The organism is Methanoculleus sp. UBA303, from assembly GCA_002501655.1.
Classification (GTDB): Archaea; Halobacteriota; Methanomicrobia; order Methanomicrobiales; family Methanoculleaceae; genus Methanoculleus.
The window spans coordinates 1-57671 of the sequence record DANY01000024.1; the positions used below are offsets into that span (position 1 = coordinate 1).

Genomic DNA, 57671 nt, shown 5'->3' on the forward strand with positions numbered 1-57671 from the left:
ACCCGGGCCGCCACGATCCTGGTTGGCGACCTCTCCGTCAAGCAGATGCCGCAGTCAAAGCGGGCTACGCCCGGGCTCAACCGCTCCACCCAGAACGCAGGACACCTCTCAAGGTTCACCGGATTTTTAACCTACAAGGCAGCCCTTGCAGGTAAGAGAGTAATAAAGATCGATGAACAGAACACGACGAAGACCTGCTGTGTATGTGGAGCGGTTCACGATATGCCGCTCTGGAAACGAGTTATGAACTGTGAATGTGGGAACTGCATCGATCGAGACCAAAATAGTGCGGTCAACATCATGGTGCGGTTCCTATCACAAGATGCCCTGTGGACGGGCTACCGGCAGTTCGCTGGTAATCTGCGACAAACAGGTCCGAGGATCCCCGTGGTCCCCGGACACTCGCAGGAAGCCCCCTGCGCAAGCGGGGGGTAGTTCAAGCTTCTCTGGTGTACATTGGTGAATAGGAACAATGGCATTAAAATATGTATTAGTATACGCGGGGCCGAGAATATCCAGAAAAGGGAAAACACCGGGATTGAATGCTCTCAATCGGACGTACCTTCCCGAAAAGCACCGGGCCGGGTTCGTAATACAATTTTTGGGTACGGGTCTCCTCTCCTCAATCGCGCTTGCATTCATCATATTCTCCCGGTTAGGACGAAAGGAGAGCGGATGGGTGGAGTTGAGCGACGCATGATCGGGCATCACTCCGCACCGGATCGCCGGACGATGTATATTCTCTTCATGATCGGTTTTTTTGCAATCTTCTCGACCACCATCTCTAAGAATCCGGTGCTGCCCCTCTTCTCGCAGGCCCTGGGCGCCGGTGATGCGGTCATCGGTCTCGTTGCAGCGGTCTCCCCACTCGCCGGGATCCTGTTCTCGTTCCCGGTGGGAGTTCTCTCGGATCACCTGGGCAAGAGGAGACTGCTCATCGTATCCGGAGCGGTATTCCTCTCGGCACCTCTGCTCTACCTCTTCATATCCGATCCGCTCTGGCTGATCCCGGTCCGGTTCTTCCACGGGATGGCGACCGCAATTCTCGGGCCGGTGATCGCTGCTATGATTGCAGTGCGGTTTCCAGAGAAGAAGGGGGAGGTGCTTGGGCAGTATTCTTCCGCAACCCTGATCGGGAGGACCCTTGCCCCGCTTGTCGGCGGGGTCATCATATCGTTCTTCGTCTTTTACCCCGGGCTTATTCCTTACCGGATGGTGTACCTCACTGCGGCAATTGCCGCAGTGCCGGTGGTCGTCTTGATCCTCTTCTACCGGGAGGAGACCCCGGCTCCCCTCACGGTCCTCCCGTTCTCGGCGTTCCGCAGAAGTTTCGTAACGTTCTTCACAAACCGGAGACTGCGGGCAACGGCACTCGTGGATATGGCGACCTACTTTGCTTTCGGGGCGTTTGAGACGTTCCTGCCGCTCGTATTGCTCTCCCGGGGGATGGGCGCGTACCAGACGGGGATTCTGTTTGCCGCCCAGACGCTGATCATCGCGGTGACGAAACCGTCGTTCGGCAGGATCTCCGACCAGGTCGACAAACGGGTCCAGATAGTCATAGGACTCTTTGTTCTGGGATGCTCGGTTGCCGCTATTCCGTTTGCGTCGGCGTTTACGGCGTTCCTTCTCATAAGTTCTCTTCTTGCTCTCGGTATGTCGCTCTCCACCGTTGCAACCAGTGCGTACGTCGCAGACGTTGCACAAAAAGAACAGATGGGCGCCTCGATGGGGGCACTGTCGTCCATCATGGACATCGGGCACTCGGCAGGCCCCCTCGTGACCGGGATCGTTGTTGCCGCCGCCGGCTTCGGCCCCGGATTCTTCGTGAGTTTCCTGATCGCTGTGGCAGTCTGCGGGTTCTTTGCGCTGTCCGTCCGGGAGCCGGCACAGCGACCAGGGAGTCAGTACAATTAGCAAAGTGAACTACCCCGCCCGAGAGCGCGGGGTTGCTCCCTCCTGCCAGACGATTTTGTTGAATCTAATTTTGGTTGAGCGTTCAACGCTAATGAAAACACAAAAAGAAACGGAACCAACAAAAACCAGTATGCTGCTAAGGAGCGTTCCTGACTGAGGTCGGAATCTAGTTCCGGTCTTCTCCAACCTCTTTTCATACGTTGAACCTCCGTAGGGTTCTAGACGGAGGTGGGACGTCATCCTACATTAAGGTAATGTTCGCCGCCATGGGGCATACCCTTTCGGGGGTATGGGAAACCTTGGGTCCTTCCAGTCAGAAATTCTGGGGCGCCATTTCGGATGACTAATGTGAAGTAACGTTACCGATAGATAGCGTTATCGGGCGATATTGGGGACATCCTCGGCCGGGGCATTACAGAGGGCAGAAGGGGCCATGGAATGCCTGCTGGAAAGGTGTTGAAAGTGCATGAGCACCTTATAACAAGACCGTGGTTAACGGGCACCTGCTGCAACTCGTCGGTCAAAAAAGAATTGAGGTAGGAAAAGCCCTGGCCGAAGTTGACTTCAAGCTAAACGCCAGCATCGGTGAAGTCTCACCACTACTGTGAGTCCACCTTTGCCTTCACTGTTTCAATCTGTTGGAGAACCATTGCCTCTGTGTCATGGTCCCCGAGCTCCCGCAGGATCGCCAGACTCTGGTCGAAGGATTCCAATGCTTCATTGTACCGGTCCATCTCTTGGTATACTACCCCCCTCAGCAGGAAGCTTGAGGACTCTCCATCGCGGTTCCCGAGTTCCCGGTCGATTGCAAGGCTCTGATTGAGTGATTCCAGCGCTTTGCTGTAATTGCATGTCAACAGGGAGACCGTCCCGATGTGAAGGAGTGTTGCGGCCTCACCGCTACGGTCCCCGAGTTCCCGCTCGATTGCAAGGCCCTGGTTGAGTGATTCCAGCGCTTCACCATAGCGGTGAATAGCCTTGTATGTACATCCAATCTGGTGGAGTGCAGACGCCTCGCCCTCGCGATTCCCGAGTTCCCTCGTGGTCACCAGGCTCTGCCGGTAGAAGTCAAGCGCCTCATCATACCGGTTCAGCTTCTGGTGCACCATCCCAATCTGGTGGAGCGTGGACGCTTCTCCGTCGCGATCCCCGCGTTCCCTCTTGATCGCCAGACTCTGGTTGTAGAAGTCCAGCGCCTCGTCGCACCGGGACGTGTCCAGGTAGATGGTGCCGATCTGGTGGAGTGTGGACGCCTCGCCACCGTGAAACCCAAGCTCCTCTTCGATTGTCAAACTCTGGCCGTAGTAGTCCAGTGCCTCGTCATACCGGCGCATTGCCTGGTGCGTCATGCCAATCTGGTGGAGGGCTAGCGCCTCACCGGCACGATCTCCATTCTCCTGGGAGATCGCCAGGCTCCGGTCGAATGATGCCATTGCCTCATCAAACCGGCAGGTATTCCGGTACACCCACCCTCTGTGGTAGAAGTTCCCCGCCGTACCGCGATGATTCCCAAGTTCGCGCTCGATTGCGAGGCTCTGGTTGAAGTAATCCAGTGCGTCATCATACCGGTATGTCTTCTGGTACAGGATACCGATATGGTGGAGGACGATCGCCTCGCCGGCACGATCTGCCCTGTCTCGCGCAATCGCCAGACCCTGGGTGAAGGCTTGAAGCGCTTCGTCATAGCGGTACGTCTTCTGGTAATCCACCCCGATCTGGTGGAGATCTTTTGTATCACCGGCCGGGTCACGGTTTTGCTGTTCTGGCTCTAAAATCTGATTGTTTTGGTTTGGCTGATGGGCTTGGTCATCCGTCGTAGTCCAGGAGGTCGAGTTATCAGTCTCTTTTGCATCCGCCCTCTGATTATATCTCATCGCCTGTCTACCTACCATTGTTCACCAAATAGATTTTCGCTGGAATAGCATATGGGCGATGTCGTGAACAGTTCTGGTTGATACTAACAATTTCCAGACTTACCGGCTCTGGCTCCCCCGCTCAAGGAACTTCCAGGCGAACAGGCCATCTTCGGTCAGGCAGTACTCCTTCTCCCGCTTACTGTGGACCGCTTCACGCCCCTCGACCAGCCCCCACGTAATCAGCTGTTCGAGGTATTCTGTCATCATCCCCCTGTTCAACACCCGCTTCTCCTTCTGGTCTTTCCGATTTTTTACCGGAACATACTGCTTCTCCATCCGAGTATGCAGATCTTTCCGCAGCACCCACCCGTCCTTCGTCGCCTCACCGAGGGTATGGAGGATGGCAATGAGAGAAACGTAGTTCGGGTTTCGTGTGATGTCGTTCAGGTGCATCCGGGGTATCGAGAAAGGGATATACTCAGTATCCCAGGGAGTGATGCAGACATCGCCTTCCAGCCAGAGGGCCATCATGAAGAGCGAGAGCGAGAGCATCTTCGTCCCGCCGGTGACGTTGAATGAGTAGGTTGCCGAGGGATAACGCGTGTGGATATCGAGGACAGCATCCCTGACCGATGCAAGCGTGACGTCGGGAATTTTCACTTCGGTAAAGGGGATGCGCATCTTTGCGGAGACGTCCCGGACCTCGTTAATCGCCGCTATGATCTTTGGCTTCGTCTCTCTTTTGTAGGGAGGGTCATCCTCCCGCTGGCGGTACACATTCTCTTCAACGATGACAAAGCAGTGTGAGATCCCCCCGGAGCGCTGGATCGTCGTGGGGTAGGTGTTGTGAATGCTTTCACCGGCGCTGATGATATGGATGTGCTCGCCATGCATACTCGGATATTGTATCTAGAATATATTAACTGTTAGTTTCTTATTGAACAATTCGGGCAATCAAAATTATGTTTCCATATTCCAGACAAATGTATGACTGCCCCCGCTGTCAAATCGGTGAACTGGCATCTGACCTCCGCCTGCAACTATGCCTGCCGCTTCTGTTTTGCTAAAAACCTTGGTGAGTGTCATCTTCCCTTCGATTCGGGGCTCCGGCTCATTTCGAAACTGCACAAGGCCGGCATGGAGAAGATCAACTTCGCCGGGGGTGAGCCGCTCCTGCACCCCCGGCTCCTAGAATACTGTAAGGTCGCTAAAGCCTTCGGCATGACCGTCTCGATAACGACCAACGGCTACCTTCTCAATGGAAGGATGCTGGGGGAGATGGTCGGCGTCGTCGATTGGATTGGCCTATCTATCGATTCTTCAAGTGATGAGGTCGAAGAGCAGCTCTGCCGGGGCTACGGGGACCATGTTACCCACTGCCTTGAGATCGTTGATAAAATCCATGAGGCCGGGATTCGGCTGAAGGTGAATACCACGGTGACCCGCCTGACGTATAAAGAGAACATGCGCCCCCTCATCCGGATGCTGAACCCGGAGCGGTGGAAAGTCTTTCAGATGCTTCACATCCGGGGGGAGAACGACGATGCAGTGGCTGATCTGTCGGTGACAGATGAGCAGTACCGCTCCTTTGTCGAGCGACATTGGCTCTTCAGGCTTGATAACGGCAGTGCGCCAGTTTTTGAGTCGGCCAACGACATGGAGAGTTCATACTTCATGATCACGCCCGGCGGAAACGTGAAGATCGACACCGGCAGAGTGGTGACGAAGTACCCGCTGGATGAGGTGCTCAAGAGGGGCGTGGAGTTCATTGTAGACGCAAAAAAATACACCGGACGCGGCGGTTTGTACGACTGGCACAATTAACTAGGTTAATATTGAATTCAGGCTTAACGGAGATACTGTCATGTATATTAACGAGGACGAGTTGAAATTTTTTCTGTACGAAACTCATCTGCTTAAAAAAAGTGTATCAATCGCACATAGCATCCGCGATATGGGAGAGGAAGAAAGGAAAGCGATTAATCTCAATAAAAACTTAACAGAACTCTTCTTATTTCGTGTTTCTAGAGACCCGGGTTTCCAGAAATTCGTCATGACCTCATTATCCCGCGATGCGGCTGTATTAAGAAATACCCAAAGGTACATCACAAAGTTGATATACGATTATTCATGCACCGTATCCTCGTTTTATGCCATTCCTCAAGAGACTCTAACGAATGAGTGTGCTGGAATTGACGAGTTAATTCCGAAACTCATTGAGTATTATGATACTGACTACATAACCTATCTCACAGCTATTAGTCGAAAGGTGAGTGCACTCTTTTATCAGCACCTATACAGACAGTCGATATCCGATCAGGATGATGTCAGCACCACTGCGATAAAAACGCTTGAGAACTTTATTACAGATTTCAATTGCTTCGGTAAAACACCGTTTCTTGAGGACATTCACCATGTCCGCAAAGCCTTCAATCGGAAACGTGACTGTGAGTGTAGGTACTACATCTATCGGAATCTGAGATTTCCGGACAACTATGTCGACTCGAAGAGGACACAGTACGAATTACCACTGCTCCGTGTGGCCTTCTTTGCGCGAGACCTTCGAGACTTGTTTGCGGCTCGATTTAATGTGCCTATACCTGCTTCGCCTTGGATGGGCAAAACGGACTATTTAGCCCTTGAACATAAGGAAAAGAGAGAATTCATTCAGTACATTCGATTTACGAACGATGCGTTATTCATTGGGGCGGAATTCTGGTTCAATCAATTCAACGAAGACCACAAACTATCGCTTTTGAATCAAGAGTATCCGTTCGAGATAAAACCTGAAGATCTTCAGTCTCTGTCCGTAGAGCAAATGGACACGTACGCCAACGAGCTCTGCGATATAGGATATTTTGACTGTTCGTTAATTGTCTTCCAGGAGTGCCTAAAGCATGCCAAAACCGAGATAGATCGGTTTTTCTCTCTCGACGATATTGCCTACTGTTACAAAAACCTTGGAGAGTTTGAAAACGCAAAGGGATACTACGAAAATGCACATGCGATAATATCTCAATATGTAATGGATGAAGACTGGATTCGCAACGTTTCGTTCAATATACGGAAAAGTCCTTACTCTTCACGGTTTCTCTCGCTGTTAACAAAGAAATACATAGCCGAGATGGAGTATCATCTTGGAGAGATCGAGACCGCGGACAAAAGAATGGAGGAGGCGCTATCTGAATCGTCTTTGTTAAATCCTCACGAAAGGATTCGCCTTCTTCAGGAAATCGCTTTGACGTATCGGAACACGCTCAACCCATTCAAAGAGGAAGAGATATTAGTCCAGCTGCTTGATGAACAAAGTCTCGACGATATACACTTTAACAATGTAATGCACCGGCTTAAAGTGCTCAGTAATTGTTTAAAATCGTCAGGAGACCATAATCTCGCAAAAATTCGGCAGATTTATCATTTGGAAGAGATACCCCCAACAATTGAAAAAGTTATCCCTGCCATCAACTCGTTTCAGTTTTCAAGGTCTCTCATCCTGGACGAGAAATTATACCAGTTAAACCTTGAGGGGAGTCCCCAAGAAAAAGAACCTTTGGGTATTCTCGCACTCTCCCATCTTAAAATGCGTAATTATGAGACCGCAAAAAAATATTTTGAATTATATCGGAATGCATGTGAAATGAGAGATCCGTGTGTTTCCAAGGTCGCTGGTTATTTGGGCGTCTGCACAATTCTTCAAGGATCAGAAGAAGAAGGAATAGAAGAGATACTGAACGAAATCGCGTTGTTGAGTTCAATCCTGAAAGGGGATCAGAAAGGTCAAGGAATAGGTACGCTTCTGAATCATGTCGCCAAAGAGTTGCTCATTTATAGAAAAGAAGGAGTTTCGCAAACTATTGAAAAACTTCGTCCGGAGATTGAAAAGCACCTTTCAGTTGAAGAGGCCAACTTCTATATCATTTCTGCATATGTTAACATTAGTTGGTTCACGAAGGCAATTGAGGTATTTGATGCGCTGATTGAAGATGGGACTTTCGACGAAAATAAACGCGCCTTATTTATTAAGCGGAAAGGAGACCTTTATGTTGACATGGGGGAGATCGATGACGCCCTCTCATGTTACTTAGACGCTGGAAGATCCTACTTTTTCTCTCTTCCAACCAGAGACCGGGCTGAGCTCATGAAAAGGATGGCTGATGCCTACATTGAGAAGATGAAACTCATCGAAGCCAAGAAATGTATCGACACAGCTCAAAAATTATCGCCAGAAGATCCTGAGATTGAGAGTTTAAAGCGAGATATGGGGACCTTTCTCGACGAACACATTAGCCTTGAAAGTGTCAAAAACCATTCTGCGCGACTTTCACTAAAGACGGCTGAAAGAGAGGCGCTTGAGTTATATCGGACAATACGTGAAGGCGAGGAGTTTGATTTCTCTCCCCCTCTGGGCTATTATGGTAAGGGCCTTGAAATACTGCTTGATGCTGAAGTCTGGAGTGATATTCGACAAAAGGTGTTTGAAAAGTTCTCACTCGACGATTACGTAGGTATTCCAGACCGCCTCTATACCGATCTGCGTAACTGGCAAGGACCGCTAAGCCGATATCCAAAATCGCAAAAAACGGTGTCATTGGGGACTTGGGGAAATATCGATCTTGAGAAAAGTAACAAGCATCCGGTTGTCGACTGCATCCATTCCTTGCTGCATGAAAGGTTCGGTGATAAATTTTCTATAGTGAAAGACGCCTGTGCCTTTCTCGCCCTGTATCGAAACGATGCGTTCCATACGGTCGTAAAGGGTAAAGATGAAGTGACGGAAGTGCGGAAAAAAGCAATCCGGCATCTGAATGCCGTAATACACCTGTTATACGACTCAGATGTAACCGACAAATACAATCAATTATTCAAAGAAATGCATCGAGATTTTGTGCTCTATGAACAGTCGAAAGAGTACATAAGTGCGGGAAACGATGATCAGGCACTAGAACTATTAAATCAAGCGTTTGAGGTTGATCCGACAAACACTGATGTTTTAGTCGGGAAAGCTCAAATTTTCATTCGGAAGAGAGAGTATGATAAAGCGGAGAGGTGCTTGGAGATTGCCCTCTCGCTTGATAAGGACGAGTATGATGCCATGCATGAAATGGGTGTTCTCTATTCTAGTAAGAGGCACTTTCCTCTAGCTGAAACACGGTTCCAGGATGCTATCCGAATTAATCCGAATCATGAGTATGCTTGGCTAAACCTCGGATGTACGCTAATGAAAATGAACGATTACTCAAGAGCTTTGCCATGTCTTAAGATGGCAAGCGAAATAAACCCTGATAACCAGAATACGAGAAAAGAGATTGATTGCTGTATGGATGAGCTAGAAAAAGCGAAAGTCTCACTGGATGAGATTGAGTTAAGGCTTATTAGGGCTCCACAGCGTGCACTTCTTCATGCTGCTAAAGGGATAATGCTCTATGTAATTGGCAACTACTCAGACGCATTGAGATCTTTTGATACCGCTCTAGAACTCGGATATGATGATCCGGGACTACTGTTACAAAAAGCACAATCTTTGATTCGACTAAATCGCGCGGAAGAGGCGATTCCAATCTTTCAGCAGTGCAGTGCTATCAGTAAAAGCAAGAACGAAAGAAACCATGACTGAGTCAAGAAGCGTAAGACACCTTCCCGTGACATCATGCCGCGCAGGTATTCCCCGGATAGTATTCAGGCGATAAATTTACCGATTCTATCCAATCAGAGGCCGCAGCGGGGGGAGCGCCTTGGCATGGAAGAGGCCGCGGGTTCAATTCCCGCTCGGTCCATCCTTTTTCGTGATAAAAAATATCGCAGGCTGAATCCAAGAAATAGCATCTCTGGCTAAAGCATCCAGGAGTCGGCTACCTCACCGCAGTTACCCTGATCACCGAGGATGGGGAGTTTCGGGACATCTCATCCGAGATAAACTCGCCAGCTGGATCGGGTTGACCCTGAAGAGTATGATCTCGAGTGTTTCTATCTGATATGTCATAGAAATATGGGATGACCTCCATGATAGCGGTCCGCCATTATGGTTTAAGAATGAATGCGCACGGGAAAAGGTGAAGGGGGTGTTTTTCCAGTTGATATGGCATAACGCCCGGTTCAGCGCGGCGCCTTCAGCCCCCCAAAACGATCCCCCCGCAGGCGCGATGAGGCGCAGACCCGGGTCTAGCCGGTACCGGGGAGGAAACCCTCGATCGTGATCGCATCGGTGATCGTCTCTCTCCTGCAAGGGGGTGGTTTCCATCAACGGTGATGCTTTTATCGTCCACGTCAAGTACGGTTGCCCGGCAGGGTTTTCACAGCACCTCGACGCTGATGACCTCGCCGGGAACCGGTTCGCTGTCGAGTTTGAGTTTCCCGTGTTTTATCGTGACCACGGGTTTCCTGCGATATTTCCTGTAGGCTTTCTCCGGGGGCAGCACCACGACCATCGTCTCGCCCGGTTCTTTGCCGATCAGTGCCTCCTCAAAGAGGGGTTGATCTGCTTCGCTCCGAGGGTTACCTGTACCCCGACCGATCGCCTCCTGTGAGGACGTGATCGCCCGGAACGCTCCCCACGTCATCCCGGGCGAGCCGGCCTACCTCCCGAAGAGCGACCGGATCGCGATGCCGGCGCCGGAGCGGTTCACCTCGGCGGAGGCTTACTACGCGGCCTTCTTCCACGAGCTCGCCCACTGGACCGGGTAACGCCTCCCGGCTCGACCGGCCGGGGATCACCGGGCCGATCCGGTTCGGCAGCGAGGAGTACAGCCGCGAGGAGCTGACAGCGGAGATGGGCGCCGCGTTCCTCTGTGCGATGACCGGCACCGATCTGCCGGTGCTCGAAAACCAGGCGGCCTACATCGCCGGGTGGCTCCGGCATATCCGCGACGGTTCGGCGGTCGACGTGATCCGGGCCGCGGCGGATGCGCAGAAAGCGGCGGACTTCCTCACCGGGAACGGCGGGGAGGAGACCTCTTCTTTTTCGAGGGCGGGCGCGGCCGGGCGAGCTTCTTTGCTCCCGGTGGTCGCTGCAGAACATCGCCTTAGTTCTTGTCGGTGTATGGGGCCGCCGGCGCCCTCACTCGCTCGGCGAGGCCTCGCATCGTGACGGCTGCTCCGGCTCACCGCTCGCATCACCGGCTCCGCCGGGCATGCTCGCGGCTGATTTCAGCTTGAAATAGGAATAAGATGCGCCAAGGAATAGGGGTCTGAACAGCGACGAAAATAGATATAATTTGAATTACTCCTCAATACGAAGGAAATATGCACGAATTTTCCTTGCAGTGAGCTTCGACAAATCGTATGTATCTTCGTCCTCGTGCTTTTTGTCAAAACTGTGAAGATAGAGCCGGTGGCTGCCTTCATCTGTGAAGAATATGAGCCGGTATTTGCCGATCCGAATCCGCCATCCCTGATACTCTCCGAATCTCCCATTCCGGAGTTCTGTGATGGCTTTCTCCTTTCTTGAAACGGGGAATGTTGTTAGTAATGAGACAAGATCAGCAAAGAGATTCTTCTTTACACCGGGATCATCGAATTGGTCAATATCCTTGATGAAGTTCGGGTTGATCCCCACACTCCAGGGTGATTCATGTTGCTGCACTTTTTCAATGAGTACCCGTGCCTGATCACGGCCGAATAATTTCTCATAGCCCTCCTCCACGGTCTTGGAGAAGAGATCCAGTCCCTGCCGCATATCGGCGAGTACTACTTCGAGTTCGCTCGGTTCACGCGGCCAGTCCTCTCCCTTCGGTGGTGATGGGATGTTCCGGAGCATCAGGTGGTGCGTTCTGAGTTCCCATGAGTCCGGAAGCGTGAACAGATCCGATGCAGGCATGTGCAACAGCGGGTCGCAAAGTGCCGCCCCGAACGTCTTGATCTGATCCTCCCCCGGGCCGATATTAACCATCGCGTGGAGCACCCGGACATTTGGCAGTGCGTAAATTGCCGGCCAGTCAATCATCTCACGGTATGCCCGCTGCCCGGTCATATCCACGACAAGGCGTATCTTCTTTGCTCTGATATACGCGGCGAGGAGTCGAGTAAGCCGGTTGTCCTCCCTCCAGATCGCCTGAATCTCCGGGAGATCTTCGAGCGGCGATTCATAAAGTTGAATCTGTTCTTGGGGAAGAAGCAGACCATAGAGCCCGGAGATGATCAGAAGGTGATGCGGGGATCCGTTTAGACTTGCCTTAAGATCATAACTCCTTCCATCGTTACCCTTTCCGCCGTAGAACCTCCCGATATATCGGTCGATTGCAGGCAGGTAATTCGCACGAGCCGTACCATTGAAGTCCGGTCCCCGGTGGAGATCTCTGTTCAGGGGATGTTTTGCAAGCAGAGATCCTTTATTCTCGAGATTTCCCTGAAATATGAGCTCGAAAGATGCTTTTCGTGTCTGATAAAGAAGGTTAACTGTCTGCGAGTCTTTGAGCCAAGCTGCGACCGATTGCTCCCGCTTGTACGGCTCGTCGTTAGAGAACGTCGCTTTATTCAATGAACAGATCCCTATAAAGAGGACCGGGCTTGTGGGCTGATACACAATCGGTGACGGTTCCATCGCGATCAAGCAGCAATTAGTTTCGCTACATTTAAAGAGGGTTGAATTGATCTTCACTCATGACTCTTGATCTCGAGGCCTTGGCACAGGGCATTTCGAATCATGTCAGCACCTGCACCCCTGCCCGTTTTCTCTGTACGACGCAGGCTTCTTTTGAATCTTGGTTTCGTGTCGAACTGGTTCCGGTCCTCATGGAGATGGGGATTGATTTCGATGCCATTTCTCCAGACTATACCTATCCAGGCACCCACTACAAGGCCGACCTTGTCTATTCGGGTGTAGGTGGCCGAACAATCCTGGAGCTCAAATCATTCGTTTCGGGACAGGACGCCAATAAACAAGATCGTTACCCTGTACAGATCGAACGACTACGTTCCCTTCTCGCCCAGGAGGCTTCCATCGCGCAGGTGATCACATTCACAACATTCCAGGGGTACTCACCGCCGACACGACCAACAGGGCCGTCAGCCGGAAGAACCGCTGCATGTACTTTTTCGGCACCGGGAAGGCGACGCCGACGATCTCGGACATCGGTTACGCACCCTGCCCGGCCCGCTTGAGAATGAACTGATAGTCCTCCTCCGGGATCTCCCGCATCGCCACGCGGAGGTGGCCTGTCCACATCGTTTTGTTCCTGATGAACGCAAGGTCCGGGATCAGCGGCTTAAATTCGAGGGGGTCGGCGAAGACCGCGATCGGCTCGACTTTCACGCGGTAGGGAAAGACTTCGTCGCCCATATGCTGCGGGGTGACGAAGATGCGGGAATGGTCTTCGTAGGGCTCAGAGACCACCTCCAAATCCCCCATAATCGCTGATGGAAGGATTTCATCCCCTGCTTTCTCCTGCCTCACGTAGAAAAGAATGGCATCGCCTGGTTTCACCCGTTGCAGAATGTTTCGATTTCGCTTTGGAATTCCCCATACCTGCTTACTCTTGACAACCTCCCAGTTCTCGCGGTTCAGGGAGGCGATCCAACATGTCATAGTTTCCGGATTGATCCGATGTAATATAAATCATTGACACGTCTACCTCTGCCTCAAGGAAGGGGGTCTATCCGCCCCGGTAGAAGAAGAGCATGCTCTTTCCTGCGGAAGACACTTTCTCAAGCCACTTGTGAGTATTATCGATCTAAAGTCGTCATTGCGCTCGGAGAAAGCTTATAGATCAGTCTGTGCATGCTACGGGCTGAAACCTGTTCCTTTCAAAGATGGGGTAATGGTTGAAAGTGGAATTCCATTGCCGTCCGGATGCCGCCTTTTTCCGGTCTATCACTGTGGATGGAGAGGTTAGCGTAAAAACCGAAAAGACCCCTTGCAGATTCAGGATTGGAAAAAGATCGGGGAATACCTGGATACAGAAAAATGGTAGGTTAATATACTCCCTACCCGAAATTGATACTTAAAGTGTTGGAATAAGCGGAGAGGAGAGACGAGGACGGTATATACAGAAGATAACTCACCGCCCTGCCCCCCCCTTCCGTATCCATTTACACTACTTCTCTTGAGGTCACACCATGGACGCCACAACAACATCCCTCGCTCAACTCGAATCACATCTCTGGGAAGCCGCCAACATCCTGCGTGGGCCGGTTGATGCGGCTGACTTCAAGACCTATATATTCCCGCTCCTCTTCTTCAAACGAATCTCCGATGTTCATGATGAGGAGTATCAGGTAGCTCTTGCCGAATCCGGGGGCGATGAAGAATATGCCCTGTTCCCGCAGAACTATCGGTTCCAGATCCCCCCTGAGTGTCATTGGAACGAAGTCCGTACGGTGACGATAAACGTCGGGCAAGCCCTGCAGAAAGCAATGCGCTGCATAGAGACGGCCAACCCTGAGACTCTCTACGGTATCTTCGGCGATGCACAGTGGACGAACAAAGACCGCCTCTCCGATGCCCTGTTGCGCGACCTTATCGAGCATTTTTCTCGAATCAATCTCGGGAACCAGGCGGCCAAGACCGATATTCTCGGCCAGTCCTACGAGTACCTCATTAAGAAGTTCGCCGATCTCACTAACAAAAAAGCGGGCGAGTTCTATACTCCGCGCTCGGTAGTGCGGCTGATGGTCAACATTCTCGATCCACGTGAGGGTGAGACTATCTATGATCCGGCCTGCGGGACGGGGGGCATGCTGCTCGAGGCCATCCACCATGTACGAGAGGCTCACGGCGACGACCGGACGCTCTGGGGCAAGCTCTTCGGGCAGGAGAGGAACCTCACCACCTCGGCCATCGCCAGGATGAACCTGTTCCTGCACGGTGCAGAGGACTTTCAGATCGTGCGTGATGATACCCTCCGCCACCCGGCGTTCTTCTTGGGCGACAATCTTGCAACCTTTGATTGCGTCATCGCGAACCCCCCCTTCTCCCTGGAGAAATGGGGTGAGGAGGTCTGGGCAAGCGATCCTTTCGGCCGCAACTTTGCCGGAATGCCGCCGGCCAAGAGCGGCGACTACGCCTGGGTGCAGCACATGATCACGTCGATGGCACCCAAGACCGGTCGCATGGCGGTTGTGCTGCCGCACGGGGTGCTCTTTCGCATGGGGAAGGAAGGCGCCATCCGGAAGAAGATTCTCGGCATGGACGTGCTCGAAGCGGTAATTGGTCTTGGTCCGAACCTCTTCTACGGCACCGGCCTCGCCGCCTGTATTCTCGTCTTCTGCCAGCGCAAGGCCGATGACCGGAGGAACAAAGTGCTCATTATCGACGCTTCGAAGGAGTACAAGACCGGCCGCGCCCAGAACGAGTTGCTCCCCGAGAATGTCGACCGCATTTACGGGTGGTATCGAGACTTTTCGGATGTGGAGGGTGCTGCCCGGGTGGTGACGCTTGAGGAGATCGCGTCGAACGACTACAATCTGAATATTCCCCGCTACGTCGAGCCGAAGATCGAAGAGGATATGCTGACGGTTGAAGAGGCGCTGCAGCAGCTTCGCGAGAGTGCGGAGGCAGCATTTGCGGCGGAAGAACGGCTCATCAGCATACTGAAAGAGAACCGCTTGATCTTGGAGGAACAACAATGAGCTCGAGGGAAAATATCAGGGTCATTCCTGACACTATGAATAACGTCGTCGTCGCCGTAAGCAAAGGACAGTATCGGATTCCCCAGTTCCAGCGTGAGTACGTGTGGAAAAAGTCAAAGGTCATTGAACTGTTCGACAGCATTTACAAAGAGTATCCGATCGGCTCGTTTTTCTTGTGGAAGGCAGGCAGGGAACACAACCAGCTCTTTCGACATTCAGTCGACCTTGATATCCGTCCTATTCAGGCCGATGATAATATTGCCTTCATTCTGGACGGACAGCAGAGAATCACTTCTCTCTATGTGACCCTTAAAGGCCTGACAATCAGTGAGACTGACTATAGTCGTATCTGCTTTGATGTCAAGGAGGAGAAGTTCACTCATCGTGAGCCTGACGACAAGAGGTTCATTCGCGTTTGCGATATATGGGAAAAGAATATATTGAAAATCGCAACAGGGGTAGATCCTCAGTATCAAGATGCAATCGGTCGGTGCTATGAGATCCTTCGCACATATCCTGTATCGATCGTCGAAGTGAGTAACCAGGATCTCCCGGCCGTCTGCAAGATCTTCCAGCGTATTAACCAGTCAGGTAAGCGCCTCGACAGGTTCGATCTGATCTCCGCCATGACCTTTTCTCCGGATTTCGATCTGCGGGAGAAATTCAGGCAGGATGTACTTGCAAAACTCAAACAGAAATCGTTCGGCGAGATATCTCCTGCAATCGTCACTCAGCTTATGGCACTGATAAAAAAGGGTGCCTGCACCGAGAATGCCGAATATAGCCTTTCAACCGAGGATATCAAAGAGATCTGGAAGCAGTCTGTAGACTCGGTTCTGCTCGCAGCGGATACACTACGAAAGAGCGTCGGCGTTCAGAATGCAAATTACCTTCCCTATGACGCGCTCCTCACGCTGCTTGCATACTACTATGCTTCAACCGGTCAACGCGCTCTCGACGACAAACAACTTAAATGGGTGCAACAGTGGTTCTGGCGAGCCTCTTTTAGCCAGCATTACGGTTCCGGCGGCGCAACTAAGATCGGTCGTGATAAAGAACTGTTTGATCAGCTAGCAAAAGGCAGTTATCCACCTTTTGAACCGGCCATGAATCTCACCGCCGAGATATTGGTCGGCACCAAGATGACCTGGACGAGATCAGCGGTTCGGAATGCGTTTCTCTGTATGCTTGCCTATCGCAATCCAGTTCACCTGATCAACAACAGCAAGTTGGACTTAATTAATGGCGGCATCTCCGATTTCACCAGCACCGAAAAGCACCATATATTTCCGCAGGGATTTCTCCGTGACCACGGAACAGGTGAAGCCGAGATCCACGCGCTGCCTAATTTCTGCTTCCTGCCTGCCGAGCTTAATAAGCGCATTCTGGACACTCGCCCATCGGAGTACTTCCCCGAGCTTCGCAGGGAAAATTCTCAGTACAAAGAGGCTGCACGCACTCACCTGCTACCTCTGAGCGAGGACTCCGGGATTGAACAGGATGATTACCTGCAATTCCTCAAGATCCGCTCTGAACTGATTCTCCAAGAAGTCGAGCGGTTGACCGGGCTCTCGACTGCACCATCGGAGGATCAGCGACAGAAGGCCGTCGAGAGACTCGAGACTCAACTCCGGGATCTTATACATAGCACTCTGGCAGACGGCTATGGTTTAGAGTACTGGAAGATGGCGATTCCTGAAGACGTGCGGACGGGAGTGGCGGGCCGTATTGAGGCGGCGCTGCGTAAAAATCCGGATATTAAACCCGAGGATTATGTCAGCCCAAGGGAGAAGCTCAATTTCTGCAATATGGGGGATTACTCCAAGATCATCCTGATCAAGAGCAACTGGCCACGATTCGAGCCTGTATTCCACCGCCGGATTGATCTTGAGCGCCACATGGAGGCCTTTTCCGAATTCCGGAACGCCTTGATGCATAACCGACCTCTTACCGAGATCGGTCTCCGGGCAGGTGAGCTGGCAATCCTCTGGTTTGGAACAGTGCTGCCTCATCAGAATGCACCGGACACGAACGGAGAAGAGGGTGACGGAAATGAGTAGCCGTATTTCCCAGCAGCACCTCGAATCCTATCTCTGGGGGGCGGCAGTGCTCCTTCGGGGAACCATCGATGCCGGCGACTACAAGCAGTTTATTATGCCGCTGCTCTTCTACAAGCGCCTCTGCGATGTCTACGACGAAGAGACACAGACAGCACTTGTGGAGTCGGGCGGAGATGTTGATTTCGCCGCTTTCCCGGAGAACCATCGTTTCCAGGTTCCGGCCGAAGCCCACTGGCGTGAGGTTCGGAAGGCCCCCCGGGACGTCGGGCAGGTTCTCCAGGCCGGCATGCGGACGATCGAGACGGCGAACCCCGATAAACTCTACGGCATCTTCGGCGACGCACAGTGGACCAACAAGGACCGCCTCTCCGACGCCATGCTCCGTGACCTCATCGAGCACTTCTCCTCGCTCGAACTCACCATTGCGAACCTTCCCGAGGACGAACTCGGCAACGGCTACGAATACCTGATCAAGAAGTTCGCCGACGACTCGGGCCATACCGCGGCCGAGTTCTACACCAACCGCACCGTCGTCCACCTCATGACCGAGCTGCTGGAACCGCAGCCGGGAGAGACCATCTACGACCCGACCTGTGGCTCCGGGGGCATGCTCCTCTCCACCATCGCCCACCTCCGCCGCCGGGGACTGGAGTGGCGCAATGTCCGCCTTTACGGACAGGAGCGCAACCTGATGACCTCCTCCATCGCCCGGATGAACTGCTTCCTCCACGGCATCGAGGATTTCCACATCGTGCGTGGCGACACCCTCTCCGAGCCCAAATTCGTGGAGGGCGACCGCCTGCAGCGGTTCGATGTGGTGCTGGCAAATCCTCCCTATTCTATCAAACAGTGGGACAGGTCTGCCTTCGCCGCAGACCCCTGGGGACGCAATATTTTTGGTACGCCACCACAGGGCCGGGCCGACTACGCTTTCTGGCAGCACATCCTGGCCAGCATGGACGAAGAGACCGGCCGGTGTGCCATCCTCTTCCCCCACGGCGTCCTCTTCCGGCAGGAGGAGGCCGAGATGCGGCGGAAGTTGATCGAGGCGGACCTGATCGAGTGCGTGCTGGGGCTCGGGCCGAATCTCTTCTATAATTCCGCTATGGAAGCATGCGTGGTAATCTGCCGCACCAAGAAGCCTAAGGAACGACAGGGGAAAATCCTCTTCATCAACGCTGTCAATGAAGTCACCCGAGAGAGAACGCAGAGTTTCCTCACTGACGAGCATATCGAGCGCATTTTTACAACGTATAAGAAATTCGAGAATATACCAGGATTTTCCTACGTTCTCACGCAGGAGGATGCGTTCAAAAATGGCGGTAACTTGAATATACCTCTTTACGTGAAGTTAGAAACGGAGATTAATCCAACCAGTGGCTCTGGCAGTGAAGACGATCTCGCACAAGTATTTCGATCTTGGGTAGATGGTGCTGAATCGCTTGAAAAAGCGCTTTCAAAGGTCGTCCCGGGATTAGACACTGATCAAGCGCTCAAGAACACCTCAGTTTCAAATCTTCACGTACCACCATGGTTCAATCGTTCCAAATGGCGTAGAGTAAAACTCGGCGATGTTGCTATCCGTGTTGCTGGTAAGTACGAGCGGGATGAAACTACAGTCCATCGCTGGGTCGCAGCGGATCATGTTGACGAAGAAGATATACATGTTCGACGGTGGAGCGATACAAACGATCCACTATTTCCACCAACCTTTCGATTCACCTTCCCTGCAGGGTGTGTCTTACTCCATTCCCGGAATCCGAAAAAAGTTGCCATTCCTGACTTTGATGGAATAACTGGAGAGAAGTTTTTCGTTCTCAAGTCACGTGACGAGAAAGTGCTTCAAACAGATTTTCTCGCGTTCGTCCTCAAATCCTCCCATTTCACAGAATGGGTGAAGGGACGGCTATCTGGCTCGGTTAATAAATTCCTTAATTGGTCATCGTTCGAACGTTTCGAGTTCGACCTTCCGCCGCTCGACCAGCAGCGCTGTATTGCTAGGATATTGTGGGCGGTTGATGAGATTATTGAAATCTGGGAGCAAAATATTGTGGCTGTTCGAGATTTTCAAACTGCATTCTGGACAGAGCATATATCCCAACCAGATGTGAAAATTGTGCCCATCAGCAGGGTAGCCGATGTGGCAAACGGCTCAACGCCAAGCAAAGCAGAAGATAAGTTTTGGCAGGGTGGCACAATCCCTTGGCTACCTACGGGGAAAGTCCACGACCGATTTATTAGGTCAGCTGATGATTTCATTACAGAGGCTGCTTTGAAAGCAAAGAAGGCCCGAATCTTTCCAAAGGGATCCGTTCTTGTTGCTATGATAGGGCAGGGTAAAACAAGAGGTACGACAGCACTTCTAGAAATCGATGCAGCTATAAACCAAAACTTTGCCTGCATAACCCCACGGGAAGTTGATAATCAGTATCTCTTCTATGCTCTCGATTTCAGTTATGAGAGGCTCCGCAGGTCTGCTCATGGCAGCAACCAAGGGGCATTGAATTGTGGGCTGGTGGCGAACTTCCCAATCCCAATACCTTCACCTGCTAAACAGAAGATTGTGGCCGCGAAACTACATGAATGTGAGAACCTTCGGGTTCATTTAAAGTCTCATACCACCCAGATGCATCACCTTCTGGCAGAATTGATCCGGTGCTGGTTTCCATAGTCTCCACTTAATTCACTCCACCCTAGATAAGCGGGACCCCCATTGCCACTGCAACACGCAGCAATTGTGTCTAGAACTTGCACCATGAGGGTAATTTACCCAGTGGCGCCCACTCCCAGTTTACAGCAGGACCTTTTCCATCCCAAAATTCAAAATAGATTCACTCGTTTTAAAATCAATTCTCATAATTGCTCTTTAAGGTGTAAAAGAGTACAGCGCAACCAAATAGGAAAAGTAATCCATGAGAGAGTATAAAGAACGCTTTAATGAATCGACAGCTAAGAGAGCAGATCAATTCATTTTTATTGATCAGAAAAAGCCGCCAGGAGACGCTGGCATGATTTTCACCGTTTCAAGCAATTTCGAGAAAATAAGCCTTAATGCAGATATTGCGCTTGACGCCGCAACCGAACGTCGACTCTTCTCAAAAACTGGCTGGTAGCATGTATCTTTCCGAATTGAAACTTTGGAATTTCAGGAAATATGGTATCAATGGTGAGTCAATTGAGAGTTCGCTACCTGGAGTAACTGTCCAGTTCCATGAAGGAATGAATGTCCTCATCGGCGAGAATGATTCTGGTAAAACAGCAATTATTGATGCAATCCGGTATACTTTAGGGACGCAGAGCGGAGAGTGGATCCGCTTGGATGAATCTGACTTTCACACAGAAGACGGAAAGAGGACACAGGAATTAAGAATCGAGTGTACCTTCCGTGGATTTACAGATCAGGAAGCAGGGAGATTCCTGGAATGGCTTGGAAATGAGGATGCCGAAGGCTCGAAGCGTTATGTTCTTAAAGTTCGTTATGCTGCACGGATTAAGGGAAACCGAATTGTCACCGATTTGCGAGCAGGCCAAGATCAAATCGGAATTCCTATAGATGGCGATGCACGAGCGCTTTTGCGCATTACTTATCTTAAGCCTCTGCGCGATGCCGATGCAGAGTTAACTCCGGGGAGGCGCTCACGATTTGCCCAAATTCTTAAGGCCCATACTCTCTTCCAAAAAGACGGCCCTAACAGGCACAAGCTGGAGGCCATTTTTGACGATGCGAACAAAGCCATCGTGGATTACTTCAAACATAAAGGTGATGGTTCTGATGCCAGCGAAATGATGAAGATGCTGAATACCTATGTCGAAGCCTTTTTCCCGCAAAATGAGCCCCACTCGCCTTCTGTCACTATTTCCGGAGGTGACTTATTTGATATCCTCAAACGCCTCTCTCTGTCACTAGATATAAACCCATCCGGACTTGGGGCAGCAAACCTCCTGTTTATGGCAACAGAGTTGTTGCTATTACAATCTGAAGAGAATGTCGGCCTGAAACTTGCTCTGATTGAAGAATTAGAAGCCCATTTACATCCGCAGGCCCAGCTTCGTCTGATCCATTACCTCAAAGAAAAATCTACAACGGGTCAATACATCCTTACCACCCACAGCACCACTATGGGATCAAGCATTCCGCTTGAAAACCTGATCCTTTGCAAGGAGAGTAAAGCATTCCCTATGGGAAGTAATTACACAACACTTGAGAGAAAAAATTACGATTTTCTCCAACGGTTCTTGGATGCAACCAAGGCAAACCTCTTTTTCGCCCGGGGTGTGTTGCTCGTGGAAGGTGATGCCGAGAATCTTCTGATCCCCACTATAGCAAAAATTATTGATCGACCTTTGCACCGCTACGGGGTTTCAATTGTCAATGTAGGTAGTACAGCATTCTCACATTTTGTGGAAATCTTCCGTCGTCAGGATGGCGAACCAATGGGAGTCAAGGTTGCCCTCATAACCGATATGGATGTGAAACCTCTTGAATACAGTGAAATAGCCGAGAAAAAGCAGACAAAAGAAGAGATAGATGCGGCAAAAATTAACCGAAAACGTAACCTTTTGCGATTTGCAAACGATGAGATCAAAGTATTCGTCTCACCAAACTGGACTTTAGAATATGAAATTGTTCTATCACCGCAGTTTCGAACTGATTTCTATCGATCAGTGTTATGGGCAGAAAAAGTAGCGAACTCACAGAGTGGCGTTCCCCAAGAGGGCAAGGCTAACAAAGTCGATGAAACGGTTCAATCTAACCTTAAAGGATGGCTAGATACCTGGGATGGTGATCCTCGAAAGAGTGAAAAAATTGCTTTTGAGATCTACAAAAAGCAAATGCTTGGCAAAGAAATATCAAAGGCCATAACCGCCCAAGTATTCGCACAGTTTCTAGAAGATAAAATTGCAGTCGAAGGATTAAAATCACTAAAGTCTGATCTCCAGGCTGCCAGTTCCCTTCAGTATCTTCTCGATGCCATCTATCATGTTACCGAGCCGCAGGAGATCCTCGAATGATCGTTAAGATAACTGAAGATGACATCGCCTATGCTGAGAAACTACTGCTTCCGGCGGGGCAATCCTTTGATGACGAACGCAGGGCATTCATTCGTTGTATGGAGTCGCGTGATGTGATTGCCTGTCCAGGAAGTGGTAAAACAACTGCGTTGCTCGGAAAACTTTTGATATTGGCGAGAAGAATGTCATTTGAGGGCGGTCAGGGAATCTGTGTCCTAACGCACACTAATGTAGCAATTGATGAAATTACACGACGAGCGGGCCCTGCTACTGACTCGCTATTCCGATATCCAAACTTTTTCGGGACGATTCAAGGCTTCGTTAATCAGTTCCTAGCGATACCAGGTTACAGGTCTGAATTTGAAAAGTCAATTGTCGCAATTGATAACGATCGCTTTTTTTCGGAATTAAAGAGACTTTATTCAAGGGACTTCCGTCTTCAGAAATGGATGGAACCCAGAGGCGGAATAAGCACTCTGGGTAATTACTGGCTTCACCCTGAGACTTTGAAAGTTGGGAAAAATCTAGATGCACCAATAAGTAATCTACGTGAGGATACGCCTACATATCAAAGAATAAACAATATCCGAATGGATGTGTTAGAAAGAGGTTTTCTCAGCTTTAATGATGCATATTCTATTGCGTTAAGATATCTAAATTCCATTCCAGAAATTTGTCAGGCATTTCAAGATCGCTTTTGCATGTTTTTCCTTGACGAATCTCAGGACACAAATGAGCATCAGTTCCAAGTATTAGATGCCGTTTTTCAACCAGAAAAGATCATGGTTCAGCGCATAGGTGACCCCAATCAGGCTATTTTCAATTCAGATAAAGGGAACAGTATTGTCTGGCAACCAAAATCTCCACTTCACTTTTCAGATTCCCAACGCTATGGCAATACTATTTCAAGATTACTAAGTTCTGTCCGAGTTCAGGATAATATTACTCTAAAGGCCTGTCAATCAAGAAACACTCACGCTCCCCAGATAATCACTTTTTCACCCGGTGAGGAGCAGCAAGTCCTCCGCGTCTTTGCAGAACTGATCCATAAATATGCAATACCTGAAGATCCGTATTATGCAATCGGATGGATAGGGAAGGATAACACCGCTGAAGGGAAATTATGTATTCCAATGTACTTTCCCCAATTTAAAAGATTCCAGAAATCTTCCAGCAGGCAATTTTCTAATATGATTTCTTATACCGCTTACGCAATCCATATAGTGAATTTTGAGTGCGTAAAGTGCTTTTTTGAAATCATTCTACAAGGGATCGCTCACGCTCTCGATGATACCGGGATTAAAGTAGAGGGATCCGGCCGTTCTTATACTCCGCATGCTGTTGAGAGATATTGGAAGCATCAGGATGAAAAGAGTTATACTAAGTTTCGTTCTCAAATTGCCGATAGTTACCTTAGGGCTCTCAATTCACATCTAAACGCTATTGAGCTTAGGGATTCGGTAAATGCAATCATTATGCCCATTTGGTCGATAGACGGAGACGAAGAAGAGACTTTTCTTTTCAGTGACACCATCGATTTCACAACCCAACCCGATACAAAAGAACCAATCAACCGGTTTATTTCAGATAATGGGACTGTCATTAATGTCGGGACAGTTCACTCTGTTAAAGGCGAAACGCATGCCGCAACGCTATACCTAGAGACAGATTATTATGGGGAAACAGATGCAAAGCGGTTGATTAACTTCCTAAAGGGTAAACGGCCCTCGAGTGAACTAAAAAAGGAACGTCACATACAGAACCTAAAAATTGCTCACGTTGCCTTTAGTCGCCCAAAACACCTGCTAGCCTTTGGATGCCAAGTATCAAACACTATTGGACATGAAAAAGAATTGAAGAATAATGGGTGGGAGATTCATTCTGTATCAGAGCTGATTAAGGAAAAAGAGGTGCTGGAATGACCTTCACCGAAGCGAGCACCGTCGAGCAGATGATCCTCGACACCGTCACCCGGCAGCGGCGGAGCGAGCGGCCGGTCGTCCGGGAAAACCCTCCCGGCTGGGGCGGGTCTCTCGGCGGCGATCTCCACCCGGCCCGCTGGAAATACGTACCTCCCACGGAAATTCCTCGGCAGTGGGGCGACGTGATGGTGGAGTCGTGGCTGCGCGAGGCTCTTATCAACCTGAACCCCGAGATTGCTGCCGAGCCCGACCGGGTGGACGAGGTCATCTACAACCTCCGCGCCATCCTCCTCGCCGTACAGGCCGACGGCCTCGTCCGGGCAAACGAAAACTTCATGGCCTGGCTCCGGGGCGAGAAGACCATGCCCTTCGGGAAGAACGGGGAGCACGTCCCCGTGCGGCTCGTCGACGCCGCAAATCCGGCTAATAATCACCTTGTCGTCACCAACCAGTGGACCTACCAGGCCGGCTCGGTTGAGAAGCGGTTCGACGTGGTCTTTGTCATCAACGGACTCCCGCTGGTCATCGGCGAGGCAAAAACGCCCACCCGGAGCGCCGTGACCTGGTTCGACGGTGCCTTCCAGATCAACGAGATCTACGAAAAGCAGGTGCCGGCCATGTTCGTGCCGAACATCTTCTCCTTCGCCACCGAGGGCAAGGCCTACCGGTACGGCTCCATCAGAATGCCGATCGATCTCTGGGGGCCGTGGCGGACGGAGGAGAATGAGCCGGAAGGAATGCTTGTCGATGTGCGCCGGGCTGTCGAGAGCATGCTCCGGCCGGAGATGGTGCTCGACCTCCTGCAGTACTACACGCTCTTTGCTACCGATAAGAAGCACCGCCGGATCAAGATCATCGCCCGGTATCAGCAGTTCTTCACCGCCAACCAGATCGTGGATCGCGTGGTGAAAGGCTATCCAAAGAAAGGACTCATCTGGCACTTTCAGGGCAGCGGTAAATCGCTCCTCATGGTCTTCGCAGCGCAGAAACTCCGCCTGCACCCGAAACTCGGCAACCCTACGGTGATGATCGTCGTTGACCGCATCGACCTCGACACCCAGATCACCGCCACCTTCAGCGCTGCCGATATACCGAATATGGTGGGCGTCGCCACACGGCAGGAGTTGCAGACCCTCCTCGCCCAGGACGTTCGTAAAGTGCTCATCACCACCGTACACAAGTTCGCCGAGGCCGACGGAAGGCTGAACGAACGCTCGAACATCATCGTGATGGTGGACGAGGCGCACCGTACCCAGGAGGGAGACCTCGGCCGGAAGATGCGCGAGGCGCTGCCGAACGCATTCCTCTTCGGCCTCACCGGGACGCCCATCAACCGTGCCGACCGGAATACCTTCTGGGCCTTCGGCGCCGACGAAGACGAGATGGGCTACATGAGCCGTTACTCGTTCCAGGAGTCCATCCGCGACCGGGCAACCCTGCCTCTCCACTTCGAGGCTCCAGAGGTACGGCTGAAGGTCGACAAGGCGGCTATCGACGAAGCGTACCGGGAGGTCGCCGGCTCCTTGAACGAACAGGATCGCGACGACCTCGCCAAACGGGCAGCCAAGATGGCCGTGCTGGTGAAGAACCCCGAGCGTGTCCGCGCCGTGGTGAACCACATCGTCAGGCACTACCAGACCAAAGTGGAGCCGAACAGCTTTAAGGCCCAGGTAGTTACCTTCGACCGCGAGTGTTGCGTGCTCTACAAGCAGGTGATGGACGAGTTAATCGATCCGGAAGCCAGCGCTATCGTGATGATCAGCCAGTCCGGCGACCCGCTCGAGTGGAAAGTCCATGCCCGGGATAAAGACGCCGAGGAGAAACTGCTCGACCGCTTCCGTGATCCGGCAGATCCGTTGAAGTTCCTCATCGTGACCAGTAAACTGCTGACCGGTTTTGATGCACCCATCCTGCAGGCGATGTATCTCGATAAGCCGATGAGAGACCACAATCTCCTGCAGGCCATCTGCCGGACGAACCGCACATTCGGCCAAAAAAAGACTCACGGGCTCATCGTGGATTACATCGGCATCTTCGACGACGTGGCACAGGCGCTCGACTTCGATGAAAAGGTTGTGCAGCAGGTCATCACCAACATTGATGAATTGCGGAAAGCCCTGCCTATCCAGGTTCAGAAATGCCTCGCATTCTTCCCGGGAGTGGACCGAACCGTGAGCACCTTCGAAGGGCTCATGGCCGCGCAGCAATGCCTGCCGAACAACGATATCCGCGACAGGTTCGCGGCGGAGTATTCAGTACTGAGCACAATCTGGGAGGCACTCTCGCCCGATCCCGTGCTCGGCCCGTACGAGAAAGACTTCAGGTGGCTCACGCAGGTCTATGAATCCGTGAAACCGCCAAGCGGCCACGGCAAATTGCTGTGGCATGCCCTCGGCGCGAAGACTGTCGAGCTGATCAACCAGAACGTCCATGTGGAGTCGGTGCGGGATGACGTCGAGACGCTGGTGCTGGATGCGCAGGTGCTCCACGAGATCCTCAATGATACCAACCCGGGGAAGAAGGCCCGCGAGATCGAGATCAAACTCGTTGCCCGTCTCCGCAAGCATGCAAACAATCCGGCATTCATCGAACTGGGCGAGCGATTGGAGAGGATCAAGGAACGCCACGAGCAGGGCTTCATCACCAGCCTGGAGTTCCTGAAAGCGATTCTTGAAGTGGCCAGGGACGTGGTCGAGGCCGAGCGAAAGGTCGACCCGGAAGAAGAACGCGACCAGGCCAAGGAAGCGCTCACCGAACTCTTCAACGAGGCAAAAAGCAATGGAACGCATATCATCGTCGAGCGCATCGTCACCGATATCGACGAGATCGTGCGGAAGGTACGTTTCCCGGACTGGCAGCACACTTCACAGGGCGAGCGGCTTGTTCAGAAGGAGCTCCGGCGTACTCTTCTCAAGTACAAACTTCACACCGACCAGGAGCTCTTCGATCGGGCTTACGCCTACATTCGGGAGTATTACTAACTCCTCGAGCATAATCGAAATCCTCATAGGCTGTCAGCGCAATTCGGTAATTAAATGAAGAGAGAGGCTTCGGACGCTAGCAAAAAAAGTTTTCGTGATATTCAGGGAGAGGTGTCCAGCTATATTGATGAAATTGGTTCCGAGAAACAGTCTGTGGAACAGGAATTAATATGTCTTTATGCAAATGTCGAAAACTCTTTTGAAAATGCCCAAAATCAAATAGAACAAATTAATAACTGTCTGTCTAGTGATGAGATTGAGCTAGAGGAATTGATTAGGTCACGTTTAGGAATTGCAACATCTTCTGTTGCAAATGCTATTGAATCTCTTAGTAATATGAATCATCAAATCAAATATCGATACAATCAACTCATTCTTCCAGTTTTGCTCTTAATAGGATGTGTATTCACAATTTCGCTTTTTGGAAATATCGTTGATACATTGCCCCTTTTGGGAATCAGCATAATAGGGTTCTCTCTCCTTCATTTAATAATCTCAATAGTCATAGGTTATTCTCTTTTTTTGATGTGGAAATCATATCAGTCCGTTGAGAATTCTTTAGACGATTCATTTGAATCATTGAGTAAGAACAAATTATTAATCACGCAGCAGAATTGGAAAGTTAATAGAAGACAAGTCCAGACGCAAAAATTTACAAACACGAAACCATTTTTCACACAGGCAAGTAGAGTGATGGATACCCTGATTGTTAACGTTGGGAAATCATTACCCCTCATCTCACAAGCGTTCGATGAATTGACTCTTTTGACGAGATATCGCACTTTAGTTGAGAACTTCAGGATTGCACTCAATTATTACGGATTATGTAGAAATCCCGATTTTTTCAATACATTAAAGCAATTTGCACCGGCAGATGTTCAAATAATCGATGATGAAGGTATTTGGGAAAGATCGATAGTTGATGAGATAATCATCCAATTGAGGAGCGAGGGAGTCAAAGCCTCTCAAAATTTGATATTGCTGCTGTTTTACGAACACAATGGACAGGATACGAAAAAAATATTCAGGGAAATTCTCAATTCCCACAACGACCTCCATGCGCTTTCACAAATATTGATTAATAACAGAAGAATTGTCGACCCACCTCCATATTACCAATATCAACCAGACGACGTTGTCAGGATATTGGCGTCTATTGATACATTTGATCTGACCGAAATCAACAGAATAGTTTCCAATAAAATCAGGCAGATGGATTATATTAATAGTTACATTGGTTTTCTTGTAAGCAATGGAATAAATCTACAATTCAAGCCTACTCTTCGATATATAATTGATGAGCAAAAGGTTCAAACTGATAACTTTGCAATTCAAGTTATTGATTTAGCATACAAAATAGGCACGGATGCATTAAGCGAGATTTACTCGTTACCTGAGGAATATTGCCACGGCTTTGCAAATGCATCCATTTCGTTAAAATTTAATAATGAGTTGTCGATGAGGAGGCCTGCATGCCAAAGATCGGCTGACGATATGACAACATCGATTATTCGGGCATATTATGAAAAATCAAATGACTTCAATAGGGCTGAACCGGTTCTGCTCATAGAATTGATACAAGATCTTGAGTTGATTGAATTAGAATATTCAAAACGGAACTCTGATGACTTTAAATTCCTCAAATCTGAACTTAATGAAGGCAAATGGTTCGATAGTAGCGGATCGTATTTAAAAAAGTTCATTGAGACATCTGCCGAGGAGATTAAAGAAAAAATTTCTAAAATTGAAAAATTCTCAATATTGCAGGATTTATTGAGAGATAATTTCCAAAACGCCGACATCGATTCAATCGAAAAAGCTATTGATGCTCAAATCTTTGGGGCATATATAATCATGTTTGATTCAAGATGCGGAAATTTGAGAGAGTTGGTAGATTCTCTATCCATTAGAGATTTAGAATCACAAGACCCTGATAAAAAGTGGGGGTATAAGTCTCACGATCAAATCAAACAAATTGAAAGAAAATATGGTGTAACTCCAAAGTATGATTTTATCAATTTCTCCCGAAGCACTCGTATTGGCGTGTTAGAAGAGAATGAAAGTTTTTCTGATTTTGAAAAAAACATCTTAAGCGATTTGAAACTATTACTCCGTATATCACATCCCAATTTGGATAGCGAGAAGTTTGATATAGGATTAGTCATTCACAGAATCACTCTATCGAAATATTGTCTTGGTTTATTAGACGACAATGACATCTCAGATATTGTGACAATAAAAAATCTTGATTTTGCAAATTACATCTCAAAACTTGCTTCTGATCATGTACCCCCAGAAAAACAGGCAAGCGTATTGAGATTTGAAGAGAAAGTCGATCTATTCCAAACAATTAATTACAAATCGATTTATGAGATAATTAGGTCTGAAAACGACGACTTAAAAACAAAAGAAAAGAAAATTCTGACTAGAGACGACTTAAAAGAAGATATTTTAGATGCATTAGAGAGCAATCTAGGGGTAAATGAGTTTAGAGCATTGGCCTTTGACTTAAACAAAAGAATTTCAAAGGAACAAGTATCCAAAGTTGTTGAGAATGTGCTATATGATCGGTATATCCAGGAACCTGGCTTGATACGAAATGCCCGGATTCGTGCAAAAATTCAGTCTGAGAGATTTGCTGATTCTTTTGAAAAGTTATCTTTACTCTATGAGTTACAAAAACGTTGAAAAGCCATAACTGAAAAGACCTACCGAACATCCGTCCAAGCAAGAAGCGTGTTTCGTTGACTGCGCTCCAGAGCATCTTTCGCTTCGCCGACCGCCTCCACTTTGATGTTGATCCGGATCGTGTTATCCGTTGAGATCTCCTCAGTGAGGAGGTGGTTTATCGGGAAGAACTCCCGGATCTCCGACCGGATTTTATGGCCGGAGCAGATCAACTGGACGTTGTTCCGTTCGAGGATCGACCAGATCGGCTCCCAGAGGTAGTATGCGCCGGTAGACCCGAACGGGTTGTCGACTATCAGCACCTTTGCAGTTTTCTCGTAGATTCCGCTGACGACAATGTGCCTGATGAAAGACATGAGAATGACGAAGAAGATGATGTATATCGCGTTCTCCTGTCCCTCAGATGCCTTAATCATGTCCCATGCCTGGAAGTCCCGGGAGCCGCGGTCTATCTTGCGTATCTTTACGCGGACTCTTCCCATATCCATGACCCGGCTCACCAGCTGCTTTGGCCGTAAGTGATCGACGAGGTCGTCCTGCCCTATCTTCCCGCTCTCGATGCTCCGGCTGAGGTCCTGAATATACCGGCGCATCTCGACCTCTGCCTCGGCTTCCGGATAGGTGCACTGGGCGAAATTGATTCGCACCATATCGTAATCTTTACCATCGAGATCTATCTTCGACATCCCGGGGAAGTCCTTGAGATATTGCTGGTAAAGCATCGCCACCCCGAGCGCCTGTTTTACGACCTTCTCTTCAATCCCTTTGAACACTTCTATCTGCTTTCCGATCATCTCGACCTTCGAGCGTATGCTAGCGGAATATTTCTCCAGGTCGCTATGGGCGGACTCTGCCTCACCGAGAGTCTCGGCAGTCCTGAACTTCAGTTTGAGCGTATCTTTAAAGGCGGGTGCTACAGCAATTCCCGTGATATTATGGACGCAGGCCTCTTTTGCAGAGGTGACCTGTACTTTCCCGTTCCGGACACTCTTCTCCCCGCTCCCCAGCTCCTCTCTGAGAGCACGGTGTCCCCTGAGGTCCCCGGCAGGGAGTACATCGCGGTTCGCAAAACCATGAGCACCGTCCAGGACCCGGTATTCGGTCAGGTTGTCCTGCAGTTCGACAAGTTCCTGCTCCTTCTCCCGCCCGGCAACCTTCAGTTTTTCGATACCATAGCCGACCGTTGCAACCTCCCTTTCCTTTGCGGCCAGTTCCTCCTCTATCTGCGATGCATCGACGAGCAGAGGGTCAGGAACGTATGCATTGGGAGCATGGAGATGATAATCGTCGATCATCTTCGTAAACTCAAGGTGGAGGCGATAGCACTCCTCATACACCTTCGTAAACCGACCTTCGGCACCCTTCAGTTCTTCTTGGAGGTCGTGGATACCACTCTCGAGCTGCTCTATATACCCGTCCGAGTACGGCTGTTTCGGGTCGGCAGACCCAATCTCTTCCAGGGATATGCCCATGAGCCGTATATCCTCTTTGTACCCGGCAACGTCTACCCGGTTTCTTCGTATCCCATCTTCGAGTTCCTCCAGACCGCCCGCTGTTTCATCGAGCGCTCCCTTTGCAGCCCGGTACTCCGAGCGTACCCACTCGATGTCCCGACCACTGAGAGGTTCGACGCGTACTTCCGCGTAGGTCTCGTACTCTTCAAGCTCCCGTTTCAGTCCGACCAGATGTTTGCTCAGCTGCATGACGGACTCACTCTTTGCAGACTCCTTAAGATTGAGCCCGGATAACACTGCATCCATCTTTCGCAGTGCATCAACCAGCTCCCTCTCCCTCTGAAGTTCACTCGTCAGATCTTTGCCAACCGTCTCCTTCTGCTTCGTGACATCCAGCCATTCTTTCAGCAAGTCGAGTTTCTTCGCGAACACCTCACGTTGCCGCTGTTTTTCAGTCAGGTCATCCTGCTTTTCAGCAAGGGTTGTTTTATCTTCTCTAATCGCTGCTGCGACTGCCTTGAGCTGTTGCAGGTACTCTTCCCTCAGACGGGCGTGGTCCGCCAGTTCTTCTCCCTTTGCAAACTCGTTGGGATCCGGATAGCGGTGGATGAACTGCTGTACGAGACCAAGGTCCTCCGCTATAGCCGTAACCGACTCTTCACGCTGGGTGATCTCCGCATCGACTGTCGCGCTCTCCGTTTTTAAGCGCTCAATAACCCTGTTCCGGGTGAGGACATCGATGGCGTGATCGGCGTTGCGATGGGGGATGAATACATCCCCAAGCGACAAAACCCTGCTCTCCCGCAGAGAATTGAAACTGACCAGGATGACTGGAGAGTCCTGGACCTCGACGGGGAGGGCGTACGGGTTGCGGACGACCTCTTTGAAGTGCTGGTCGAGGAGGAGTACCGCCTTCGGCAGCCAGGGTGCAACCTCCAGGACATCTGCCGCCTTCACCTCGGGAAGACCCTTGAGGTACTCGGCACCGCTCATGACAGAAGGATACCGGCCTTTCAGGGCGTCGAGAGCCCGCACGAAACCATCGCTCAGGGGAAAGCCGTACTTCTGGACGGTTTCCAGCTCCTGATGCAGCGCCTTCAGTTTCAACTTGAGGACTGTCAGCGCATCTCTCCCGAGATTGGTCTCCGCCTGAAGGTAATCACGACAGGAGTGGACGCCATCTTTCCCGCAAGCTCTGACGACCTCCAGCACACTCCTCTTCTCCTCCTCAAAGAGTGCGATCTCATGCCGGATGCGGTCGATCATCTGCTCCTCACCCTGGATCTTTACCTTCAGGACATCCTCATCCTTCATCTTCACTGAGAGTGCGTCCTTGAGCGCATCGATCGCAGCAAAGAGGAGAGTACACGCCTGCTCCACCTCGTCGATATGTGCTGCAGTCGCATCGAGATGGTCCTCCAGAAGGAGGCTGCCGGAAACCTGGGGAAAACTCTTATCCCGATCAGACAACTCTTTTTCCCGCCGTCCCAGGTCTGAGACGGTTTTGCGGCACTCGGCGGCCCGCTTTTGAGCATCGCCGATTTGATACTGTATCTTCCCGCGGCTCTCCCGGTGCTCCCCGATCTCCGATCGAAGCCGACCAACTTCGCCCTCTTCCTCCTGCCTGCGTCCCTCTGTCCGGGCAACTTCGGAGGTAAAATAAGAGAAAAGCGTCTTCCCGAGAGGGTTGAGTTTGTTGAAGATCTCCTCGTAGGCGAGCTTTGTATTCTCCATCCTCGCCTCCATCTCCCGGATATCAGCCTCAAGGCCCTTGATCCTAAGGAACTTGTTCACCGCACGGCTAAAGGCAAGTGTGTGCTTCCGGTTGAGGCTCTCCCTTTCGAGGCCGTCTCTCTCCGTCTTCGCCTCTTCCCACCTGTTCCGGCTGAGGTTTACCCGCACATTGAACTTCTTCAGCCGCATCCTCTCGCGATCGCAGCACAGGGCTGTGTGGCGTGCCTCTTCAGTCCTGATTGCCTCAAAGACTTCACCGATCTCCTCACCCTTTCGAAATACCGCTGCTTCGTATCCCTTATACTGCGACGCAGCCCGGTCTCGTGCCTCTTCATACACCTGGTACGCTCTGACCAGGCGATCGTTTGCACCGCTCAATGCACCGATCTCCGATAGCAATTTTTCATAGTCCCGGAGGTGGTTTTGTTCCTCCTGTAATTGCTTGAGTGCTTCCTGAGACTGATACAGCGCATCGGCGAGTGATTCGATGCTGGACGCCTCCGTCTCTCCGCCATAATTGAGCCGTTGCCTATCCCGCAGGCAGACATCGATAGTATCGATCAACAGGCCTTCGATGAGTGCTCTTGAGGATTTGTAACTCCCGAAGTAGGTCTTGAGGTGGTTTTCACGCTTGTTGATATCCTTGATCAAGCCCCACTCGGACTCCAGAAGGTAATAGGCCTTAAGCCACTCCAGGTACTCCCATTTCTTCTCCGTGATCCGGATCGCGTACTCCGATGCTTTTTCCCGGAGCATGGCGTGCGTCTTGGCATAGTCCTGGACATCGAATTCGTCGCTCTCCCACGAACACAGGGGCATGCGGTGGATATCGTAATCGTTCCCCTTGCTATAAAGGTGGATGTAATTGAAATACTTGATATCGCTGCGCGGGGCATCTTCATCCGTGCTTGACCGCTTCTTCGCGCAGAAACCGGTCAGCAGGTATTTTTCACCCGCAACGCTATCATCCAGCTCCCACTCTGCAAGAACATGCGTCGTCCGGTTCTCGTCGCCTCCCGAAAACATATCTCGAAACGGCCTCTTCTGTTCGAGGGCGGTGTTCGGGAGGACACACTGTAAAAGCAGCATCAGAAGAACAGACTTACCCCCGCCGTTCACCAGTTCATACGTCGCGTTGAAACCGTTAAACGGCATCCGGAAGTCCTCGTATATGCCTTTCCCCTCGTTAAACTGGGCGTTAACAACCCTGACGTGCCGCAGTTTAGGCATCTTCACAAGCCTCCTGACGCGAAAGCGAATCGATGAAATCGGAGATCTCCGACTGGACGTCGCTCCGGTTGTAGGCCACCGCGATGATCGCTTTGCAGCGGTCGGTGAGGTAGATCGCGTTGTCGTGCTCCTCAACCAGCCCCTGTTTCCGCATAAACTTGACCGTTTCGTTGACCAGGGTCATCTTCGAACCTACTCCTCGCTGCTTTATCTCATCGGAATCATCTTTGAACTCGGTCTTAGGAAGGCTGGTCCAGAGATCGTAAATGATCTTGAAATTGAAATGATACTGCTCGCTGATGCTCTCGAGGTCCTCGAGGCCTGCCATCGCCTTCACCTTGGTCTCGACGGATTCGAGAAGACGGTCTTTGGGGAGTTTCAGGCGGAACGTCTCGTATACCGCCTCCCGATGAAACTCCGTCACGAGGACATGCATGATAAAAAACGCAGTGTACATCTCAGGGTTATTGAACCCCTTGCCGAGCTCATTCTTGATCTCGGTGTTCGAGAGGCCTAAGACCCGGTTGTTGACACCCGGACTTAGATATAATGCATCTTTATACTCGCAGACAAGCAACCCCAGCTTTTCAGTAAAGAGGTCAAGCGCATCTCTGACTTCAGCATCCTGATCGTACCGGATGAACTCCTTGGGATGCTCACTCCTCACCACCGAACCCGTCTCGAGCATGCAGGAGAGTAGATCCATGGCAATCTCAAGATTCTCACGTTTATATTCCATATTTTCCCTCACCCAAAAACCTGATCTGCGAGATATACGCGTTGCCGGTCATCCCGATGGGGATCCGATCGGTCGGCTCGGCACGCACCCGGATGACCCGGTACGGAAAGTGCACCGCATCAGATGCAGCAATAAGAGCCTCCTCAACTGGTTCGCGCCTGACCGGCGACTCACGGTGGTCCGAGAGGTCAAAGACTGTCTCATACGGGTCCCGGATCTCAGCAGCCTCCGGCTTGCCCGCATGCAAGATCACCTCAGCTCCGCTATTCAGTTCGATGAGAAACGGAATGAGATCGACATTTTCTAGCCCTTCCTCCCCCAGTCTGCGGCCTATCTCCTCAAGGTACGCAGTAAGGTCAAGGTCTCCGCTCTCGGCCAGGGACGTTAAGAGAATATCCGCGTACACCCTGAAGTTGCCTGCCTGACGCTCTTTAACGACCTCGTCGATCAATTTTCGGTCGGTCCATTCATTTTTCGTGCGAGTTCCGGCGGTATCGTCTTTCTTACCCGTGACTGCCTGAGGCTCGAAGATCCTGAGCAGGCTGAACGATCTCTTCAGTGTGGGGAGCAGCAATGGGCGCATCTCCACGATATGTGCATCGTTCGGGAGATTGGCACGGACACGGTTCTCCAGCGCCTCCTGGAACTGGTACCGCTTCTCAAATAATGAATTAACTCTGATGCGACAGATCCGTTCGTACTCCCGGGGAAAGTCGGTATAGTCCTTCAAAAGGCCGTTGTGGAGGTCATACCCGTGCTCGAGTTCCACCATGATCTGTTTTATCACAATGAAGTCTTCCTCTTTTCCAAGATATTCGGGATTTGCGGCAATCTTCTCCCGGCTTTTTCTCAGACCGGCGAGGCTGCTCCGCACCTGGGCAAAGAGTTCATGCTCCTGTTTGAGCTGGGAGAGCACCTCATGGGTATACTTCTCAAAGTCCTCGATCACATCGGGACTACCATACAGCAGTCTATCCAGAAGGTCCTCTTTTTTCCGTTTTTTCTGCTGGACTTTCAGGTTGAGGTCGCGTATCGTTTCCAGGGCGTTTCGAAAAGAACCACTCTCGATCTGTTTCTTAAAGAGGATCAGGCTGACCGATACTCTGGACTCTTCAGGGAGTTCCTTTATACTAATCATGAAATCGAGGCCTTCATTGGTAATACGGTAAGCCCGTTCCCTCCTGTCGTACTCGACCAGGTTAATGTAATAGTCTACTTGGTTTTTCCGCACCGGGTCAGGATACTGAAAATGATAGAGCATCCCCTGATTGTCGGTCTCAAGCAACTCAAGGACCGCCCGGGAAACAGCCCGGCAGTCAAACTCTCTGCCGGGGTACATTGCACCCATCGTCTTCTCAACGTGCTCTTCAATCTCATCGACCGGTACCGCCCGTCCTAAAAGCCGTCCTTTCTCTATGAGCAGGGTCAACATGTCCAGCGCCAGATAAGGCACGTTGTAATCCATCTTTTGGATATTCGGAGAGTTAAATATCTTGAAAAACGGATAGAAGCATTTCAAGTTGTCCATACGCTTGTTAATCTCTTTGAAACGCTCAATATATTCCAAAGTGCCCCACGCTCCTTATATCTGTCTTATTCAGGACCTCCTGCGGAAGGTACTTCTGCTCCTGAATGATTCTCCTAATCGCCGCACCGGCGCTCTGGTCAAAGAAGTCGATGAATGGGGATAAAGAGACTGTCTTAATATTGCGGGAACGCCGCAATGGCTGCGCCTTCTCAGCCCCGACTTTCGATAAAAGATAGGTGTATAGGGAGACGGTCGGCTTGATATCATATTCCAGATAGCGCTCCCGGAGCCGGTTGTAGATATAGATGCCCTCCTGGTCGATATCGCCAAAATAGAAGTACTCATCTTCAGGTGTTCCCCCGATTGTTTGCATGTACTCAAACTTCTTTAGAATGGCATTCCCCTCACCATAAACGACGAGATGAACTCCTGCAATTCCGCCCGACATCACTGCATTCTGCAACGTCCAAAAAGTATCCTTATTCTCTACGATGAGCACCGACCTTTGAGAAACGCCCTCATGTGCATAGAAGTTTTTCTGTATTGAGACAAAAGGTTCAAAGACACGCTTCGCCTTTATGTCGCGGAGGGTGAGTTTCAGGTTCCGGAGGATGATATCGCCGTCAACGGACGCCTCCCTGGGCATGGTGATCGCCTTTTCGTCACCGAACAGGAGATACGACCTCTCGTTTGCCGTCAGCTCTTCGGAGTCGCACTGGCGTATCAGGTCATTGATTCTCAGTATGTACTCGCGGTCCCTGGCATAGTGCTCGCTGTGCGTTGCATAATAGTCGATATCGATAGGAGGGGAGAGGGACAATAGCTCGTCTAGGTGCTCTCTTGAGAGCGAGGCACCATCTTCTGCGATAGATTCTCTGGCTATGGTGTACCTGTTCGGAAGCCGCCCGTACTGTTGGAGAGGTATTGCATTCTTCAACGGCTTCAGGACGCCAAGGTCAATATACATCCGGATAACATCTATGAACTGTTTTTGCTGCTCAGGATCTGCAAAAAGGGATATTCCATCTGCTTTGAGAGCAGCGTCTATATCGCTGATATGAACCCTCTTATTCTTATGCCGGAGAAGAATCGTTCGTAATAATTCTTCCATGTCCTCAACGAGTCATATTCGTGTAGGTTTACATAACCCATTCGATTTGGCCACCGGAAAGTTAGAACATCATTATGGAGATTGCAATCATTCTTTCCTTAATACCCCCGCCTCTCCGGAATCACCCCTCGCACCCCGCCCCGCGGATCCTCCATATCCCCGGCATACCGTGGGATGACGTGCACGTGCAGGTGCATCACCGTCTGCCCGGCAGCCTCGCCGACGTTCACGCCGATGTTGTAGCCGTCGGGACGGAACCGCTCGTCGAGGAGCCGTTTCGCCTCCCGCACGAGCGCCAGCAGTGCGACCTGCTCTTCGTCCGTCGCCTCGAAGAAGCCGGCGACGTGCCGGAACGGGATGACCAGCAGGTGGCCGGGGCTCACCGGATACTTGTCATAGCGGGCGTAGCAGAGATCGCTCGCGAGCGCGATCTCCTCGGGGCGAGGATTGCAGAACGGACAGGTCAGATCGCCCATGCCGCGTACCCCCGGACATCGGTTAAGTAGGTGCAGGTCTCGACGAGGCGCTCGAACGCCGCATCCTGCCAGCCGCTTTGCAGCCCCTGCGTGCCGAGAAGCGAGACCCCGATCTCCCGCTCGAACGGGCGTGGTGCGTGGTCGTGGAGCAGGTCCCAGTAGTCGGTAATACATTCCCGCCGGGACTCCAGGAGTAAACGGCCGGGAATCCGGTCACGCTTGTCGGCGTTGACCGGCCCGAGGGCAGGGAGGAGGTTCCAGAGGTCGTTGTTCTTCCAGACCGAGAAGGGGAGGACGTGGTCGATATGCATCGCGTCCGGCGACTGTATTGATCTCCCCGACCAGACACAGGTCAGCCGCCCCTCCTCCGCGAAGACCGAGCGGTAGATGCCGCGTGCATCCGCGATCGCCCGCTCCGTCGTCGGCGTCCTCGCGAGCAGGGAGAGCATGCACTCCTCGGTGACGGTCCCGGTCTTGTCCGCCGCCGCGGTGAACGCCGCCCACTTCTTCAGCAGGCACTCTTCGCCGGAGATGAAACTTCCGAAGTACTCGAAGATCGTGCAGAGGTCGCGGGAGAGGGAGAACCGGCCGGCGTTCTCGATCAGGTAGAGCCGGTCGACCGGGCGGCCCTTCGGCAGCCGGTACAGCGGCCGGGGGCAGTCGAAGACCGAGTAGTGCTCCTTCGACTGCGAATACCCGAGGTGCTTCATCGGCATTGCGGTGATGGTGCTCCGGATCTCCTTCACCAGCGTCCGCAGCGCCGGCTGGATCTCCTCCGGGATCGAGCCGCGGGTATAGTCATTGTAGAAGACCGATACCCCGCCCCGGTCGCGGTAGTAATCGATGACCGGCATGAAGGACTTCCGGAACGAGACAACCTTCCCGGCGTTCTGGTCAGGCGTCTCCCCGTTCTTCTGCGGGATGAACGTCGCTGCCGCGAAGATCGGGTAGTAGTAGAGCAGCCACTTCTCGACGAGCAGCCCGAGGGGAACGAGACCGCATCGCCGTCATCCTCCCAGAGATGCGGGTACTGCTGGCAGACCTCGATGACGCCCCGGAGGAGGGCGTACTTGTAGGTCGCGTCGGCACTATCCCGCTCGATGATGGTATTGATCTTTCGGTATTCGGCGAGATCCATGCTGCTCCAGGAAGAGATCGGGGAATGGGAAGATATGGGTGCCGGCTTTCGTTCAGCAGCGCCACCAGGATAGGGTTATCCCGCCGGAATCGTTCCGTATAGAACGATCTCTGCTCCCCGGTTTCACCAGCACAAGCAGTCTCACGCTCAAGGAGTCACCGGCTATCTTCCATCCATACTGCCGCTCCCGCCCGAATGGAGAAGGGCAGCCATATCAGGTACCGGGCGGGAGGGTAATTTTCGCTACCGATAGTAGGCCGTATAGCAGTCGTTACAGATCGGCTTGATCTTCGTTGTGCCGCGTTTGGTTCCACACTTCTATCCTTTCAGCATGCCTTCCCGATAGGGTTCATACCAGTCGAATACAGTATTCTTTGTTGATTCGTACCCGCCGTCCAGGTACATCGCCCCGATGATCGCCTCGAGTGTCTCGGCGATGACCGTAGGCTCTTCGTTCTGCTTCTGAGCTTTGGCACCCAGTCCAACACAGATCTCGTTCTGCAGATCAAAACGTCTTCCCAATTCGGCAAGAAACGGTCGGCTTTCAATAGTGCTTTTCTCAATTGTGATATCGCCTTTGGTTTGGTACCCCGATCGCATAAGGAGATCGCACAGTATTGCTTTCAGCACCGCGTCACCCAGTGTCCGGAGAGCATCCTGATCTTTGCATGCTTTCTGTTGCTGCCTCTCTTCATTTGCTCGTGAAGGATGGAGTAAGGCACGACGCAACAGATCTTCGTCTCTGAAAGAGTAATTGATCTTTTTTTCGAGATCGGATTCCATATAGACCCAATATTGGGTAATAATACAATAAATATATCTATTTCCGAAACATAGCCCAGATATCCCTCGGTTCTCCGTTCATCACAAGCATTGCAGCATTCAGTACGTACCAGCCACACGTTTCTTCTCGTAGCCTTCAACCTGCTGCGACGCGTAGCTGAAAAGCGCCGTCTCCACATCCGCCGGCAGCCACATACCCTCCTCCCGAAGCCCGGACTCCGTATAGCATGGCGGATGCGGACAGGCAATCCCATCCCGGTTCAGCGTCTGAGCGATATGGTTGAGAATCGCAACCCAGGTGCCGTACTCTCTCGGCCAGCCCTCCTGGGAAGAAGGGATCGTCCAGCGGTTTCCGGATTGGCTAACAGAGAGGTCAAGGAGTTGGTAGCGGTGAAGAGTTCGATCGTCCCCTCTCCCAAACGTCCGGACGAGCCGCGTATCGAGGGCTCCGAAGACCTGCGGTACCGCAAAGTGGAGGATTTTACTACAGTACGTCGGTCCGAAACCGCGAATCTGGGACTCGAGGATACAGACCGCGTTCTCCGGCTCTCTCGATAGCCAGCACGCCGGCGTATCGTCGACGTAGAGCGTTACCTTAAGAGAACTCCGGCAGGAGATCCCTTTTTTATTCGGAAGTTTTCCCCACTCAGCCACCTGCAGCAGGTGATCCCGGTTGATTGCATACCGCTTTGCCGCAGCCGAGATCTCCCGCTCTAGGCGGAAGAGATCAGGGAACCCTTTCTTCCAGGTATCCCCTTCCCAGATGTATGACCGGTAGAGGTTGGGCATATCCTGTTCCTGAAGGAATGTGCTGATCACACTGTACTGAGATGACGAGAGGGGCATGTGAATGGTCTCAAGGTGAGTTTGGGCGCTGGAACAATAATAAGGGATGATATTCGGGTTCCGGTTCGCCACCAGACCATTCCGAGAGCACGCTTTGGTAAACCTGGTTTTTCAGGAGATCTCCAGGTGGCGGTGAGTGAATGAAACATGGCAGATTAATATAGTCGCAGCATCCTGATAGACAGTTAAGAGTTGCCGTAACGTGAAACCGGGGGCGAGACGCTCTCCATCGACCCTCCAAAACCCCACACACGAACAACGGCATTCAAGGAAAACCTTCCATGACGACCCCGTACCCTCCGTCCAAACGTGATGACCTCGCGAGGTTCTACGTCCTGATCGACGAACTCAAAGACCGTCTCGGAGGATATCGCTATCTGTCCCGATGCCACGATCGGATGGACTGGCCGAGACGAGGGGTCTACTTCTTCTTCGAGCCCGGTGAAGTCCGCTTCGATGGGACGGCGTTGCGGGTCGTCCGTGTAGGAACGCATGCCATAGCCACGAATACGGGTACCCGGCTCTGGCGGCGCCTCGCCACGCACCGTGGAACCAGGAGCGGCGGCGGAAATCATCGCGGTTCGGTCTTTCGAAAACTCGTCGGCGCTGCGCTGATACACCGGGGAGACTATCCCGCCTCTGCTACGGCACTGTGGGGAATCGGCAACACAACCCGGCGGGAGGCTCATGAGAGAGAGTGGATTGTCGAGCGGGACGTCAGCGAGTACATCGGGAGGATGCCGTTCCTCTGGCTCCCGGTTGATGACGAACCCGGACCGGAAAGCGATCGTAAGGTCATTGAAAAGAACGCGATCGCACTGCTCAGTGCGGTTCACGGAAGCCCAGACCATCCCTCCGAGACCTGGCTAGGACACGCATGCCCCCATCCGGACATGCGTGCATCCGCCCTCTGGAACTCGGATCACGTGCGGGAGCCCTACGACCCGGCATTCCTTGACCTATTTGAGGGATATGTCTCGTCCGTGGCATCCAGTGGATCTCCGCTTTCAGATGAGAGTCTTGAAATCGTCACGCAGCGACACCGAAGCATGGACGATGAACAGCACGCAGATCACCTCTGGCTTGCCACAGTCACCCTCCGCTCTGATACATTCAAGTACCCGAACAATGACCCCGAGAAGAACCGAGCGAAGAACGAAGACCGGTTCACCGCTCTCACCCGGATCATCACCGACCTCGCGGCGAGCTATTCCGGACCGGGAGTCGTCGTGTTTCCCGGCGGGTATTTCCATTCAGGCACTGATGAGGTCGATGCGCAGGAGAACTCTTACCTGCAGGCAATGGTGGACAGGGTTGCAGGCCTGCTGAATGCTCTGCCACATCATCCAGCCCCGATCTATGCAACTATTGGCATTGACGGCAAGGTTGACGTTCAAGAGGGAGACTCATACCGGTACGATCGGAACCAGGTGGGCATCGCCGTCACGCGGGACGGGCTTGTCGCATTTGCAAAGAAATTTTATCCAACGGATGATCGCGAAAAGAATCTGGTCGATCTTGCTGAAAGTTACTCCTCACGCGAAACGGCACTCGGGCAACGATGGGATCGCGTGTTTTCGATCGGCAAGCAGGGATTCTACCTTGCCATTTGTAACGATATCAAGGGACTGCCCGCGATAGAAAAGCCAGATGGTGTCGCGTATATCCTGAATCTGGTTCATGGCTGTTATCGACCGGGTGAAGGCCCTAAATGTACTTATTTCGTTCGAATGGGATTTGGGGGTGCATCCAGGTCCTGGAAATGCCCGGTCTTCGGTACAGTTGTCTTCTTCCAACGTGACATTGCAGAGAAGTGGCGACCAGGCATGTACTACCGGACATGGGACAAGATGCCCATACAATGCACAACCGATGAAAACAGCACCATGCCCGAGCATACTCTCGATTTGATAGCATTGGCGGACGGCTATGCCCGCGTTGATGTATACGATCTTGACACACTACCCGCACAGGCGGCCATCACATCCGAAATATGCAGAGAGAGATCGAAGATTCCGGTGAGGTCATCGACGCCGCAAGTCCGTGAACCCGATTCAATCCTCGATGAGCGCTATAACCGGCTTCTCTCGGCACTGACACAGGTCTTCGGAAACACTGTCATGGAACAGAAGACGAAGAACACTATCCGTGGAAAGAATGTGATCGGATATCCCGGAAAACAGCAGATCGACATGATATCGTTGTTTAAACCGGGAAAACAGAGCGGGAACGGCATAAGATTCCGTATGTACACCCATCTCATTGCGGCACATCTCAATACTGGTGAGAAAACAATTGCAGCTTTGCTCCCACAAAATTCAGTGTACGGAGAGGAGCGGGAGAACCCGCATATTGGAGAGATCTTCCAGGAAGGTTCTTTTAAAACTGAAGGCGAGGTAGAGGCATTTCTAACCGGCGTTCAAGAGCTGCATGGCAGAGGTTGATCCCTCACAGTAACCTATTCAACGGTGTCGCTCTCAAGCAGCCCGCTCACACAGGCAATGTACCTCCCGGCATCGGTTATGTGAACAGTGAATCGTCTGCCCATCCAGATGCGAGTGATGTAGCCTGCAGTTTCCAACTTGTGCAGGTACTTCCGGTTCGTCCTGTTGAGGAGCTCCCGGTTCAGCGAACTTGAAACATATTCGCCGCTCTTGTTCTCCTTATCGGGCAGATGCTTGTAGCCTTCGATCCCTTTCTTCTGGAAAAGGGTGAAGAGGTCTTTGCTGGTCATTCCTTGCTCCCGCCGGTAGAGTTCGACAAGCAGCAGCTGACACTCGGCGTCCGGCATCATGATAGAGAAGTTGTACAGCGGTTCGACCCGTCCGGTCTTCACAATACTCAGACCGTGATCTGCCTCGAGCGCGGCATCGTCGCCAGTTGCATAGCGGTCAGCATGCACATAGTACGCCGTAACCCCGTGCACCATCGCCGCCATGGTGACGGCCACCGATGTCATCCTGCCGCAGGCTGACATATTGATGAGGATCTCGTTCCCCTGCCGCTTCTCTTTCACAATCAGGGACGAGACGACCCGGAGCACGTCGAGGATGTCGAACATATTGCAGTAGGTGACTTCCGGATGGACGCCCGCCGCCAGCAACCCTTCACAGACTTTCTTCGTATAGTGACGCTGCTTCTCCAGCATCTGCTCGTCCAGATCGGCGGTGTCCGGGACAACAATGACGTACGCCCGCTCGGCCCGATAGGTATTGAACGGCTGTACTGCCCGGTCGATCTCATGCCCGAGCGGGATCAGGTGAACCCGCTCGTTCAGGCCGTCGGGCCGGGGAGGCTTGATCGGATCGGAAGTCTTCACAATAGTCACAATAGTCACGTGAATTTATTAAAGGTTCCCCTGTGCGTATACAGCAATGGGACAGGGCGATGGGGAGCTCTGCTCGCACGAGGAACCAGAAATGAACGGACATACCATCAAAGCACCGGTAAGAGAGCGGATCGACAACCTGATCAAGACCTGTGACTTCGCAGATCTCTACCGCACGTACGCATGGAAACGGGATCGCTGGCAGAATGGATTCCCGGATATCTGCCGGCTCGAGCATGAGATCGGCGACGCGGCCAGAGCAGGAACACTCTCCGAAGACCACCTGAAAGCGATCGCGCGGTGGGGCGGCCTGCCGAGCATCGAGCGGATTAAAGCGCCCACCCCGATCCAGATCGCGCTCTTTGAGGATGGAAACGTCGCCCGATGGGCAGAAGACAATCCAGAGAACGCCATCCGCATACTCGCCGGTCAGATCCGGGGGTTCGGCCCCACCTATACCAGCAAGCTCCTGCGGTTCGCAGCACCGGAACTCTTCGGGGCTATCGACACCCGGATCGTCCGGGTTTTCGGAATAGGAGACACCGCATCCGACGACCTGCGCCTTCTCGACCTGACTGCAACGCCCGTCGACGGACGCTGGGCGATCCTCTCCGGTCAGCAGGGCTGGCCGGATGAGTATAGAATGTGGATCGCCATTCTGACCTATGCAGCGGCGCAGCTCAATGCAGCAGGCAAACTGTGCCCCCACCCAGACGCTTGCGTCGATTCAGGACTTCGCGAGCGTGGGATCTGGCAGAACGCTGATGTGGAGATGGCATTCTTTAATTACGCTTCGGAGAATATCCAGAACATAAGGAGGAACTGAAATGAATACCCCTGAAGACCGCTCACGGGAAGCAAATGAGCTGAGGAAAACTGGGAGATGCAACGATGCCCTGGAGATCTATCGTGAGCTCTGGGACGGCCAGTATCACAACGGATATACTGCTGCAGGCCTGCTGCACTGTCTCCGAAAGCTACACCGTATCAACGAGGCGATGACTTTCGCCGACGAGATCGCCGCGCGGTACCCCGATCTCAACTGGGTAAACCTTGAGGTCGCGTGGGCATACGTCGACTACATCAAGGAGATCGCAGAGGACGGAGCTTCCGTCCCGGTGCTCCACGCCTGCGGAGAGAGGGTTCTCTCCAGAAACCCGCCCCCACAACCGGTGAACCATATCGCCTTCACCATTATGAAACCGGCAAAAGACGCCAAGGACTGGAATACACTGGCAGCATGGATGTCCCGGGTCGATCCGTCGCTGCTCAGCCCGGCGGGGATGAAGCTCCCCGACGGCAAAGAAGGCTGGAGTTACCTTGCCCGGTGGTATCACTACCGGAACATGGGTCTCATCGGCACCGGGCGAGCGCAAGAGGCCCTTCCCCTCTGCCGTGAAGCGATCGAGAAGTTTCCGAACCAGTACAAATTCTTTGCATACGACCTCGCCAGGGCGTATGCGGGCATCGGTGCGTACGAAAAGGCAGCAGAGACATTTGACGAACTCTGCCGGAATGTCCGGCCGGACTTCTACCACCTCTTTGATTATGGAAAGGTTGTCCACCAGCTCGGCCGCCCGGAAGAAGCATTGGGACTGATGGCCCGGGCTGCGAAGGCAGGGCAACGCCCGGAGTTCATGGTCGGATACTTCATGGATATGGGTGACATCTTCAAGCAGGTCGGCCGCCTGGACGCAGCTCGCGACCACTATACGCTGGCAACAGCCCTGCGGATGCGAAATTCGTGGTCCATCCCTGCTGAATTGCAGCAGCGCCTCGATGAGAACGCCATCGCTTCGATCGAGGATTCCGTCGAGGAACTCACCTATCGGTGCAGTCGCCACTGGAGCGACTGCGAAACCGAACCGAGTCCCATAACGACGCAGTATGAGCGGGAAAAACCACTTGAGGAGGGAATCACCGGCACGATCTATCTCGGCCATCCAGAGCGCGAGTATTTCTTCATCAACCCGCCGGGCACTGACGGATACATTGGATTCAAGAACGAGCTCACCTGGGCACCTGAAGACCGGAGCCAGGTTGTATTCGATGTGGTTCCATCGTTTAACCGGAAGAAGAACGAGTGGGCTGCAAAGGCGGCGAACGTCCGACCGACAGACAATACCCCAGCAAAGTGAGGAGAACACAATAACAGGAGGGCATTTGAGATGGAGATAACTGTCATCGCCAGATTTGGGGTAGGCGATATCGACACCTATGAGATCTCACCGGCAGTCTTGGAGATAGTCGTAGATCCAGAACGAGGCGGGGTTGTGGAAGACATACTCCTCCGTCACTCCACTTTAGGGAACTTTCGGTACGCTGCAGAACCACCTCTCGGAAGATTCCAAATTACAGTAGGTCAGCATAGCGACCTTGACCGCATCGAAGAGGCACTGGTGGAGATCGCAACGCTGGAAGGCGATGGAGTTCCCTTTAACTTCAGCAACACCTATGCCATACGGGATCTCATCCGGGAACTGCAGCAGCAGCGAGAGGAGATGATCGTGAGAAAAGAGACTGACACGATCGAAGACGAGATCGCGACAGGAATTTACGGCGACGAGTATTACTGAGTGCCGCTTTCAGGGTACTCAAAACAGAGTGCACCTATTTGATGTTTTTTCAGAACCGATCACAGTTTTTAGATCAGCGATATGGTCTGTAGTAAAATAAACTGTTACCCGCCCCTTTGCAAGAACGATCTCCAATGCATTTCCTTCCATCCTTTCAAACAATGCTCTCATCAAATCACGTGACGCATTCGCATATTGGAACATTGCACTATGGTTAGGGCACAGCGCCAGATAGTTCTCACGATGGCGTTTCTTCAGGTCAGTCAGAAATTCAACCTTCTCCACATAGTAAGTCCCATCGTCAAGCTGAAAGGGGAGCGGTTTTTTACAGATCTGACAGATCATCACCCCATCACGATCTGTATAGTGGTCGCGAAGATATTGCTCAGCCTCTAACTTGACCTCTTCTCGGCCAATAGAGACAGAACGTTCTCGTGTTTCAGTGATCCGATCTTGAGCCATAGTGGCCTGTTGCGCAACACGTGCGGCTCTGAAGTCCGGGTTACGGGACTCATGTTCAGGGAGCTCATTCGTCCAAGGAGAACGCTGCTCTGCCAGGGGCTGATCAACAGCCAATCCTGGGCTATAAACGGGTCTGGTAGTTCCTTTGAAATCCACTGCATCACTACTCTGGCCGAACTCACCAACGATCACTCCGTCGCTTGCGGCGTGATGTGTCTGAGCACCCCCTTCACTGGAAGGAGCTGTCGTGGGTACTCCCTTCAAAGGTGATGGACTGACAGGCGCTATATCCTCCGGAAATAAGCCAGGTTCCCTCGACAACTCAGGTTCGAGAGAGAGAGTGTTTCCGTCTTCTCCCAAGGAATCAATCCACTCCCTGACCTCATCCGGAACTTTTAGATTTTCTTTCTTAATTCTCCATTCCCAATCGTTTTCGCCAAGGACAACTTCAACCCGGTTAGATAATTCGATGTAAGCGTGATTTGGCATTAAGCAACGGGCAATAGCCCAGGCAACAGAGTTTTTGACGTGACCACCTGAGCTGTTTGAAATAAGCAGTCTGCCCGAATCTATATCCAAGTACGCATCACAGGGTTTTTCTATCGCGATTTCCCCTAGGCGATAAACCACATTTAGTTCATCAGTCAGACATTCAGTCGTTTTCAGGAATGACTTGAGTGTTTTCCTCTCCAGCAGTCTCTTGTAATCATCCGGAAACTTTTCAAAGATCCAGGTAGCGACGAGAATTTTTGCCGAATCGGTCAGAAAATCAGGTTCTTCTTTATTTCGACGTCCACTATTTCCCACCACTGAATAGGTTACTGCATCTGAGAGATATCGAAGTCCGAAAGCCTGAAAAAATACCCCCCAATCCGCAGAAGAACCTTTTGGAGGATGCCATATCAGGTGGACGCCACTGCTTTGAAATATTTCTTTCAGTTCCCCATCGCCCGGAATAAATACAGATTCTGGAGATTCAAAGGTAGAATTCTGCGTCAATATTTTCGCTTCATGTTTGAACCCATCCCACCACGCGGGACGTTTCTCTTCAGCCATTGCACAGACAGGACGCACTTCCCGGTAGATGTTGGTCAGAATCTTTTCGATCCTCTGCTTTTCACCATCTAATTCACCCTGAAGAGACAGCCACCGCCGAGCGAAACATTCGGTGTCAACATCCTTTTTAACTGAGAGCGCATCTACAAAAAAACCCTTAAGTTTTGGGTAATGTTTTTCGAGGTAGAAGAACTCATCACCCAGCATCTCGCTGCGATCACTCCAGATGACTTCATTGATCGAAGCCCAGCGGGGCGCTGTTGCTTCCGCAGGTATGAAAAAGAGATTGCCTACCTTGAACCGTTTGATTATATCAGAATCTAGATCCAAAGAGGCGAGATATCGGTACACTCTTTCCGCGAACTCCGGGGATCCAGATCCTTTTTGCGACTGTTCTTCTAGGATGGCGACTAATTCTCCGGCGTTTACTTGATCTCTGATACCCAGTAGCTTAATCACACTTTTAGGAAGAGTCCCTCTAAAATAGGGAACAGAATCGCTAAAAATTTCTCGAATGTTCTCGAAATGGAGAAACGCTTCATCGGGACGGGTATAGCCTTTTGCCGTAGGCAGCCAAGGAGTATTTTTTAGCGATACAAGGAGTTCTGAATCGTAATTTGATTTTCTCCGAGAATAGTAAAAGTACGTGACCGTGGCTTTTAACCAAGGCATCGTTTCATTTTGGTGATTTAGCCAATTGATTAAACCTTGTGAAAATTTGACTTTCCCTGCTTCGTCAAGCGTGTGGAAGCGATTTAATAATTCAAAAGGTCGCCAATTGGATATTTTTCTTCCACTTGTGGAATTATTATCACGTACACATTCTCTTTCGTATACTGTCAGTGGACTAGATTCAAGATCTTCATTTTTTCGAGCTGGAGGATAGCGCGTAACCCCCACTTTATCCCACAGTTTTTCAATCCCATCCGGTAGACCAGTTACATCGTCACTGCAAATATAACGGTTTGAAAGTGAGACAAGGTGTTGCCTATCCTCTGTTGTCGCAAAGACGTTTTGCCATCCAGTTTCAGGGTCTAATGCTTCTGGCGTTACTAGGACCTGGATCCCAGGCAGGGCTTTTGCTTCCGACAGCAGCATCTTCCTGTTATCCGAGAGCAATACCGGAATATCCTTGAAATCAATCTCCTCCACTTCGGCAAACTGTGAGAGAAAAATGGTTACAGATACGAGCTCATCTTCTGATAGATATTTATACCCTATTTTAAGCGAGTCCAGAATATCAACTGCGCAATTTGCTTTTGAGAAGGGCTTAATTCTCAAAATTTTGGTCATCCAGTCGCAGATCTGTTTGTCGTTTTTTATTTTGCTGTAAAAATCCTTATGCAGAAAGGCCAGTGTTACACAGGTGCACTCAGGGACATCCCTCAGTGCTTTCTCACAGTCCTCATCGCATTCGAAATAAATTGGTTGCTCCCTGTCACAGGACCAGCGTGTTCCATTTTCCATCTCTATCGGGACAATCGGACAACCTGCCAAACCGGCTTCTGAAATAGAGGTAGACGAGAGATACTGGTAACTCTCTAGTAGCCAATCTAGGCTGTGCTGCTCAACCCAACCCCTGTCCAGAAAGCACTGTCTGACAATACCAGACGTATAATGTCTGACGCCAATATGTTCCAGTTGTTTTTTGTACGCCTCAATACTCTCCAGGACAAGCCGGTTAGCTAATAGTGCATCTGGATACGCCTTTGCCGAAAGCAAAGAGCGAAAATTCTTTCCTGCGGTCAAGGTCTCGGATGGCTTACATCTCTTCCCATCAGGTTCGGTCAGGATGACTTCTCGATCTTTGAGCGTATCCTGAATCGATTCTACAACCGGTTTAAAGAACGCCACGTGTGACTCAAGGGGAATAAAACGATATATTATCTCACCAAATTCGGTGATGTCCAGACATTTCTCAAACGCTTCAACAAAAACTGCAGGAATGCAATCCCGAAGCCATTGGTTCCAGGGTTCATCCTCATGGATAGCCTCGCGGGAACTTGGCAGGAGGAAATCAGCGTTGAGTAGAAATGGCAGGCCTGTATCTTCACGTACAGGGAGGTAGGCAAAAACCTTGCCGGCACTTTTAGTCTCGCTGTTTAGCGGGAACGCAATCGAGACAGATCTATTTTCAATCCCTTTCCTCTTTTCCGGGTTAATATCTGCTGGTTTGTCAAAAGATTGGGTGTGTAAAATGAATTCTTGAGTATAAGCAAAAGACTCACCTTGATCTTTCCCTTCAACCAGAACTTGAACCAGTGGTGTATTGGTATCATCTTTCCGTATCGAGCGTTTGTAGCCAGATTCTGTTTCTATGACAATTTCTTTCAGTTTCGAAAGGAAAAGAATAGTTACCGGATCGATTTCTTGGAGCATTTTCGCGATATGCTCGTAGGAAAAGTGCGGTTTGCTGAGCGGCAGGATGATCGTAGTTCCTGATCCGCTGAGGTTTCTAGGAGCTTCGTCGATCCACCGGGGTACGATATATCCCAGTCCGGTTATCTCATTGTGCTCCGGTAAGCAGAATCTGTAGCCATTGGAGAAAATATGAGGGTTTGTTGTCACACGGAAGACGGACTTAAAGCCAATTCCCTTCTCGCCGATATACCCCTGAACTTTGGTTTTGGTTGACTCACCTACCTTGCAGATAGCATCGACATTTTCAGGGGAAAAGCCAACCTCGTTGTTTTGAATGATCATCGCCCCGTCTGATCCGGGAGTGCCCATTGGATCAGATCTTACCAATCGAAAGGAAAGGGATGGTTTCAGTGCAGTATATGCGTTATCTTCCGCATTCTGGATTAACTCAAAGATGAAATGAGTATCCTTGTTATACAGGTCTCCTGCAAGGATCTTGATCGAGTTATAGAGGCTATCCCTGACGCGCGGCACACTGCTTGCTGCCTCGAACTCCCCACGTATTTGTGCGATATGATTCCATGGATCTAAAACCATTCTCTCAACTCCCATTGTCCGCCAGATTATGAGTTCAACACGTTCGTTCCCAGAAACTGTTTTCCAACTCGAAGCTCCCGGTTGCGGTGCGGACGTTCTCACCCATGCAGCACATCACCTTACCAGAACAGTCCCGAACATCACCGGAGTTGCGTGAATATCACCACTGCTTGCAGTTTGTTGGAGACCTTTCATACGCCGGTTGAAATCAGCGTTAGCCCTCGCCAGCTCACTCCGTTTCATCAATAGGATCTTCTCGTTTGCGTTTCCCCGAATCTGATCCTCAATAGCCTTACATCGTGCCTGGTGGCTCACCATCAGGCTCTGGATGCGGTATTCAACCTGCTGACGGTTTTCAGCAATGTGATTCGACCGTGCGGCAGTCCACCGGGTGTAATGTCGGCCGTCCAGATCTTCAAATTCAGACGGATCAGGTAGTATAGCATTTTCGATGTCCGTTGCAGACTCCAAAATTGACAGCAGTACCTCTTCAATGGCTGGTTCAGAGGCGACCGGGACAAGTAACTCATCCGGGTTCACACCCTGCTTCTTCCAGCGATATAGTCCGAAAAGATAGTTCCCGGGTGGCACCTCTGCATTCTGCACGGAGAGAGCAGTGTAAACTACCTGATTAGGTTGTAGAAAATGGGCAGCCTGCCTCACCAGGGGATGCACTACTGATAGATACACAACCTTTGTCTGTTCTGCCGCTGCCTCCTGATCAAAGGTGACGGACAAGGTAGGCTGATCGCCCTTGAGCCACCCCTCCCATTCTCGAGCGACTGGTTCGGATGAGCGGGGTAGACGTTTGAAATCTTCGAGCAGTCGGCCTCTGGCTTCCATGTTGAGTCTTAAAGTCTTGATAGCCCTCTCTCCGAGCAGGTGTTCCGTTTCTGTGCCGAGGATGTCTGCAATATAGCAGGATACACACCGCTGAATCGCTTCCGGAGATAACCAGTAACTGTCAGCCTCCTCGATCTCCTGAAGCCAGGTATGGTTCGGTATATTCAGTCCAACCAGTTCGGCCTGCCTCGTTTCAAGTTCCTGTTCCTCCTCAATCCGGCGAATACTGTTATCTGCAAGCTGACGAAGTCTACTTTCGCGTTCCTCTAGAGTTAGGGTAAATCTCTCGGCAATTTCATGAATCTCCTGGGTTATCTCTCCAAGAATCTCTTCATTCCCGCCAACAGAATGCTGGAAAACACCGATGCGCCATAGGCAGCGCTCATAGATATCGGCATCAATAGTACCGGGTGTAACGAAGTTAACGATGGCAACAGTCTCGCTTTTCTGCCCGTAGCGATCGATGCGACCAATACGCTGTTCGATTCGCATGGGATTCCAGGGCAGGTCATAATTGATAAGGAAATCACAGAATTGGAAGTCGAGACCTTCACAGCCCACCTCAGAAGACAGGAGAAGATCGATGGCCAGGGGGTCTTCCTTGGGTAAAGCAAACCGACGGCGCAGATCGGCGCGTTCCTCATCTCGCACACTCCCATGAATAAGTCCGTAGCGCAGTTCCGTGCGTTCCACGTACTCGGCCAGGTAGGCCAATGTGTGGCGGAATGTGCTAAAAACGAGAATTTTGTTGTTGGATAACTTACTCTTCTCCGTAATAATTCTGACAAATGCTTCGACCTTTGGATCGGAAGGGTCTAAGTTATGAGATTTCTCCAGCAGAGCCTTGATGTCTGTCCGCAACTGATCGATGGAGCTGAAATCGGGCTCATCGTCGCTGTCACTCACCTCCATAAACTCAAGGCCGTTGAGGTGCCCGCTCAGCATGTCTTCGAGGAGTGGAGCCAATCCATAAAGGCAACTCGCTGCTTGCCGGCGAACTGTTGTCATCATAAATTTTACATTCTGCTGATCATGACTGAACGCCAGAGCCGTTTCGATTATGTCGAGGAAACTGTCGTGAAATTCCTTTTGTGCAGCAGTAAATTCGACCGTCACGGTTTCGGGCTTACGCGTGGTGAACTCTCCGATATCGCGCCGACGTGTTCGATTAATCAATGAACTAAATGTGTATAATTCTTCAATTGACCGGGTCAACTGGATTCTATCGATATCTGTGAGCGAATTTTCCCGCAGGCGATCATAAATGCCCTGAAATACCGCTGATTCTCGCAGGAACTGTCGACCCCATGGGGTCTGGGCCACCGCTTTAAGACTGATAAGGGCGTTATCCTGCCAACCGTCCGATCCTCTGCGGCAATGTTGCACCGCTTCTGTAATATAACGGTTCGGCTCCGCCATGCGGTCATAACTGACGGAGTCAATTATCAGATCAGGCCTCAGTACATTGAGCAGGGTATAAAGATCGCGGCTATTCAATTGAACCGGTGTTGCGGTGAGGAAAACAACAGCTTCGGCATGGTCACAGAAATAGCGTATTCCCTCATGCAGGTAAGTATCCGGGTTTCGAATATGGTGAGCCTCGTCAACAATAACCAGATCAAACTTCGGTGGCGGATCCAACGATAGCAAACTCTGATGCTTTCGCCGGCCAGGCTCCTGTGGGCCGGACAAAAGTTTTTGATCGAAAAGTGAAAATGGCAGAATGGCCTTAGCGTACTGTTCAGGCCATTCTCCCTCGAGGTGAGTTTCATGAAGACAGTGTCTGAGCAGTTTGCCATCTAACGCGGTGAAGCGTTCGTCAAAGCGCTTCATCTCCACATACCACTTCCGTTCAGCGACCAGAGCACGGGGACAGATGATCAGAACTGATGACAGGTCCATTCTTGCTTGCAGTTCCTTCATTATGAGTCCCGCTTCGATGGTCTTGCCGACACCCACTTCATCGGCGATCAATAGGCGTGGACGATCGGATCGGATCATCTTCAAAACCGGCCGATATTGGTAAGGGACAAACTGGACTCGACCTGAACGTAAGGAAAGGAGATGCGTGGTTGAGGGTGACAGAAGTTGAATACTTGTCAGATAAGCCTGCACTTCGTTGGATGTGAGCACCCTGCGTTCATCTGTAACCTCAGAGACCGCTTGTAACTGGCTTTCGTAGTAGGTGGCTGGGCTAGAATCTTGAAAAACACGATAACGACACTCACCAAACCCCGGGAGCACTTCAATCACCGGCATCACTTTTTCCGGGTTTGAACGCAGGGTAACAAGATCGCCCTTTTGGAACAGCGAAGCAGGGGAGGGAGGATTACTCACATTAGTAGCGTGAGTTTCGGAATGTTCACTTGGGCAGGACAACGCATGGGATGGCAGGCAATGTGCCTGGATAATGCCATCATTGGCTCTTGCCATCGAAGTAACCGCTGCCGCTTTCACTCCTTCTACAGCTTCCAGGGAAACATCCAAAGCCTCAACCATCATCAGAAGGCGACCAAGAGTATCTGCATCCCGATATCTTTCGCTGTCTGGCATCGCATCTGAAGACAGATGAGCCCATCTATTACGCACAGTCTGAAGTTCCTTTACCCAGGTTCGACCTTCACGGGGCAAGGAAAACATCCTGGAAAGTTCGTACCAGTTCTGATCCAGCACCCTCAGCAGTGCAGCAAAATCAAGCTGTCGGAGCGACGTATAACCCTGCTCCTGTATGAATCTCTGCTGCTGAAAACTTAGGCATTCCATAACATTCTGCTGCCACCAGTCTGGAGATAGATCCGGCAATCTCGAGTTGAGAAACCGGGATAACTCCACTGTTGCTATTTGGATGAGGTTGTTCAAAGTTTCCTCCCCTCTTAACCGATTATAGAGCATTTTCGCCTTTGATACAACTACCAATTGTGCAAAATACGAGATCTATCACCGGTAATCAACAAAGACCATGATCTACGCTAGACGCTTCCCTAGTATTTCCTCTGACCAATCCTCAAACCACTTTTCCATCCATGCTCTGGATCATCTGATTTTTGCCTAAGTTTATCAACCGTGTTGAGGATTGAAATGATCAAGCCGCTATATATCTCTAGTATTGATTGAAACTATCTAAATATTCCGGAAAGTAAAAAATCTCTTCTTAAAATTAAGATTCGATGTCAATCAGCTCGTTAGTGAAACCATCTGGATCTCTACGAGGGTCAGGAGGTGAAACATCGGAACTATCTCTCCAAAAGCACCACATACGACACCTGCTCGTGCCAGCTCAAGTGCCACGACCGTCCAGCGAGATCTACTACGTCACGTTCTTCCGCGATGCGGTCTGGATCACAAGCTACCAGGACAATGCTATCCGCCAACGGTCGAGACCAGGGCAGATGGCATCCCGGAGCTCAGGTGAGAGGGAGCGCCCTCTCTCCGCACTGGAAAATGGCTATTTTTGGTTATTGCCCAGTTTTGAGGCCAGTTTCAGAGGGTGGATCTCGGCGGAATTATAACCCGGAGCATAGCGCCCGGGTTCCTGAAATACAGAGGAAACATCGAGATATAATAGCCGTATGGGGGACAGTAATTTTGAGGAGGTGGAATCTACGCCTCGCCTCGAGATCGGCCATCTTTGAGCGCCTATAGGCGTCTGTGAGGGTGGTTCTTCCGGTGGATGCGGCTGGGAGTGCAGGTATATATGGATTGCTTAACCGGAACAGCCGCGAGCATGCCCGGCCCTGAGCCGGTGATGCGAGCGGCGGGCTGGAGCAGCCGTCACGCTGCGAGGCCGTGCCGAGCGAGTGGGGGCGTCCGAGATCCCGTACGCCGGGAAGAACCAGGGCGATGTTCTGCAGCGACCACTGGGAGCAAAGAAGCTCGCCCGGCTGCTCCCGCCCTCGAAAACGGAGAGGCCTCCTCCCCGCCCCGGTATTGGAGCACTCTAGAGATAGTCGCTGAGACACGTGCCCTCCGGCGCCCTCGGCTGCTGCATCCGATGCAGTGCACGCCGGGCAACGCACCGCACGCCCTCATCCGGTTCGGTCTCCAGAAGCGCTGTGATTGCCTCTTCGATAACCGGATGGCGTTCCGTGATGCACCACCCGCCGAGCCGGGAGACTGCGGCAGACCGCACAGCGGGGTCGGGATCCTGCAGCGCCTGCAGGATGCATGTCAGTGCCGCGGGCTGCCGAGTAAATTTGAGCCCGTAGAGCACTCTGATGCGATCGTCCGGATCGCCGCTCTGCAGCAGGCCGACGAGCGGCGCTACCGCCTGCTCACTGCGGGACGAGCCCAGGGTCATCGCCAGCTGCACCCGCACGCGGGCGCTGCTCTCGGTGGCCAGGGCGTCGGTGAGCGCCGCGATCACCTCCGGCCGGTTTTGGATCTTGCCGAACCGTGCTTTCGCCTCGGCATACCGCACCTCCGGATCGGGGTCGTGGAGGTTTTCGAGGGAGAACCGGTGGCGGCTCAGAATACTGCTGCTCGGGTACATCGACGCACGTCCTTGCACGGCCACGATCGATCGCCTGATCCGGCGGTGCGTTCGGGCTCGGCCGCCGGAGATCAATCGGATGGGTGCCTAGACTCTTCTCAGCCCGGGGGTATATCAATACTGCCTCATTGACCTGAAGAAACCCTTGCTGATGGCAGGCTCCCGGGGGGAGGCTGGGTGCTTGTACTCAGGTGAAGATTTCGCACGATCCATTCAACCTGATCACGCATCTTCGCATACGATTCAGCATATGGCAGACCCGTTGTGGATCTCTTCCCGGCGGTAGGATCCGGTTTCGGATTCAGGTTTTCTGCCGGAGTATTCACTGTACCTATTCACCTGTACCTATTCAAGTGAGTATTCACCCTGTTATGTGCCTGCCGAACACCTTAAAATATTCAGCATATGGCATACCTTTTTTCGGATCTTTTGGGGGGGTATGATTCAGGGTTCCATTCAGGTTTTTCAGCATGTATATTCAGGGTTCCATTCAGATTTTTCAGCATGTATATTCAGATTTTTCACGCTGGCAGGCACAGAGGGCGATGCCGACATGACCCGGGTGCGCATACCGGTTCTCACTCCGGCACACGGAATGTCCGTCGTTCGAGCATTGCAGCCGCCAGCGGGGACATCTGCAGGCCGAGACGCTCTTTTGGCGGGCTAAAAGGGTAACGTCGTCTCTCCGGGATACACCACTCCGGATCAGGTACACCCTGCCGTAGCCTGAACAAGAGAGTCCTTCTCCGGGCCGCTTTCGCGTCTGGTGCGGCACTGCTGGTAACGTTATCCGGGTTGCATCAGCTGCTCACTCGTGCTGTGCGCACGGCAGCGGTAACGTTACCGATAACGTTACCGATAACGTTACCCTTCGATTAATACCTATTAATCGAAACATTCCCGATAACGTTACCTTTAGAT

General features: G+C 51.4%; 34 protein-coding genes. 17 read left to right on the plus strand and 17 right to left on the minus strand.

Annotated features, from left to right (window positions below; all coding sequences use genetic code 11):
- A partial coding sequence (locus BP846_RS04735) for an RNA-guided endonuclease InsQ/TnpB family protein (RefSeq protein WP_292392958.1) occupies positions 1-435 on the plus strand: 435 nt, incomplete at its 5' end.
- 240 nt (positions 436-675) lie between these two features.
- On the plus strand, positions 676-1917 hold the full coding sequence (locus tag BP846_RS04740) for an MFS transporter (RefSeq protein ID WP_292392960.1): 1242 nt from the start codon (positions 676-678) through the stop codon (positions 1915-1917).
- Positions 1918-2516: 599 nt separating this feature from the next.
- Here BP846_RS04740 and BP846_RS04745 read toward each other — a convergent pair.
- Entirely contained in the window at positions 2517-3791 is a 1275-nt protein-coding gene (locus BP846_RS04745; RefSeq protein ID WP_292392962.1) for a tetratricopeptide repeat protein, read from the minus strand.
- Between the two features lie 99 nt (positions 3792-3890).
- Positions 3891-4667: a hypothetical protein gene (locus BP846_RS04750; protein WP_292392964.1), complete on the minus strand. Its 777-nt coding sequence runs from the start codon at positions 4665-4667 to the stop codon at positions 3891-3893.
- Between the two features lie 93 nt (positions 4668-4760).
- On the opposite strand from BP846_RS04750, the gene BP846_RS04755 reads away from it, so the two are divergent.
- Both BP846_RS04755 and BP846_RS04760 read left to right on the plus strand, forming a co-directional pair.
- On the plus strand, positions 4761-5597 hold the full coding sequence (locus BP846_RS04755) for a viperin family antiviral radical SAM protein (protein WP_292392966.1): 837 nt from the start codon (positions 4761-4763) through the stop codon (positions 5595-5597).
- 130 nt (positions 5598-5727) lie between these two features.
- Positions 5728-9387 carry a tetratricopeptide repeat protein gene (locus BP846_RS04760; RefSeq protein WP_292392968.1) on the plus strand — a complete coding sequence of 1220 codons (3660 nt, stop codon included), beginning with the start codon at positions 5728-5730 and terminating at the stop codon, positions 9385-9387.
- Positions 9388-10063: 676 nt separating this feature from the next.
- Here the strand turns inward: BP846_RS04760 and BP846_RS04765 are convergent.
- Entirely contained in the window at positions 10064-10330 is a 267-nt protein-coding gene (locus BP846_RS04765; RefSeq protein ID WP_292392970.1) for a hypothetical protein, read from the minus strand.
- Between BP846_RS04765 and BP846_RS04770 the strand changes: the two genes are divergently transcribed.
- Together BP846_RS04770 and BP846_RS04775 are read left to right on the plus strand one after the other, a co-directional pair.
- Positions 10302-10454: a zincin-like metallopeptidase domain-containing protein gene (locus BP846_RS04770; RefSeq protein ID WP_292392973.1), complete on the plus strand. Its 153-nt coding sequence runs from the start codon at positions 10302-10304 to the stop codon at positions 10452-10454. The two genes, BP846_RS04765 and BP846_RS04770, sit on opposite strands and share 29 nt — an antisense overlap.
- A gap of 37 nt (positions 10455-10491) precedes the next feature.
- Positions 10492-10857: a zincin-like metallopeptidase domain-containing protein gene (locus tag BP846_RS04775; RefSeq protein WP_292393154.1), complete on the plus strand. Its 366-nt coding sequence runs from the start codon at positions 10492-10494 to the stop codon at positions 10855-10857.
- A gap of 132 nt (positions 10858-10989) precedes the next feature.
- Here the strand turns inward: BP846_RS04775 and BP846_RS04780 are convergent, their stop codons facing one another.
- The gene (locus BP846_RS04780; RefSeq protein WP_292392975.1) at positions 10990-12309 is read right to left on the minus strand and encodes a hypothetical protein; all 1320 of its coding nucleotides are present in this window, start codon (positions 12307-12309) and stop codon (positions 10990-10992) included.
- A 534-nt stretch (positions 12310-12843) separates the two neighbouring features.
- Complete coding sequence (locus BP846_RS04785; RefSeq protein ID WP_292392977.1) at positions 12844-13293, minus strand: EVE domain-containing protein; 450 nt, start codon at positions 13291-13293, stop codon at positions 12844-12846.
- Positions 13294-13823: 530 nt separating this feature from the next.
- Between BP846_RS04785 and BP846_RS04790 the strand changes: the two genes are divergently transcribed.
- The 7 genes from BP846_RS04790 to BP846_RS04820 all read left to right on the plus strand — a co-directional run bounded on the left by BP846_RS04790 (position 13824) and on the right by BP846_RS04820 (position 29999).
- Positions 13824-15335 carry a type I restriction-modification system subunit M gene (locus BP846_RS04790; RefSeq protein WP_292392979.1) on the plus strand — a complete coding sequence of 504 codons (1512 nt, stop codon included), beginning with the start codon at positions 13824-13826 and terminating at the stop codon, positions 15333-15335.
- Complete coding sequence (locus BP846_RS04795; protein WP_292392981.1) at positions 15332-17395, plus strand: GmrSD restriction endonuclease domain-containing protein; 2064 nt, start codon at positions 15332-15334, stop codon at positions 17393-17395. The genes BP846_RS04790 and BP846_RS04795 overlap by 4 nt, the downstream gene beginning before the upstream one ends.
- Positions 17388-20066, plus strand: coding sequence for an N-6 DNA methylase (locus BP846_RS04800; RefSeq protein ID WP_292392983.1), 2679 nt, complete (start codon positions 17388-17390; stop codon positions 20064-20066). The genes BP846_RS04795 and BP846_RS04800 overlap by 8 nt, the downstream gene beginning before the upstream one ends.
- 380 nt (positions 20067-20446) lie before the next feature.
- Positions 20447-22408, plus strand: coding sequence for an ATP-dependent nuclease (locus BP846_RS04805; RefSeq protein WP_292392984.1), 1962 nt, complete (start codon positions 20447-20449; stop codon positions 22406-22408).
- On the plus strand, positions 22405-24330 hold the full coding sequence (locus BP846_RS04810) for a UvrD-helicase domain-containing protein (RefSeq protein ID WP_292392986.1): 1926 nt from the start codon (positions 22405-22407) through the stop codon (positions 24328-24330). The genes BP846_RS04805 and BP846_RS04810 overlap by 4 nt, the downstream gene beginning before the upstream one ends.
- A complete protein-coding gene (locus tag BP846_RS04815) occupies positions 24327-27311 on the plus strand; it encodes a type I restriction endonuclease subunit R (RefSeq protein ID WP_292392988.1) in 2985 nt (994 codons plus the stop codon). The genes BP846_RS04810 and BP846_RS04815 overlap by 4 nt, the downstream gene beginning before the upstream one ends.
- Positions 27312-27365: 54 nt before the next feature.
- Positions 27366-29999, plus strand: coding sequence for a hypothetical protein (locus BP846_RS04820; protein ID WP_292392990.1), 2634 nt, complete (start codon positions 27366-27368; stop codon positions 29997-29999).
- Positions 30000-30019: 20 nt separating this feature from the next.
- On the opposite strand, the gene BP846_RS04825 is transcribed toward BP846_RS04820, so the two are convergent.
- The 8 genes from BP846_RS04825 to BP846_RS04860 form a co-directional block, all read right to left on the minus strand.
- On the minus strand, positions 30020-34423 hold the full coding sequence (locus BP846_RS04825; RefSeq protein ID WP_292392992.1) for a hypothetical protein: 4404 nt from the start codon (positions 34421-34423) through the stop codon (positions 30020-30022).
- Entirely contained in the window at positions 34410-35168 is a 759-nt protein-coding gene (locus BP846_RS04830; RefSeq protein ID WP_292392994.1) for a DUF6063 family protein, read from the minus strand. The genes BP846_RS04825 and BP846_RS04830 overlap by 14 nt, the downstream gene beginning before the upstream one ends.
- Positions 35146-36684: a hypothetical protein gene (locus tag BP846_RS04835; protein WP_292392996.1), complete on the minus strand. Its 1539-nt coding sequence runs from the start codon at positions 36682-36684 to the stop codon at positions 35146-35148. Before BP846_RS04835 ends, BP846_RS04830 begins: the two co-directional genes overlap by 23 nt.
- A gap of 25 nt (positions 36685-36709) precedes the next feature.
- Positions 36710-37795 (minus strand): Wadjet anti-phage system protein JetD domain-containing protein, encoded by a 1086-nt coding sequence (locus BP846_RS04840; RefSeq protein ID WP_292392998.1) that lies wholly within the window; start codon positions 37793-37795, stop codon positions 36710-36712.
- 98 nt (positions 37796-37893) lie between these two features.
- Entirely contained in the window at positions 37894-38271 is a 378-nt protein-coding gene (locus tag BP846_RS04845; RefSeq protein WP_292393000.1) for an HIT family protein, read from the minus strand.
- Positions 38259-39125 carry an HNH endonuclease domain-containing protein gene (locus tag BP846_RS04850; RefSeq protein WP_292393002.1) on the minus strand — a complete coding sequence of 289 codons (867 nt, stop codon included), beginning with the start codon at positions 39123-39125 and terminating at the stop codon, positions 38259-38261. Before BP846_RS04850 ends, BP846_RS04845 begins: the two co-directional genes overlap by 13 nt.
- A gap of 602 nt (positions 39126-39727) precedes the next feature.
- The gene (locus BP846_RS04855; RefSeq protein ID WP_292393004.1) at positions 39728-40192 is read right to left on the minus strand and encodes a ribonuclease III domain-containing protein; all 465 of its coding nucleotides are present in this window, start codon (positions 40190-40192) and stop codon (positions 39728-39730) included.
- Between the two features lie 99 nt (positions 40193-40291).
- Entirely contained in the window at positions 40292-40981 is a 690-nt protein-coding gene (locus BP846_RS04860; RefSeq protein ID WP_292393006.1) for a hypothetical protein, read from the minus strand.
- 338 nt (positions 40982-41319) lie between these two features.
- On the opposite strand from BP846_RS04860, the gene BP846_RS04865 reads away from it, so the two are divergent.
- Positions 41320-43482: a hypothetical protein gene (locus BP846_RS04865; RefSeq protein WP_292393008.1), complete on the plus strand. Its 2163-nt coding sequence runs from the start codon at positions 41320-41322 to the stop codon at positions 43480-43482.
- Between the two features lie 14 nt (positions 43483-43496).
- Here the strand turns inward: BP846_RS04865 and BP846_RS04870 are convergent, their stop codons facing one another.
- Entirely contained in the window at positions 43497-44357 is an 861-nt protein-coding gene (locus BP846_RS04870; protein WP_292393010.1) for a DUF6293 family protein, read from the minus strand.
- A 100-nt stretch (positions 44358-44457) separates the two neighbouring features.
- Here BP846_RS04870 and BP846_RS04875 point away from each other — a divergent pair, with 100 nt between their 5' ends.
- The 3 genes from BP846_RS04875 (at position 44458) to BP846_RS04885 (ending at position 46942) form a co-directional block, all read left to right on the plus strand.
- On the plus strand, positions 44458-45192 hold the full coding sequence (locus BP846_RS04875; protein ID WP_292393012.1) for a hypothetical protein: 735 nt from the start codon (positions 44458-44460) through the stop codon (positions 45190-45192).
- A gap of 172 nt (positions 45193-45364) precedes the next feature.
- Complete coding sequence (locus BP846_RS04880; protein WP_292393014.1) at positions 45365-46504, plus strand: DUF7017 domain-containing protein; 1140 nt, start codon at positions 45365-45367, stop codon at positions 46502-46504.
- Between the two features lie 30 nt (positions 46505-46534).
- Positions 46535-46942 (plus strand): hypothetical protein, encoded by a 408-nt coding sequence (locus tag BP846_RS04885; RefSeq protein WP_292393015.1) that lies wholly within the window; start codon positions 46535-46537, stop codon positions 46940-46942.
- An 18-nt stretch (positions 46943-46960) separates the two neighbouring features.
- Here BP846_RS04885 and BP846_RS04890 read toward each other — a convergent pair whose 3' ends face one another.
- The 3 genes from BP846_RS04890 to BP846_RS04900 all read right to left on the minus strand — a co-directional run bounded on the left by BP846_RS04890 (position 46961) and on the right by BP846_RS04900 (position 56750).
- Positions 46961-51433, minus strand: a complete 4473-nt coding sequence (locus BP846_RS04890) for a sacsin N-terminal ATP-binding-like domain-containing protein (protein WP_292393017.1) — start codon at positions 51431-51433, stop codon at positions 46961-46963.
- 99 nt (positions 51434-51532) lie between these two features.
- Complete coding sequence (locus BP846_RS04895) at positions 51533-55120, minus strand: helicase-related protein (protein ID WP_292393020.1); 3588 nt, start codon at positions 55118-55120, stop codon at positions 51533-51535.
- A gap of 1078 nt (positions 55121-56198) precedes the next feature.
- Positions 56199-56750, minus strand: a complete 552-nt coding sequence (locus BP846_RS04900; protein WP_292393021.1) for a HEAT repeat domain-containing protein — start codon at positions 56748-56750, stop codon at positions 56199-56201.
- Positions 56751-57671: the final 921 nt, after the last annotated feature.

Excerpts from the sequence above, each read along its gene's own strand:
- BP846_RS04740 (WP_292392960.1), top strand. The coding sequence starts at position 676 with ATGGGTGGAGTTGAGCGACGCATGATCGGGCATCACTCCGCACCGGAT.
- BP846_RS04745 (WP_292392962.1), bottom strand. The coding sequence starts at position 3,791 with ATGAGATATAATCAGAGGGCGGATGCAAAAGAGACTGATAACTCGACC.
- BP846_RS04750 (WP_292392964.1), bottom strand. The coding sequence starts at position 4,667 with ATGCATGGCGAGCACATCCATATCATCAGCGCCGGTGAAAGCATTCAC.
- BP846_RS04755 (WP_292392966.1), top strand. The coding sequence starts at position 4,761 with ATGACTGCCCCCGCTGTCAAATCGGTGAACTGGCATCTGACCTCCGCC.
- BP846_RS04760 (WP_292392968.1), top strand. The coding sequence starts at position 5,728 with ATGGGAGAGGAAGAAAGGAAAGCGATTAATCTCAATAAAAACTTAACA.
- BP846_RS04765 (WP_292392970.1), bottom strand. The coding sequence starts at position 10,330 with ATGACGTGGGGAGCGTTCCGGGCGATCACGTCCTCACAGGAGGCGATC.
- BP846_RS04780 (WP_292392975.1), bottom strand. The coding sequence starts at position 12,309 with ATGGAACCGTCACCGATTGTGTATCAGCCCACAAGCCCGGTCCTCTTT.
- BP846_RS04785 (WP_292392977.1), bottom strand. The coding sequence starts at position 13,293 with ATGACATGTTGGATCGCCTCCCTGAACCGCGAGAACTGGGAGGTTGTC.
- BP846_RS04790 (WP_292392979.1), top strand. The coding sequence starts at position 13,824 with ATGGACGCCACAACAACATCCCTCGCTCAACTCGAATCACATCTCTGG.
- BP846_RS04795 (WP_292392981.1), top strand. The coding sequence starts at position 15,332 with ATGAGCTCGAGGGAAAATATCAGGGTCATTCCTGACACTATGAATAAC.
- BP846_RS04800 (WP_292392983.1), top strand. The coding sequence starts at position 17,388 with ATGAGTAGCCGTATTTCCCAGCAGCACCTCGAATCCTATCTCTGGGGG.
- BP846_RS04805 (WP_292392984.1), top strand. The coding sequence starts at position 20,447 with ATGCAGATATTGCGCTTGACGCCGCAACCGAACGTCGACTCTTCTCAA.
- BP846_RS04810 (WP_292392986.1), top strand. The coding sequence starts at position 22,405 with ATGATCGTTAAGATAACTGAAGATGACATCGCCTATGCTGAGAAACTA.
- BP846_RS04815 (WP_292392988.1), top strand. The coding sequence starts at position 24,327 with ATGACCTTCACCGAAGCGAGCACCGTCGAGCAGATGATCCTCGACACC.
- BP846_RS04820 (WP_292392990.1), top strand. The coding sequence starts at position 27,366 with ATGAAGAGAGAGGCTTCGGACGCTAGCAAAAAAAGTTTTCGTGATATT.
- BP846_RS04835 (WP_292392996.1), bottom strand. The coding sequence starts at position 36,684 with ATGGACAACTTGAAATGCTTCTATCCGTTTTTCAAGATATTTAACTCT.
- BP846_RS04840 (WP_292392998.1), bottom strand. The coding sequence starts at position 37,795 with ATGGAAGAATTATTACGAACGATTCTTCTCCGGCATAAGAATAAGAGG.
- BP846_RS04845 (WP_292393000.1), bottom strand. The coding sequence starts at position 38,271 with ATGGGCGATCTGACCTGTCCGTTCTGCAATCCTCGCCCCGAGGAGATC.
- BP846_RS04850 (WP_292393002.1), bottom strand. The coding sequence starts at position 39,125 with ATGCCGGTCATCGATTACTACCGCGACCGGGGCGGGGTATCGGTCTTC.
- BP846_RS04855 (WP_292393004.1), bottom strand. The coding sequence starts at position 40,192 with ATGGAATCCGATCTCGAAAAAAAGATCAATTACTCTTTCAGAGACGAA.
- BP846_RS04860 (WP_292393006.1), bottom strand. The coding sequence starts at position 40,981 with ATGCCCAACCTCTACCGGTCATACATCTGGGAAGGGGATACCTGGAAG.
- BP846_RS04865 (WP_292393008.1), top strand. The coding sequence starts at position 41,320 with ATGACGACCCCGTACCCTCCGTCCAAACGTGATGACCTCGCGAGGTTC.
- BP846_RS04875 (WP_292393012.1), top strand. The coding sequence starts at position 44,458 with ATGAACGGACATACCATCAAAGCACCGGTAAGAGAGCGGATCGACAAC.
- BP846_RS04880 (WP_292393014.1), top strand. The coding sequence starts at position 45,365 with ATGACTTTCGCCGACGAGATCGCCGCGCGGTACCCCGATCTCAACTGG.
- BP846_RS04885 (WP_292393015.1), top strand. The coding sequence starts at position 46,535 with ATGGAGATAACTGTCATCGCCAGATTTGGGGTAGGCGATATCGACACC.
- BP846_RS04890 (WP_292393017.1), bottom strand. The coding sequence starts at position 51,433 with ATGGGAGTTGAGAGAATGGTTTTAGATCCATGGAATCATATCGCACAA.
- BP846_RS04900 (WP_292393021.1), bottom strand. The coding sequence starts at position 56,750 with ATGTACCCGAGCAGCAGTATTCTGAGCCGCCACCGGTTCTCCCTCGAA.